Here is a 57671-nt window from a genome sequence, read left to right as displayed (position 1 = left end):
AGTCTCCCGATCAGCTCGGGATGGCCGAAGCCGAATCCGACGCGGATGCCAGCGGCGGAATAACTCTTGGAAAATGTGCGCAGGACCACAAGATTCGAATGTTGCTCAACGAGGCGTAGGCCGTGCTCAGGTGCGAAATCGACGTAAGCTTCGTCCAGTACGATCAATCGGTCAGATCGTGAAACGAGGCGTTCGATCTCAGCGAGCGGAACAAACGATCCGGTCGGATTGTTCGGATTGGCCAGCAGAATGAACTTGGCATGTTTAGCCGAACCGAAAAGCAGCTCGTCCATCGGCAAGCAGTCCGGTTCAGACCAGGGAATTTCAATGAAGCGGGCCCCTTGCAACATGGCAAGCTTGCGATTGAATGAAAAACCCGGCGACATCATCGCAACGTCGTCGCCCGGGGCAAGAAAGGCTCTGTAAATGAGGCTGAGCAGTTCAGACGATCCATTGCCAGCCATCACGCGATCAGTTGCAATGCCATAGGCGGCTGCGGCCGCTTGCCTCAAGCTGACATTGTCGTCTTCTGGATAGCGGTATTGCAGCTCGAGAGCTGCAATTGCGCTTCGCATCACGACGCCTGGCAACGGAAAGGGGTTCTCATTCGTGTTTAGTTTCACGCAATTGTTGTCGGTGGTGGGACGCCCCGACGGTAGAGCATCCAGTTCGCGAGCCACCGGCGAGAGCGAGGAAAGCATAGTCCGCAACTTTGCATCCAAAGTGGTGTTCTCCGTTTTTGTCGACGAGAGTAGTTGAGGGCGTTCGGCGAGCCTACGTGGGTGCGTGCGCTTTGTTCGGACCCAAGAAGGGCGAGGCCTGCATGAATGTGAGTGTTGGGAGGCAGACCTGGCTCTAAGGGCCGTAGCGGATCAGACTCCGTCTCAAGGCCCGATAGCGATCAGCACGGATCAGGCGTCGCACGGCGTTTTTCCGAACCAATACCTGTTTCCAGGAAAGAGATGGAAGGCCACGTCCCTCGACCGAACACCGCAGCTAACGATTGGCTCGAACCCGCGCAATCGGCAGACGGACTGCGCGTGACTGACATCGTTTCAAGACGTACGTTCGTTCTAAAGAGGGCCTGACAGCTCACTCCCGAGAGCGAGGCGCGCATCAATTTCAATAGCTGGAAGAAGACAAGGATATTCGTCGGCCTTCCGAATGTGGAAGTGATGCTCACTGCAGTGGCACCAGACGAATGGGAACGTACTCTTCGGGCAGCCCTGCGGGCGCGCACGATAGCTGTGATAGCATTGCTGCGAGGGTGAGAAATGCTGCGACTGCGGCGATTGCGAGGCACGTGAGCAGCGCGCAATCGATATATCGAGGATGGTTCATCATTCGAACGCTCCGTACAGTGTTGGCACGGGCGGTCAGTTCTGCTCGACCGCTTCGACGGTGTTGTCGCGCCAGCGGTAAACGATGAAGCCAGGAGCGGCATTGTCTCCCTTGGAGTCGAATCTAACAGTGCCAATAGCCGTGTCGATTGACTCGGAGCGGAGGGCCGCAGCGACCCGCATAGCATCGAAGGTGCCGGCCCGTTTGACGGAGTCGGCCCATGCTTGAACCGCGGCATAAGCGTAGAGCGTGTAACCTGCGGCGGCTAGGCTCGAACCCTTGAGCTTGGCGACAGCAGCTGCGCCTGCAGCATTCTTCGTCGGGTCCGGCATAAAGGTAAAGAGCGTGCCGTTCGCGGCCTCGCCGGCAATGGCCCAAAAGTCGGTTGTCATCAGCGGATCGTTGGCGATCACGGTCAGACGTGCGCCCGCCTCCGCGGCTTGACGCACGATCAGGCCGATCTCGTTGTAATAGCCGCCGATATAGACGAGCTGGATTTCCTCTCGCTTCAGTCGCGAAACGAGAGCGGTGTAATCCTTCTCGCCTGCAACATAGCTTTGTCGAACGGGATGCTCGCCGGCTGCACGAAGGCGCGATTCAACGATATCGGCGATACCCCTGCCTGCTGTGCTCTTGTCGTCGAGGACTGCGAGCTTTGCGCCTTGATGGTGCCGGACGATGTAATCGGCCGCAACCCTGCCTTGTTGGTCATCGCGGCCGCAAATCCGAAACAGGGTGGTTAGGCCACGCTCTGTCAGACGCGGATTCGTCGAGCCGGGTGAAATCTGGATTACCTCGGCTTCGGCGTATATGTCTGAAGCCGGAATCGACGAAGATGAACAGAAGTGACCAACGACGAGCTTGATCCCGTCACTTGTCAGGCGATTGGCAACAGCGACGGCCTGCTTGGGATCGCATGCATCGTCCGCGATCTTCAATATGAGCCTTGTGTCAGGCAGCAGACCCGAAGCATTTATCGAATCTACAGCTGCGGCCGCTCCATCGCGTATCTGCGCGCCGAGCGCCGCAGTGCTTCCCGTCATTGGACCGGCTATGGCAATGTAAACATCTTCTGCCTTGCCGCTCGAGCTCAGGGCTAAAGAAAGGAGCGCAGCAGCTGCAAGCCTGCGAACGCGAAGGACCGACATGTAGGGCTCCCGATGTCTCGCGCTACCACTTGGTCTGCTTCGCCATCCTGGTATGACGGCGACCAACAGTCCGGCGCAATGATGTTTGAGTCGAACTCAGGTTGGGTAGAATGGCTCAGGTTGTTGCCAGGTTGGGCATTAGCATCGGGCGGGCACGGACGAATGGAGTTCCGAAACTCGTCAGGAGAACCGGTCGTCTAGGGCTGACAGCATCAATATCGAACGTCCCGCCGATACCCGGTACTCGCGCCAATCTTTCCACGCTCGACAGACGTGTGCCGAGGAGGCGCTTGGACGGCGCGGACGATCATCGAGCGACGTGTTCTCGTGAAGAACTCTCACCGAGAACGTCCGAAACTAATGTCGGTCATTGGAGTCTCTCTTAATTTGGCCGAAGCTCTGTCGGTCGGCCCCGCTGCTGCGTCGATGCTTTCAGAAGGTACAACGTGACGCTACGTACGAATCAAGTACTTCGAAGCGTGCTCGTCGAAGTTGATTTGCCAAGATCCACAGAGCGAAACACCAAAGAGTGGGGACAACGCAGAGTTGGAGGCGAACTGCTAGGGACCAAACGATCCTGGCTCAGACACGGATCACCATGAGCTCATTGGGTTTGGCAACATTCCAGTGGGACGGCGTGGCAACGGGTGCGCTCAACTCTTTCCCAGCTGGTCCTCCAGCGCGGCGAGGGCGAGATCGAGGTATCGCATGAGGCTCGCGTCCCAGCCGGCGAGATTGTGTGGTTCGGTCAATCGCGTTAGCACCTTAAGTATCATCGAGACAGTCGAATCAACTCCTGCGATCTCAGTCAGCAGGGAACGGGCGTGACGCGCGATTGCATTTGCCCGCTCGCAACACGGAGGCTCACCCTGGTCCATGCAGCTTCGTAGCTCGTCCCGAATCGTTCGCCACCGATCTTCACGGCTAGCGTTAGAGGCGCACGTGCAGATGGCAGAGGGGGTACGCTCCTCAATCCGCGACATGGCATCTAGCGTGGCCGGCAGCCCGTCGACACTGACTTCCGTCTCACCTTGCGTCGTCATAGTGCGCAATCGATCCCGTAATAATGTCGCCCGCGCGACTTGAAGCTCAATCCGCTCCAGATGGTTTCGCAACAGGTCCGTGAGAGATGTCCGCCCCTCGATCGCCTTGCGGATCTCAGGAAGCGAGAAGCCGAGCTCACGTAGAGCGCGAATCTGGGAGACGCGTTGTAGGCTTTCCCGATCGTACATGCGGTGACCGCCACAGGTACGTTCCGACACCGTCAATAACCCGGTATGTTCGTAATGATGCAGAGTGCGTACGGTTACACCGGTCGCCTCTGCAAGTTCTCCAATGCGCCATCGGCGCCGTCGTGGTATCGCGTTTGTCATGATCCTCAATTTGCAAGCCTACAACCTGACGTCACGTGAGAATCAAGTTATTTCAATGATCTAGATGATGCGTCTCTTGCTGCGGGCCCCAGAAGGACCGAGCGCATGCCGTTGCTCAAGCGGCCGAGTCAAGTGCAAGCATCAAGTGCGCGAGCGATGCCAATTCATCCCTCGCTGCGCGTTGCATCACAAGTCTGGCGATCGCCACGCGATTCTCGCTGGTTCGCATGCATGCCGGCAAAGACGCGATTGCTTGATCGAAAAGCCTTCCCAAGCTCGCGAGATCATCCGGATCGTAGACTCCGCTCGGCTTATCCAACAGAAAGCTCCCTTGATGATTGCACTCGCGCCGCACGTGACGAAGCCGTTTGGCTGTGGTGGGGCAAAAAGGAGACGGAGCGGCGACGTGTGCGAAAGAATGTGACGGGTGCGTCCACGTGATGCCGTTGTGCAACATGGCGTTTGCTTCCTCCGCCCGACAGTGCGCTAACCCAAAGTGTGCAATGTCTCCTGATCCTGCAGCAGCGGTGGCTATTCTGCGGCCTGATCATCAGGAAAGCGAAAGCATATGCGTGACAGCCCGCTGAGACACGGTCTCCCGAAACGGCGAACCGAGACACAGCACTGATCTGACCAGATGGCTCTCTTTCAGTCGCAATCCTTGCTGTGACGTCTATTACCTAGGCGCGCGGTGCGGTTGATTGGGTTGATTATCGTAGATCAGTCGCGCGATCACGTGCGCGGCGCGGCGGCCGGCTCGGCGCCTAACAGCTTTTTCGACCGTCGGCTAGCCCTCTTGTGTTGGCAATGTGGGCTCGAAGGCGTCGCTCGCGCGATTGCTCGCAGGTTTTGAGTGCCGGAAGATAATGGCTGCTCTTCAACGACGCAGGTCCGCCGCCGTAAACGTCGGGAGAATGAGGGGAGGCGGAGCTCAAGACCAGTCCTGAAGACATCATCTCAACGCAGGCGCATCTGAAGCGCCTGGCAAAACGCTGCTCCCAATTTAAGGACCGGGTCTCGAACAATCGTGCCATATCCGTTGCATGTGGCGGCACTCAAAACGCGACTACGGCCGCCCCAGGTGCCGCGCGCTCACGCCCGGGGAAAGCCTTGGTATAACGAATACAGCAATAACTTGCGTGATTAGGCTTGCGCCGGCTCGGTGTCGCGGAGCGCAGTACATCGGACGGCCCTCGGCAGATGTAATCCACCCGAAGAAGGATCCCTAGCGACACTGCCTTTGCAGAATCACTTGGCAAGCCTTCGGTAGCCTCGCTATACGGGTCCGCAATAGCAAAGCAGAGATGCTGTAGCTTGGTGGAGGAGTTCAATGCGCGTCTTAAGATCGTGCTCAAGTCATAGCGACTCCCCAGATCGGGGGGGCAGTGTCTGGCGGATTCGCCGTAAGGATCCCATCGAACATAAGGCTCGACGGCTAGCTGTCGCGGTATTGCTTGCTCCTCCGGCCGCTCACTCACTCAATTCCAGCCTCTAACAGTATCGGTTTGGCAAGCGCGCTGGACATAGATGCTTCGGGTAAGATAGGCAAATCATCTTGCCGCAGCAAAGGAGCCCTTCGGGGTTAGCGGTGCGAGGCAGCAGCTCGAGATGGACGGCGGTTGGCGCGGTGTGAGTCACGCCGCGATCTTTCGAGAAACACGATTGTTGCGACATCGGAAAGAAGGACCCCGCGCCGATGATCCGATTTGGCTCGGGTGAACATGTCGGCCGAAATGATCGAAAGCTGGAGGAGGAGCAGGCTTGGCGAATGGGAGCGGCGAGCGCTTACGCGGGCGCACCTTGGCACAGTTGCGGTCCTCTCATCATGAACACTCGTCACCGCAACACGCGCGCAGCCGGAAAAGTGCCGCCAGCTGATGTCACTTGATCCGGGTTGATCCTGCGGTCTGCAAGCTTGTAGTTGCACTCGATCGCGCGGCATCGCGCGCATCGAGAGGAAGATAAGCGCCGTCGAGAGAGGAAGTGTTCCGAATTTCCATTGTGACATTGTGCAAAGACACGCAGTCTTCCCCGCCCATCCGGGTTTGCGCGAGCTGGCGGTTGGCTTTGGGGTGCGCGATCGTGGGCGGCGTTTGCGTTCAGCTTTCATGTTGATTCGACCCGAACGAGCAGGAAGCGCCTCTGCCGGTCATCAGCCATTTGCATCTAGTGGCGCGCTTCGGGACTAACTCCATCGCTGTTGAAGGCAATGAGATCCACCAGTTCAGGCAAACAGCGATGCGGGTTCGCTACCAGGTGAAGCCTGCAACTTCGATCGCAGGTGCTGGCCTTGAACCTGACGCGGCGTGCGGTTCAAGCGAGTTTGGTGCTGAGGCCGAACATTGTTCGCCGGACAGGCCATATAATTTTTGCGTACTCTGAAGCTGGCGCATGCACCTGTGATACGGTCCCGTCCGAATCAGCGGAAAGTCCTTGGCCGCCAAGCGAGCTGTGTGATGCGCAGGATCGTCACGGCACCGCGAGTCAATCGGCTGCGACCCGACCAAACTACGCTGAAGCGCGCTTTTTTTCACTGTGCCAAACGTCAATCAGAGGACCGGGGGCTTCGGGCCTGGCGTAAGTCCGGTTAGCGGGAGCAGGCCGCAACCGGCCCGAACAGTCCTAGGACGGGCCGTGACATTGGCTGATCTCGGACGGAGAGACCATCGTGGATGCCTGCTGCAAGAATATGTTGCGCAACCACATGCTTGCAGGATCAGTATTATGAATGGCGGGCCATTGGACGGCCTCTGTGAATGTGAGAAGTCGCAGGGGAGGTTCGACAACCCGCAGCGGCATCGTCTGTGCGAAATGGCTGACCAATCTTGAGGGCATGCTCGCTATACGGTTGGTGCCCAATAACATAGGCGGAATCATGCCGAAACCCTGCACCGCGACCTCGGTGCGGATCTTGAAACCATGCTCGAGCAAGAGCCATTCGTGGAAGGAGGGCCTCAGGGAGCGCCCGAACTGGGCTTCCACGTGCCCGATCGAGATGTATTTCTCGAACGTGAGACGCGAAGCGAGCTGCTTGTTCATGGGGCAGCCCACGCAGACGAAAGTGTCCTCGAACAGGGCCGCCTTCGGATGCGCGCTCGACATGAACATCTGCGGATACATGAGAAAATCGACTTCACCGCGCCGGAGAAGCTCATCAGGTTCCTCTGCGGGCGGCAGCAACTCGAAACTGATTGTTGGTGCTTCCCGCGCGACGCGGTCCACGACCCCTCGAAGAAACACGACAGTCATGAAGTCGGACAGGATGATCCTAAATCGCCGATTCGATTGAGACGGATCGAAGCCGTCTGGAGAAATAATGGAGTGCTGAATGTGAGCGAGAGCCTCGCGAATCGGGGCTGCGAGCGCTTCAGCCCGCGGCGTTGGGACAAGCTTCCGTCCTTTCATGGTGAATAGCTCATCGCGAAAGTAAGTGCGAAGCCGCGCGACGGCGGCACTCATGGCAGGTTGACTGAGGTTGATGCTTCTTGCCGCCGTAGTGAGATTGCCTTGCGTCACCAGGGCGTCGAACGCGACGAGGAGATTCAGATCAAGGCCCTTGAAACGCATAATCCGGAGCGATCCACGCTGTGAATGTGTTCTATCGATATAATCGATTTTACCATTTGTACCGAATGAGGATAGCAAACGATAGTTTAGCGAGATGTCAGATCCATCAGAATGGTTACAAACCGTTGCGCGCCTCAGCCCAGCGCTAGGTATCAATCAAGACGTCTCGATCGAGCGGTCGCAGTTTCGCGCGTGTTGCGCAAGCCATATCGCCGTGAGCTAGAACGATCGGAATCCGCAAAATTGCGTGGGCGTATACGACGAGCAAACCATCGTATGGCTTCGCCAACCCATTCTATATCCACCGTGTACCGCCGTAGAATTGAGCGAACCCTCAACCAGGCCGTAGATTGCCGTCCGGTCGCACCCCTCCGGTTGCGGGTGCCAAATGTGCCTTGGTCGCATCCGATTGGATTGCGTCCTTGCGACGGTGAAATCGTGCGGAACATGCAAGCGAAGGCGTCCTTGGCGAATCTGATGAAAGTTGCGCGCACGCGCGATGTTGTCGCGATTGTGAATGCAGATCAGTCAGTGCGTGAAGATCTCACGGATATGATGTTTTCCGCAGGTTACGTGCCTGAACGCTTCGAGAGCGCAGAGGGGTTCTCGAAATCAGACCGCCGTTCGATCACGTCGTGCTTAATCGCGGATATGCACTCGAGCGCGATGAGTGGCTTCGAGCTCTTCGAGCATCTGGTTGCATCCGGAGGCGCGATTCCCACCGTTCTGCTCACAGACCACTCCGAAGACGATGAGAGGCGAGGCCTGCAAGCTGGACTCCGGCTCCTGAGCAAGCCTTTCGAAGGTAGCGAACTGCTGGCCTGCGTCAGGAGCCAGATAACGAACAGGAATGTCGCCCTATGAACATGATCGCGCCCGAATCCACACGAGGTGCTTCGGCGCGCCCTCCAGTACGTTGGAGGTTGTGCTGGGAGAATGACCTTCAACTTGCTGACCATATTGAATTATCCGACTTCTTCCGGAAGACCTATGGTCCGACCGGGGAATTCAATGCAAAGCCGTTTGAAGGTCATCGAAGCTGGGCCGGTGCAAGGCCGGAGATTCGGGCAATCGGCTACGATGATCGTGGTATTGCGATTCACATCGCCGCACTGCGCCGCTTCATAAAAGTTGGCGAGACCGATCTGCTCGTGGCTGAACTCGGATTGTACGGGGTGCGCCCGGATCTGGAGGGGCTCGGAATCACCCACTCCATCCGTGTGATGTATCCTGTATTGCGAGATCTTGGCGTGCCGTTCGGCTTTGGCACGGTCCGAGCTGCCCTGCAGAAACATATTACCAGGCTGCTCGGGCGACAGGGATTGGCGACTATTCTGCCAGGGCTCCGCGTCCGGTCCGCTCGTCCGGACATCTACCTCACTGTGCCTCCGACGCGCGTAGAGGACGTGGTCGGCCTCGTTCTGCCGATTGCGAGACCTATGAGCGAATGGCCGGCCGGTGAGATGATCGAACGGAACGGGCCAGAACTGTGAGGTCCACAAACGACTTCACTGAAGCGCGGAGCGACTACGCCGAGGCCGGCGGAGAGCCCTGCGTCTATCTGAGCTTTGATGATGGTCCCAACCCGCTTTGCACGCCGGCTATCCTGGATGTGCTGACGCAGCATCGGACGCCCGCGACCTTCTGCGTGATCGGTGCATACGCGGCGGGCCAGCCGCAGCTGATCCAGCGCATGATCGCAGAAGGGCACGAGGTCGCAAACCACACAATGACGCACCCGGAATTGGCCAAATGCATGCGGGATGAGGTGGAATACGAGATCCTCACGACGAATAAGGTCATCGGAATGGCCTGCCCCGGAGCCTCTGTGCGGCACATACGTGCGCCGTACGGGATCTGGAGCAAGGAGGTCTTCGCCGCGTCGGCGAAGGCCGAGCTGGCAGCCCTGCACTGGTCAGTCGATCCGCAAGATTGGGCTCGTCCGGGCGTCGAGGCGATTGTTGCCGCAGTGTTGGCCTCGGTCAGGCCAGGCGCAATCGTGCTCCTGCACGACGGCTGCCCTCCCGACGAGTTGGGACGCTGCCCTCATTCTGGTCAGCGCGACCAGACCGTGACGGCGCTCGCCCAACTCATTCCAGCACTGCATGACCGTGGATTTGCAATCCGGTCGCTTCCTCAACCTCACTGAATAGATCGATTCCCATGAGCCTGCTTGCCACCATCAGCACCGCTGCTGTTGCCTCCTACGCGTTGCTCTCCAGCGTCCACAAGAGCGCGCAGGCGCTTTATGCGCTGCAAAGCGACGCTCCACTGCCGCCGTACGACCCGGTCGACGCCGATGCTCTGCACAGCGTCGATGTCATCGTGCCCTGCTTCAACGAGGACCCGCGCACGCTGGCGGCCTGCCTGAAGTCTATCGCAAGTCAGGATTACCCAGGGCGATTGCAGGTCTACGTGGTCGACGACGGCTCTGCAAATGTCGGCGCAGTGGCCGCGGTCCACGCGAGCTACGCGTATGACCCGAGATTCACCTTCATTCTGCTGCCAAGCAATGTTGGAAAACGCAAGGCGCAGATCGCAGCGATTCGCCGCTCATTCGGCGATCTCGTGCTCAACGTCGACTCCGACACGGAAATCGACAGCGACGTGGTCAGCAAGCTCGTGCGCAAGATGCAGGATCCAGCCGTCGGCGCGGCCATGGGCCAATTGAAGGCCAGCAACCGAAACGACAGCTGGCTGACCCGATTGATCGACATGGAGTACTGGTTGGCTTGCAACGAGGAGCGCGCGGCGCAGACGCGGTTTGGTGCCGTCATGTGCTGCTGTGGGCCGTGCGCCATGTACCGGCGATCCGCACTGCTGTTGCTGCTCGAGCAATACGAGACGCAGTTCTTCCGGGGAAAACCCAGCGACTTCGGTGAGGACCGTCATCTGACCATCCTCATGCTCAAGGCAGGGTTCCGAACGGAGTACGTTCCGGACGCCATCGCCGCCACGGTGGTCCCGGACACGCTCTTGCCGTATCTGCGCCAACAGCTCCGCTGGGCGCGCAGCACCTACCGCGACACCCTGCTCGGTTTGCACCTGCTGCCCGGCCTCGACCGGTACCTCACGCTGGACGTGGCTGGACAGAACCTCGGCCCGCTGCTGCTCGCCATCTCATCGATTGCCGCGCTCGCTCAGCTCGCGCTTACGGGCACCGTGCCCTGGTGGACCGGTCTGACCATCGTCGCGATGACCATGATTCGATGCAGCGTGGCAGCCCTGCGCGCCGGCGAGCTTCGATTTCTCGGCTTCTCGCTGCACACCCCGATCAACATCTTCCTCCTGCTCCCGATGAAAGCCTATGCGCTCTGCACCTTGAGCAACAGCGATTGGCTCTCGCGCAAAATAGCGAAATCACCAGACGTTGATGAATCGAAGGCCTCGACCGAAGACGCGACAACTGGACCAAGCCTTAACCCCGGATTGGAAATGCCTGGCGCAATTCGCAGGGCGGGTCTTTCGCGCGCTCCATCGCAGCTGATCGCGCCGGATGGCATTGCGGCCGAGACTGAGTGAGCAGCTTGTAGGAGATTAGGTCGTGAACGTGCATCAGACATATCAATCGTTGGAACGGGAGCTGTCTAATGAGGATCCGTGGCGGCTCGACGATAATCCGTTCGAACGTGAGCGTCACACCCAATTGCTGCGGCTGTCGCTGTCGAACAGCGCCGTCTCAAATGGCCTCGAAATCGGGTGCGCGGCCGGTGCGTTTACAGAGAAGCTTGCTCCTCACTGCAAACGGCTCACGGTCATCGATGTTATGCCGCGAGCGATCGGTCGAGCGGTCCAGCGGACCAAGAGGTGGTCGCATATCAGCTGGGCGGCGACTGACATTCTGCAGTTCTCGGCCGCAGAGCGGTTCGATCTGATCGTGGTCGCCGAAGTTCTCTATTATCTCGAAGACATGACACAAATGCGTACTGCAGTCGACAACATGGTCAAGATGCTTGCTCCGGGTGGGCATCTAGTCTTCGGATCTGCACGTGATGCGACCTGCAAGCGGTGGGGGCATGTCGCTGGCGCCGAGACGGTCATCACGATTTTGACTGAAGCGCTCATTGAGGACGAACGCGTGCAGTGCCAGGGGCAGTCGGCTGACGAAGACTGCCTTTTGGTCCGCTTTCGGAATCCGGAGCCATCTTCGATCCCACCCAACGGCCGAGGCTGAGAGGAGCCACTATGCGTATCTGCGGTATCAAGTTGACGCATGACGGGGCCGTCGCTCTGATTGAGGACGGGCGAGTGGTGTTCTGCGTCGAGCAGGAGAAGCTGAACAATAATCCTCGTTATCAAACCATCGACAACCTGGATTCCGTTGTTAGCGCCCTGGCGGAGCACGGGCTTGATCCGAGCGATGTCGATCAGTTCGTCATTGATGGCTGGGATGGAGAGTTCGAATCCCAGTTTGAAGTCCTTAGTGGGACGACGACCGTCAAGCTCAAGGGCGCACCGTATATCGAACGCCAAGGCGATAGCCCCCTCGCGTCCCGCGATCGCATCGGCCTTATGCTTGATGGGAAACTATATCCCTATCAAAGTTATCCGCATGTCACCGGGCACGTAGCATCCGCATACTGCACCAGCTCGTTTGCCAAATCCGCACAATCTGCTTTCTGCTTGGTGTGGGACGGCTGCATGTTTCCGCGCCTCTACTATGTCGAGCCGCACGGGATTCGGTTCATCGAGTGCCTGTTTCCGATGATAGGCCACGCCTATGCGACGGCAGGACATCACTTTGGACCTTACAGGCGGGCAGACCGGACCAGCTGGGATCTCGGCATAGCCGGCAAGCTGATGGCCTATATCGCTCTCGGAGCTCCCGACGAGGAGATTATTAAGGCGTTTCAGGAGCTTTATCAGGCGCACTTTGCCACGGATGCTGAGGGAGCTTGTCATAAGCTTGCACAGATCAACAGCTCACTATCACCACTTGAAGCCCTGCACGGCTTCTTCGATGCGTGCGCACTGCGATTGAAGGCCACGCAAGCCGAAGACATCCTTGCGTCATTTCACGTCTTTCTAGAGCGCCTGCTGGTTCGCACAATTGCTGATGTTGTGCAGCGACATTCGGATCTTGCGGGGGTGCGTAACCTCTGCATAGCCGGCGGCTGTGGCCTGAATATCAAGTGGAATAGTGCATTTCGTGCGACCGGCCTGTTCGACGACGTGTGGGTGCCGCCCTTTCCGAACGACAGCGGCTCAGCGATCGGTGCTGCTTGCTGTGCACTGGCGGCACAGCAAGGCTTTAGAGCTCTGGAATGGACGGTCTACAGTGGACCGGCCGTTCGTCCCAGCGAAGTCCCGCCCGGATGGGACGGCGCGCCCTGCACTATGGACGAACTTGCAGGAATCCTCGCGAGTGACAAGCCCGTGATCTTCCTTGCCGGGCGTGCGGAGCTCGGACCACGTGCGTTGGGTGGCAGAAGCATTCTCGCGGCTGCGAGCTGGGAGGGAATGAAAGACCATCTCAACGACGTCAAGCTTCGTGAGCATTTCAGGCCGGTAGCGCCGATATGCCTGGAGGATCGTGCGGCGGAGATTTTTAGCCCCGGAATAGCCGATCCGTACATGCTGTTCGATCACCAGACGCGACCGGAATGGCGGGACAAAATTCCCGCCGTCGTGCATCTCGATGGATCTGCTCGGCTACAGACGGTTTCCAGAACATCTCAGCATAAAGTGGTCGAGCTTCTCATCGCGTACGAGAAGCTCACAGCCATTCCGCTGCTTTGCAACACCAGCGCCAATCTGCATGGACGCGGCTTTTTCCCGGATGCTGCCGCCGCGTGCCAGTGGGGACGCGTCGATCACGTGTGGTGTGACGGCCTGCTTTGGACGAAAAAGCCCGCGACCAAGGACGCGGTGCGAACAACGTCCGTTGCGATCGCGTAAGCAAATGTCAAGCCCGGCAATCGACCTTTTCGAGGTGAGTAAGTCCTACAAGGACCGGACGGTCGTGGACGCTCTTTCGTTTACGGTCTCGCCAGGAGAGTGCTTCGGTCTGCTGGGACCAAACGGCGCGGGTAAAAGCACGCTTGCGCGTTTGATCCTCGGTGTTGCATCGCCCGACGCAGGTAAGATCTACGTGCTTGGCGAGCCGGTGCCGGCACGTGCGCCGTTGGCGCGTCGGGGCATCGGGGTTGTCCCACAGTTCGATAACCTCGATCTTCAGCTCACCGTGCGCGAAAACTTGCTCGTATTCGGTCGCTACTTCGGCATGAGCGCGACCGAGGTCAAAGCGGTGACGCCGTCACTGCTCGAATTCGCTCGCTTGGAGAACAAGGCGGACGCGCGCGTCGCCGAACTGTCCGGCGGCATGAAGCGGCGACTGACGCTGGCACGCGCCCTCATTAACGACCCGCAGGTATTGGTACTTGACGAGCCGACGACTGGCCTCGATCCGCACGGCCGTCATCTCATCTGGGAACGCTTGCGCTGGCTATTAGCGCGCGGCAAAACGATTCTTCTCACCACCCATTTCATGGAAGAGGCGGAGCGATTGTGCGACCGCCTGTGCGTGCTTGAGCACGGCCGCAAGATCGCCGAAGGGCAGCCTCATGCTCTGATCGAGCAACAGATCGGGTGTCAGGTGATCGAGATTTACGGTGGTGACCCGCATGAGTTGCTGCCGCTGGTCAGAACCCAAGTGCAGCACGCTGAGGTGAGCGGGGAGACGCTGTTTTGCTATGTCAAGGATCCCGAGCAGGTGCGTCGCCGACTTGGCAACCGTCCGGATCTCCGCCTTCTGCAGCGTCCTCCAAATCTGGAGGATGTCTTCTTACGGCTAACCGGGCGAGAGATGAAGGACTGAACGATGTGGCAACGTTTTGCGTCCGCGCTGCCTGCCAATCCATGGAATTGGATCGCGGTATGGCGCCGCAACTTTCTGGTCTGGCGGAAAGTCGCTCTGGCGTCGATTCTTGGGAATCTGGCCGAGCCGATGAGCTCTCTGTTCGGTCTTGGTTTTGGCCTCGGAATGATCGTAGGTGGCGTTGAGGGGACTTCATACATTGCGTTTCTGGCGGCTGGTATGGTCGCCACAAGCGCAATGGTCTCCTCAACCTTTGAAACCATCTATGGGGCTTACGCTCGCATGCAGACAGGTTGCACGTGGGAGGCGGTGCTCTGTACGCCTCTTACGCTCGGCGACATTGTTCTAGGTGAAGTGGCATGGGCAGCGAGCAAGGCCTTGCTCGCCGGGACGGCGATCACGATTGTTGCCGTCGCGCTGGGGTATGCAGAGTGGTCGTCCATTCCCTATGCGTTACCAGCCATCGCCCTCACTGGCGTTGCTTTCGCGAGCCTCGCAATGGTCGTTTCAGCTCTTGCACCGAGCCACGACTATTTCATCTTCTACCAATCACTTATCCTCACGCCCATGATGTATTTGAGCGGGGCGATCTTCCCAATCAGCCAGCTGCCTGGTTCATTTCAACGCATCGCGGCCTTGTTGCCCCTGACACATTCGGTCGATCTCATTCGTCCAGCAATGCTCGGTCGGCCGGTCGACAGCGTCGGTTTGCATGTGGGCGCACTTTGCATCTACGCAGCCATTCCCTTCATCGTCTCAGCTGCGCTGCTTCGGCAACGCCTGATGCGGTGAGAGGAACAAGACCTAAAGCGAAGCGTCGCGCGTGCGAGATCAGACACGGGACGTAACGAACTTTCGGTTCGCGGCCGACGCTTATACGAGCCTCGTTTCGTTGGCGATGCCTGCGGCCCCGCGGCGACGTGCAGCCTACTCGCCAAGCACGCGATATGAAATAGGCCAACAGGCCTCTCAAAATGAACGGAGAACAAGATGCTGTGTCTAGGATTGAGTGGCGGGCTTGACAGGGTCTATGAAAACCCGCTGCAACTACCGAACACGTTTCTGCACGACGGCGCCGCGGTGCTCGTCAAGGACGGTCGCGTGATCGCCGCCGTTGAAGAGGAGCGCCTCAACCGCATCAAACATTCGAACAAGCTCCCGAGCAGTGCGATTGAATACTGTCTAGCAGCCGCGGGTGTGGAGCTTCGCGACGTCGATCGGATTGCGTTCTACGCGACTGAAGCCTACTGCAATTCGATGCTCGAACGGTTGTTCATCTCACAACCTGAGATCTCAATTCCGCTGGATGCGAATCTCCTGTTGCGGCACCTTCTCGCGGCAGAGTTCGGTACCCAAGTTGACCCTTCGCGGGTGTCATTCGTAGGCCATCATCAGGCCCATGCCGTAAGCGCTTTGGCAATGTCCGGTTTTGAAGAAAGCCTGGTTCTCGCGATCGACGGCTGTGGCGACTTCCTCTCGGGTCTGTTGGCGGTGGGGTCGGGCACCGAAATGACCGAGCTCATGACGTTTCCAGAGACCAACTCTCTCGGACTGTTCTATCTGGAAACGATCCGATACCTCGGCTACGGCCTGTTCGACGAATATAAGGTCATGGGATTGGCTCCTTATGGAGATCCCGCTCGCTATCGCGAGCTTTTCTCCCGATTTTATGAGCTCTCCCCCAACGGTGCCTACCGCGTTCACCTCGACCGTATCGGCCCGGCATTGCTGCGCAATATCGAGGTCCGGCGAAAGGGAATGCCGTTCACGCAACAACACCGAGATGTGAGCGCTTCATTGCAGGAGACGCTGGAGCGGATCGTCTTTCACATTCTTCGGCATTATCGTGAGCAGACCGGAATGAAACGGTTGTGCCTGGCTGGCGGGGTGGCCCACAACTGCACGCTAAACGGAAAACTGCTGTACTCAGGCCTGTTCGAAGAGATTTTTGTGCAGCCGGCCTCGCATGATGCCGGATGCGCATTGGGTGCGGCGCTGATGGTGTCGAACGAGGCCGGGCAGGCTCCGCCCCGCGAACGACTACAGGCGGTTTATTGGGGGCCCGATGTCGGCAGCGACGACAGCATTGAACAGGAACTGAAGGGATGGGCCGGACACCTCGAGATTGAACGGACCGCTGACGTCGCAGCCAGAGCAGCCGAGTGGATCGCTGATGGCGCTGTGATCGGGTGGGTACAGGGCCGGTCCGAGTTCGGCCCTCGTGCGCTCGGCAACCGCAGCATTCTTGCGGACCCGAGGCCCGCGGCAAACAAGGACCGGATCAATGCGATGGTCAAGAAGCGCGAGAGTTATCGACCGTTTGCGCCATCGGTTCTCGAGGAGGATGCGGGCGCGTTCTTTGAGTTGCCGGATGGTCGCGCAGAATATCCCTTCATGAATTTCGTCGTTCGCGTGCGCGAATCCATGCGTGCGTTGCTGGGCGCGATCACGCATATCGATGGTACGGCTCGGCTGCAAACGGTGTCCCGCACGAGCAATGCCGCCTATTGGGAACTTATCAATGCGTTCAAAGCTCGAACGGGCGTACCGATTCTGCTTAATACGTCGTTCAACAACAATGCCGAACCGATCGTAGATTCCGTTGCCGATGCGATTACGGCGTTTTTGTCGACCGAGCTGGATGGCCTTGTGGTCGGGTCATTCCTCATCAAAAAGCGGGCAACAACGTTCGAAAATTGGACCGCACTCGCTGTATCACTGCCGCCCCATGTATCTCTTTACCGGGTTCGCGCTCATGCGGGCCGAGACCGCCAGGAGACAATCTGCGAGATCCGCATGGGTCACTCCAGCCATGACAGCGTACGCGTCTCGCATGACCTGTTCGACATGCTGATGCAAATCGAGAAGGAAGCTGTTCTGGCCGATCTTCTCGCCAGGGTCACCTCTGACAGGACCAGGCGCGAAGCTCTCCTGAACGAACTGCGCGGGCTGTGGGATCAGCGTCGTATTCGGCTGCATCCGTCACAGACTGGGCCGTCGTAAAAGGTGCGTAATGTGACACCTCTAGCATGACCTGCCAATCGCAGTGCCGTGCAGGATGAGTTTGCGGGTTGGGTGACTTGCGTCCAGGTGACCAGCGCCCGGCGTAGATCGGCATCGCGGATGAGTTGGTGCGCCACACTCGCGCAACGAAAAGGGTTTGATAACGTGACGAAGGAACGCTTTGTTGTTTCTCGGAGGCGCACCGGCTTTGGTGATTGCCTCTGGTCGTTGGCATCAGCCTGGTCGTACGCGCAGCGGACCGGGCGAACGCTCGTTATTGACTGGCGCGGTTCCTGTTATGTCGACCAACCGTTCAGCAATGCCTTTCCGGTGTTCTTCGAGCCGGTTGAGGAGATCGCTGGCGTGCCGGTGATTTGCGATGACAGGCTCAACCAGCTCTCGTTTCCCGGCCCGTTCTTCCCGCCGTGGTGGAATAGGCCATCGATCGACTGTATCAATCGTCCGGACGAGCAGATCTTCCGAGAACGTGACGAACTGACTGAGCTGTTCCAAGCAGGAGACGATAACGAGGCCAACACCATTGTCTGTGACGCTTGCCTGATGTGGCGTTGTGGTGAGGAAGCCGAACGACTGATCTTCCGAAACATCAAACTCAGGTCTGAGATTCGAGCGCGGATCGAGGACTTGTATGAGCAACACTTTAGCGGCCATAGTATCATCGGCGTTCATGTTCGGCACGGCAATGGCGAAGATATCATGGGGCATGCTCCGTACTGGGCCGATTCGGAGCTCGCTCTTCGTCAGGTCTGCATGGCAATCCGTAAAGCCATGGCTTTGCCATATCCAAAGCCTGTTAAGATCTTCCTGTGCACGGATAGCGCACAGGTGCTCGATCACATATCGGGTCTGTTTCCCGATATCTTCGCCGTACCAAAACGGTTCCAGGCCGATCTGGCAGGGCCGTTGCATAGTGCGGAAATGGGAATTGAAGGTGGAGCTTCCGCGCTCATCGACATGTATCTTCTTGCGCGATGCGCCACCGTGATCCGCTTTCCCCCCACCAGCGCCTTTACGCGCTATGCCCGTCTGCTCGTGCCACGCATTATTGAATTCGATCTGAGCAATCCCGAGCAGTTGACCCTGGTCGATAATCCATACGAGCATTTCGCGGCTTCATGAGGTGCCGCGAATCTGAACCTGAGCAATCGTCGCCTAGATCGTCGGCCTGATACTGCTGGCTTCCACAGCATCGGGTTTCGCAACGTCCGCAGCTGAGGGCTGACCGACGCACTGCCGGGATGCAGTGGTACAGCGAATGCCCGGCGAAGCGTAGGCCAATGCCGGCGAGCTCGGCGGCCTTGTCCCGGGATACGTCGGACCGCGACGTGTAAGTCGACTGGCCGGAGAAAAGGTTAGGGTCCCGGCATCGCCGGGCCGAAACCGCCATCGGTGGCCACGCGGTGAAGAGCACGGTAATGGTGGCCCGGGCAGCCGAGGAATCTGACGTAGCAGACGGTCACGTCAGAATGTCCCAGCAGCAAGGACGCGCGTCAGGTAGACGTATCGCCGTTTCTGCGTTAATCCCTTCGCGGTCAGCTCGTCTTCTGGACGACGGCCTTGTTCATGCGCTGGTTGCGAAATACTTTCGACCGCAGCTGATCAACGGCACGAGCCCCAGCCCATCGATGTCGAACCAGAGCCGCATCTGCGGCGGCGCGTCCAACCGAGGAAATTGAACGAACTGGCCATCGATCCTGATCTCCGCACAAGGCAGCTAAACTATCTCCGCCAATTCGAATGAGCCACAGACCACCCCTGGAGTGCGACCCAGTCAACGCGCCCGGGGGCTTGACGCGGCGTTGCTGTTGTCGAAAAGCAAACAGGCCAGATGTTCAGAACCTGCCATTTGTCGCAAAAGTGCGCCCCTTATGCCCTGCGTCGCTTTGGCCCGGATCCTGCACCAGGTGCACAGCCGATGGGAGCGGAAGGGAGCCGCGTGTGAATCTAGATCTACCAGATGACAAAGCGGTCGTACCTCAATCGTCGGAAACGGACCCTAGCGGTCCAATTCACGCCGATCGAGCGGGCCGTCCGCTGCGTGAGCGAAAGACGCTGGTATTGACCGGGGCATCGCGCGGTATCGGTCGCGCCACCGGAAAATTGTTTTCGAAAGCCGGTTGGCGCATCATTTCTTGCGCGCGCCAACCATTGGACGCGGCGCGTCGCCCATCAGGCTCAGAGGGCGACAGCTATATCGAAGTCGACCTGGGCGATCATCGGATGCTGCCGCGCGTGATTGCCGAGATCAAGGAGCGCCTTGCTGGCGCACCGTTGCACGGACTGGTAAACAATGCCGGCAACTCACCAAAAGCGGCAAACGGTACCAGGCTGACATCGCTGGCGACCTCAGTCGACACCTGGATGAGCGTGTTCCACCTCAATCTGGTGGCACCGATCCTACTCGCTCAAGGCCTGTTCGACGAATTGAAAAGGGCGTCAGGCTCGATCGTCAACGTGACGTCGATCGCCGGCTCGCGGGTGCATCCATTTGCTGGCTCGGCATATGCGACTTCGAAAGCTGCGCTCGCTTGTCTCACGCGCGAAATGGCCCACGATTACGCCGCGCATGGCATTCGCGTCAATGCGATCGCGCCCGGCGAAATCAAGACGGACATTTTGTCGCCTGACACGGAAGCGCATCTTGTGCCAAAGATCCCACTCCGCCGAGTGGGTACACCCGAAGAGGTAGCCAAGGTCATTTTCTTCCTATGTTCAGATGCGGCAAGTTATGTCACCGGCGCCGAAGTGCCGATCAATGGCGGGCAACACTTATAATTCAATCAGCCCCTAAAGAGCCCCGGCTGTTCTGAGCGTCATCGATGGAAGTCATGTTGGCCGGGGTGAATCCGCGCAGCGAGTTGGAAAACAAAGCGGCAAAGCGAGTTACTCTAAGTGCTGCCGACGTGCCATGAAGAGGGGTAATCTCTCGTCCCGCCCTGAGAACTGGATGTCAGATCGGGCATGCAACACGAATCCAACGAGTCCGATGGGGAGGATCGAGAAAGGAACGGAGAAGTCGTCATGCTAGACAGCATTTCCCTGCGCGAAAACCCAAACTCAACCTCCGACGCGGACGCTTCCGCTTGTATTGTGCGGTCCCAAGAGAAATCGCTAAGCACGATTTTTCAAATAGCGCACACGCTCACTGGCCTATGTCGGCTCGAGGCTAAGCTGACGAGCGTCATCGAGCGCCTGGGATCGCTCGTGCAGATGCGGCGCGGCATCGTATGTCTGTTCGAGCATGACGGCGGGCCGGAGATCATCGTAGAGGACGGCAGGAGCGAAGACCGCGACGCGCGCTGCCGGGTGCGCTTGCCGCAAGGAGCAATCGATCAAATCGTCGCGTCGGGGCAGCCGCTCATCGTGGAGAATCTAGCGCTGCATTCGGCCTTCAGTTCTTCGGAGGTCGATATGCTAAATGCCGGCGGTCATACGCGTGTTGCGTTCATCGGCGTTCCCATAGACGTTGACGGCAAAGTTGTGGGTACGCTGAGCATTGACCGCATCGCGGACAATGGGACGCGTGCGCAGCTCGAGGACGACCTCCGCCTTCTGACGATGGTCGCCAGCCTGCTAGGCCAGACGACGAAACTGCATTGCTCGTTTGTGCGCGATCGCGGGCGCCTTATGGACGAGGAGTTCCGGCTGCAGAAGCAACTCTCCGAGCTCAAGCCTCATGGGCGGGACCGTAAGAAGGTCCAAGTCGAGGGAATGATCGGCGACAGCCCGGCGCTGCGCGCGCTACTTGACAAGATCGAGGTGATCTCAAAATCAAATAGCACGGTTTTGTTGCGTGGCGAATCGGGTACCGGCAAAGAGTTGGTCGCGAAGGCTATTCACGAGCGTTCAGCGCGCGCCAAACGCCCCTTTATCAAGCTGAATTGCGCAGCCCTCACCGAGACCGTGCTGGAATCCGAATTGTTCGGACACGAGAAGGGGGCGTTTACGGGCGCATTCAACGCGCGCAAGGGGCGCTTCGAGGTCGCCGACAAGGGAACACTGTTTCTGGATGAGATTGGAGAGATCTCGGGCTCGTTCCAGGCGAAGCTTCTGCGCGTGCTTCAGGAGCAGGAATTCGAGCGGGTGGGCGGCAATCAGACGATCAAAGTCGACGTCCGCGTGATTGCGGCCACGAACAAAAATCTTGAAGAGGCGGTGGCAAGGAAGGAGTTCCGTGCCGATCTCTATTACCGCATCAGCGTTGTTCCTCTGCTATTGCCGCCGCTGCGGGAAAGACGCACTGATATTCCGCTTCTCGCCGCTCGTTTTTTGAAGAACTTTAACAATGAGAACGGCCGCACTCTGGTATTCGATTCAAGTGCGATTGAGGTCCTCATGAATTGCGGATTTCCCGGCAATGTCCGTGAGCTCGAAAACTGCGTGCAGCGGACCGCGACGCTAGCGCGAGGATCGTCGATCGTAAGAGATGACTTTGCGTGCTGCCACGGGCAATGCCTGTCGGCTTTGCTATGGAAGTGTGGACCGGCGGAAATGGCCCGACAGCCGAGCCCGACAATCTCACTGCCCGCGAGGCTGAGCACGCCGCCAACACAAGCCGTCACACCCGTTCAGCCGGTGAGCAGCGAGCTGACACCGCTGGGGCCACCCGGGCGCCCCGTGGTGGGTGCCGCGAAAGTCACCGATCGCGAGCGCGTCATCGCAGCCATGGAAAGATCCGGGTGGGTACAGGCGAAGGCGGCGCGCCTGCTGGGACTGACCCCGCGCCAGATTGGCTACGCCTTGCGAAGACACGGCATCGAGATCAAACGCTTCTGAGCCAAGCGTCGAGCTCGCTCCTCTCTCTCTCTCGCGCTCGGCCGACTGGCATAGGAGAGCGTGGAAAAGAGGCGCTCGCCAGCTCGGATGCATGACGGGGATGCTAGCGTTGTGCCTTGGGTTGGGATTTACTCGCCGGCGACGCGTAGGGCGTCTCCGCTTCGGCCAGTCTTGTCATCGTCTGTTTGCAACGTACGCGACCTGAAAATGGCTTTGGCGTCGAAGCGGCGCGTGATCGCTGCGGCTCCGTTGCCGCCCCTGACTCCGATCAGCTTGAGATCACGCCGGTGCGTAAACCATCGCAGTTGCGACAACCGGCTCGTCGTCAGCCTGCATTCATTCCTCGTTGGCGAAATGCCTTGGATGGTATGACATTTGCTGCGTCGGGAGTCGGCTCGGCATCTTAGGAGAAGTACATGCACAGCATCGTCTGCATCAAACAAGTCCCCGACTCCGCGCAAATCCGCGTGCACCCTGTTACGAACACGATCATGCGCCAGGGCGTGCCGACAATCATCAACCCCTATGATCTCTTCGCATTGGAAGCTGCGCTCGAGCTAAGAGATCAATTCGGCGGCGAAGTCACCGTCCTGACAATGGGACCGCCGTCGGCCGAAGAATCTCTCCGAAAGGCACTGACATTTGGTGCCGATCGCGCTGTCCTGCTCACCGACCGTAGCTTCGCGGGCTCGGATACGCTGGCGACGAGTTACGCGTTGGCGAGCGCGATTCGCAACATCGGCAAGGAATATGGCCCACCGGACGTCATATTCACCGGCAAGCAGACGATCGACGGCGATACGGCGCAGGTGGGACCTGGCATTGCAAGGCGGCTCGGGGTCCAGCAGCTCACTTATGTTTCCACGATCAAAGCGTTGGACCTCAAGCTACGGACCATCGAGGCCGAACGGCGCTGCGAAGGGGGCGTCCAGGTGTTGGGTTCCAAGCTGCCGTGTCTCGTCAGCATGTTAGAGGCAACAAATCAAATTCGCCGCGGCGCAATGATAGATGCGTTGCGTGCCGCCCGCACCACAATCGTAAAATGGAGCGCCCAAAGTGCTGGCGTGGATGACATGGCCAATTGCGGTCTGAGGGGATCGCCGACCGTGGTCAAGCGTGTGTTCGCGCCCTCCGCGCGAGCGGAGAAGGCGACGTGGGTGGAGGCGGCCGAGCAGCCGGCCCAAGCATTGATCGACGCTATGTTCAAGCGCAACCCTATGCTCGAAACGGAGCTCGCACAGCTCGCCTCATCTGCGCAAGCTCGCGGTGCGTGAAGTCACGGCTGATCGAGCGCAGCGAGCAACAGCCTGGGTCTGGTTACGCATTGGCCCATCGCTCGTTGTACAGGCACGACCAAACTTCTCGACCACTCCCCGCCAGATGCGACAAGAAGGTGAGCCTTCAACCTGCGTACCCGAGCGCCGAGAGGTCGGTATCGGACCAGGATACAAGACGGCCCGCTACGGTAACGTTTGTCGCTACCTGCGAGACGACCAGTCCGCTGGGGAATTCACGCAGCCCGAGGATGTGCGCCTTCGAGTTTTGTGGCGGCCGCACAGAATATCAGAGCGTGGAGCTCGCGCGAGGGATCCCAGTCCTCGCGCGAAATCCGCCGTGTTTCACGCAACTGCAAGTGCGGGCAGCGCACCGTCCGACCACCGGACGGAATCGAGGTTGGCTGATAAGCTAAGCCTTTCCCGGTCAACATCACCGCCAGCTCGTCCCTATACTGCCCCAGATCACATAGGAAGAACCGTGATCGGCAGAACGGCCGCGCAGCATCGTGAAAATCACCGCAGGGATAGTCGCGCACCAACTTCAGTTCAGCCTTCGGCCCCCAACGTCCCGCGGGCGCGCGTGCTAACGCGTGGTAAATTGCGCGCTTACCGCCAAGTTAGGCCGCTCGGGTCGCAACGGCTTTCGCAACTCTCTTGGTGTTTCCTGGATAAATCGTGAGCGCGGCGATAATGCCGAGCAAAGCCGCAAACATCAACCAGAAACCGGGCGACGCCTTGTCATCTGTCCGGTCGATCAGCCAAGTCGATGCAAGCGGCGTAAAGGTGCCAAACAGAGCCGCGGCGAGTGCGAACGCCAAAGAAAAGCAAGTTGTGCGAATGTGCTTCGGCACGATTTCGACCAGAGCGCCCAACATGGCGCCGCTATAGGTGCCAAAGTAAAACGAGAACATCATCTCCACGATCAGCATCTTGCCAAAGCTTGGGTCCGTTACAAGCCAAGACAACGCTGGATATGCAGTCACCAAGGCTAGGCCGGCAATGGTCAGCAGGACCGGTTTCCGGCCGATTCTGTCGGAAATCGCGCCGCCAATTGGGTTCCACATGAAGTTCGTCACCGCGACCAAAAGCGTCACCAAGAGCGTGTTCTGCGTGGACAACTGCAATACGTGCCTGCCGAACGTAGGCGTGTACACCGTCACGAAATAGAATGTCGTGGTCGTCAGCATCGCGATCATCATGCCGAGAATGACGATGCGCCAGTTCGCAAGTGTGGAGGCAAAGACCTCGCGGGCCGTTGGGTGGTTCTTCATGACCAGAAACTCCGGAGTTTCCTCCAGCGTCCGGCGCAGGAAGAAGATAAGCGGTACGATCAAGCAGCCAAGGAAGAACGGGATCCGCCAGCCCCAAGCGGCAACCATTTCGGCCGGAAGTGCTTCGCTCAAAAAATATCCTATAAGAGCCGCGACAAAGATCGCAACCTGCTGGCTCGAGGACTGGAAAGATGTGTAAAAGCCGCGGTTGCCCGGAGTGGCAATCTCGGAGAGGTAAACGGAAACACCACCAACCTCAACGCCGGCAGAAAAGCCCTGCAACAACCGTCCGAACAGCACGATCGCAGGTGCGGCAATGCCGATCGTCGCGTAGCCCGGACAAAAGGCGATGATGATGGTGCCAATGGCCATGATCGAAAGCGTGATGATCAGGCCTTGCCGACGGCCAATCTGGTCAATATAGGCTCCAAGCACGATCGCACCAACAGGTCGCATCAAGGCACCCAGCCAGAACACACCGAAGGTGTTAAGCAGTGAAGCGGTTTCGCTTCCTGATGGAAAGAACGCGTTTCCGATCGCACTGGCGTAGAACCCGAACAAGAAGAAATCGAACTGCTCGAGGAAGTTGCCGCTCGTGGCACGTAAGATGGCGCCAATGCGCGATTTGGCATTTGAGGCGTGCGCAATGGGCGCTGGTGACATGGCGAGTTTCCTCTCGATTTTGAAATGGCCGCTTCCGGAGAAAATCTCACCGCAGCCGCGTGCAGTTTCATGGCCGCGAATCGGCCATCAGGGCACTATCGACCAAGCCGTAAGCGCCTGACGTTTCCGGCATATTTTCGGCAATTGCCGCAACCCTCACAATTTTCGCTCGTCATTCCGCTCGTGCAGCAGGAGTGGCTCTCAAGCTACTGAACCCTGGGGCAATTCTCGGCGCCAAGGTTGGCGACAAGGCTGTTGTCTGTGGGGTGGCCGAAGTTCTCATCAAGCGTACCGATATGCAGTGAAAGGGGAAGGACGAGATCGGTGGCATACGAGCCGCAGCGAGGAGCTCCGTGAGATGTCGTGCTAGAACAGCTCGCGAGCCTGCGATTGGGGCCGAACCGCGCTATTATCTGACCCGATCTCCAGCGATGTCGATATGCTCAAAGTTAACCGGTGGTTCGCCGGAAAGGATTTTGTGAGCGCGCTGGCGATCAAGCGCGGCGCCGACGGCCATGCTTGGAAACAGCCACGTTGTCCTTCGAGCGAGGCGCGCCTCGTACTTCGAGGGGCGCTCCGGTTCGTATGTGGTCCAAACCCGGCGTCTCCGTAAACAGGGCCAAGAACAGGCACAAGCCTCGCGGTGGCATCGGGGCCAGGAGCTGGGCGGCACATCGTGATACGATCTGACCGCGGCTCGCGCATTCGGAATCTGACCACGACAACTGAGGTCGCATCACTTTGCCTTATTCGACGGTTACCGATTTCGCGAGATTTCGGGGTTGGTCGACGTCCGTGCCTATGAGGAGGGCCGTGTGGTAGGCCAGGAGCTGCACCGGAATCGCATAGACAATCGAGGTGAATGTCGCACCCATCTCCGGCAGCACAATGGTCGCGAGTGAATCCATGGACACGTCTGCGGCTCCCCTAGCGTCGGTTATCAAGATAATCTTGCCACCGCGTGCAGCGACCTCCTGCATGTTCGAGATGGTCTTTTCGAACGCCCGGTCGGAAGGAGCGATGACGATTACGGGAACACTCTCGTCGACCAAGGCGATCGGGCCGTGCTTGAGCTCCCCGGCCGCATAGCCCTCGGCGTGAATATAGGATATCTCCTTCAGCTTCAGTGCCCCTTCCATGGCCAGTGGAAACGAGGTGCCGCGACCAAGATATAGCACGTCACGCGATTTGGTGATGTCGCGTGCGAGCTTCTCGATCTGCGGCTCGTTGGCCAGCGCCGCTGAAACGAGCCGAGGAATTTCGATCAGCTCGCGTACCAGATCGATGCTGTCGCCCTCCGACAATTCACCGCGCGCATTGCCCGCGGCGACCGCAAGCGCCGCCAGGACGACGAGCTGGCATGTGAACGCCTTGGTCGAGGCAACGCCGATTTCGGGCCCCGCGAATGTCGGCAACACTGTCCCGCTTTCGCGCGCAATGGTCGAACTCAGTACGTTCACGATCGAGAGGGTATGCAGACCTTGCGATTTGGCGTAGCGGAGCGCGGCCAGGGTATCGGCGGTCTCGCCGGACTGCGAGATGAAGATCGCAAGATCTCCTTGGCGCATCGGTGCCTCACGATACCGAAATTCGGAGGCGACATCGAGCTCGACCGGAATACGAGCCAGCCGCTCGAACCAGTATTTGGCGATGTGGCCGGCGTAGCCGGCCGTACCGCAAGCCGTGACCGAGATATGTCCGATCTCATTGAAGTCGAACGGAAGCTCCTGCGGCAGTGCCACGCTCTCGCTGGCAATATCGACGTAATGCGCAAGCGTATTCCCGATCACCTCCGGCTGTTCGTGGATTTCCTTCGCCATGAAGTGGCGGTAGTTCGCTTTCTCGACGAGAGCCGACGACGCGCCAGAGTTCACCAGATCCCGGCGGACGACTGTGCCTTGTGCGTCGTAGACCACGCTGAAGTTGCGGTTGAGCACAGCCCAATCGCCATCCTCAAGGTAGGTGATCAAGTCGGTAAGGGGCGCGAGCGCGATAGCATCCGATCCGAGATACATTTCGCCTTCGCCATGCCCGATCGCCAGTGGTGAGCCCTTGCGCGCACCGATCATGAGGTCGTGTTGGCCCTTGAACAGGATTGCAAGCGCAAACGCGCCCACTAGCCGCGGCAGCGACGCTTTTACTGCCTCCTGCGGCGAGCAGCCATTCTTCAGATAAGAGTCGATGAGATGTGCCACCACCTCCGTGTCTGTTTCAGAGGCGAAACAGGCGCCATGCTGTTTCAGCTCCGCGCGCAGCTCCCGGAAATTCTCGATTATGCCGTTATGGACGACTGCAACATTGTCCGTTGCATGCGGATGAGCGTTGTGTTCGGTTGGCTTGCCATGAGTAGCCCAGCGCGTGTGCCCAATCCCGACATGGCCTGAAAGCGGATGGCAGCGAACACGTGTCTCAAGGTTTTTCAGCTTTCCCTCGGCGCGTCGAAGCTCGATGTGATTTCCTTTGAGCGTTCCGATGCCAGCTGAGTCGTAGCCGCGATATTCCAGTCGTTTAAGTGAATCGATGAGGCGATCCGCGACCGGACCGCGCCCCAAGATGCCTACAATTCCGCACATGGTAACCAGTTTACCTCAACTTCAAAACAGAGCGTCTCGCAAGACGCGCCTGACCAATTCGCTCGCTATTTATCGACCGGTGTAGTCGTGCCGGCCTTCCATCGCGCACGCGTCACTCGGCGTGCGCGAGCTCAAAGCAACACCGGAAACCCAATCGAAGTCGCCAGACGATCCGAAGCAACTTTCTGGGAATCGGACAATGAGCGCCGTCAGCAATTAACAGCTGCATGATTCTCTCCTTTGTCCGATTTGGCCGATACCGCTAAGAAGTCCTGATAGGTCTGCCGCATTCCATCTGTAAGCCATGTCCTCGCGCGCCAGCCGAGCTTTGCGAGGCGGCTGACGTCGAGCAGCTTGCGCGGCGTGCCGTCGGGGCGCGAGGTGTCGAAGGCGATCTCGCCGCTGTAGCCGACGATCTCTGCGACGACGCGCGCGAACTCGGCGATGGTGACGTCCTCGCCGGTGCCGATGTTGATCAGCTCTGCTCCCGAATAGGTCTTCATCAGGTACACGCAGGCGTCTGCCATGTCGTCGACATAGAGGAATTCGCGCCGTGGCGTGCCGGTGCCCCACACGGCAACGCTCTTGGCACCCGCGACCTTCGCCTCGTGGAAGCGCCGGATCAGCGCCGCGACGACATGGCTCAGTTCGGGATGATAATTGTCGCCGGGGCCGTAGAGATTGGTCGGCATTACGCTGATGAAGTCGCTGCCATACTGGCTGCGATAGGCCTCCACCATCTTGATCCCGGCGATTTTTGCAATTGCATAGGGCTCGTTGGTCAGTTCCAGCGGGCCCGTCAGGACCGCATCTTCTCGCAACGGCTGCGGCGCCAGTTTCGGATAGATGCAGGACGAGCCCAGAAACATTAGCTTCTCGGCGCCGTTCTGGTGCGCGGCCTGGATCACGTTAGCCGCGATCGCAATGTTCTCGTAGATGAATTCTGCACGCAGTGTGTTGTTGGCGGCGATGCCGCCGACCTTTGCCGCGGCGAGGAAGATCACCTGCGGCCGCGTTCTTGCGAACCAGTCGAACACCGCCGCCTGGTTGCACAGATCAACCTCGCGCCGGTCCACGGTGACGAGCTTGACGTCCTCCCGCGCCAGCCGGCGCGCAAGCGCGCTGCCGACCATGCCGCGATGGCCGGCTACGTAGACACTCTTGCCTGTCAGCTCAAACGGAGCGTTTGCCACTCGTCGCGTCCCGCTTTGCTACCGCCAGATCGCTCGCCATCATCTCCGCGACGAGCTCTGCAAAGCTCCGCTTCGGCCTCCAGCCGAGCACCTCGCGCGCCTTGCTGGCGTCGCCGACGAGGAGATCGACCTCGCTGGGCCGGAAATAGGTCGGATCGATCTTCACCACCGTCTTGCCGGTCTTGGTGTCGACCCCGGTCTCGTCAACGCCTTCCCCGCGCCACTCGATACGGCGGCCAACCTGCGCGAACGAGAGTTCGACCATCTCTCGCACCGAGTGCATCTCGCCGGTGGCGAGCACGAAATCGTCCGGCTTGTCGGCCTGCAGGATCTTGTGCATGCCCTCGACATAGTCGCGCGCGTGTCCCCAGTCGCGCTTGGCCGAGAGATTGCCGAGATAGAGCGTCTCTTCAAGCCCCACCTCGATGCGGGCGACAGCGCGCGTGATCTTGCGGGTCACAAACGTCTCGCCGCGGATCGGGCTCTCGTGATTGAACAGGATACCGTTGCTCGCGAACATGCCATAGGCTTCGCGGTAATTCACCGTGATCCAGTAGCCGTAGAGCTTTGCGACGCCGTAAGGCGAGCGCGGATAGAACGCCGTGGTCTCCTTCTGCGGGATCTCCTGGACGAGACCGTAGAGCTCCGAGGTCGAGGCCTGGTAGAACCGCGTCTCCTTCTCCATGCGGAGTATGCGGATCGCTTCCAGCAGGCGCAGGACGCCGATGCCGTCGGCATTGGCGGTGTATTCCGGGCTCTCGAAGCTGACGGCGACGTGGCTCTGGGCGGCGAGATTGTAGATCTCGGTCGGCCGGATCTGCTGCACCAGGCGGATCAGATTGCTCGAATCCGTCATATCGCCGTAGTGCATCAGGAACGGCACGTCGCCGACATGCGGATCCTGGTAGAGATGATCCACCCGCGCGGTGTTGAACGAGGACGAGCGCCGCTTGATGCCGTGCACGACATAGCCGAGCGACAGCAGATGTTCGGAAAGATAGGCGCCGTCCTGGCCGGTCACGCCGGTGATTAGAGCGACCCGCCGTTTGCTCTCTTGGCTTAACAAATGATTCCTCTGCGCAGGCTAATGTCGTCCCCGATCGACGACGTCAATCGCGGCTGGCTCTTCGAAATGCGGAAGCGTCACGCTCTCGAACTGCCGAAGTGTGGACCTCTACAGGTATTGCGTCGATTGCTCAACTGTACGGAGGTAAACCTCCCACCTCGAAAGAGTTTTGAAGGACTATACGAAAGTTTGTAGTCCGGCAGATTTCGTTCGGCCTTCGTCAGGCGCTTCTCTATTGCTTGAGTGCGCTCAATGAATTGCGGCGCAGTCAAAAGGTAAGCAGGCCGTTCGGCCGAGAAGCGTTCTGCAGTCTCTCCATGCTCAGCTCGCGCGTCGAGCCAAGAAGTGTCCCTCATTTCTTGTCCTTGCCTAGAAATTTCGAGTCTTGCTGTTCATCCAGTGCAACTGCGAGCAAGCCCGGCAAACAAAGCCTTGAAAGTTGTTCTCTGTCGCGCAGTCCGTATCATCGATCAATCTCGGGACGATCGTGTTGGTGGTCGGATAAGCATAGGTGAAGGCGCGCATATTGCAGTCCCACGGCAGAAACACGCGGGATGAGCTGATCGTGGAGGGAGCCGACTCGGGCTGTTTAAGCACGCGCCGCCTGCTCGAATGCGCCAAAAGGGGCGTGAGCTTAGAGGCGCGCCATCGAAATGGATCGCTGCCTTATCGGGTTTGAACGCCGCCGAGATCAATCTTCGATCGCTCGCGTGTCTAAACTTCCACATCATTTCCGTTCCGAGGCGATCACATGAGGTTTCCAATGCTCGTTCGTCGGGTGTTGAGGGGCTCGTTGCCTGCATCGGCGTTCGGCCCTGGGGCAATCGTCAGGCCTGCATCTCGAGCAGGCCCAGCTCGCGGAGCTAGCGGCAGCTCCCTTGCTGCCGCAATCCGCCGCTACCCATGCCGCGCGCTCGTCCCGGACTATTTATTGCCATTTAATCTGCTTTCATTCAAGGACGGGCGCGTCCGTCCGACCATGGCAAGACGTGCATTAGGACGTGGTGATAAGCGCACCATGATGACGGCTTTTGACGGAGTCCCGTCACAATCGGTTCCCCGCACATATACGCTCTTCCAGGATCGCCATTCTTGAAGCCAAGAATTGCCCGACATTGGCCCTCACAATGGTCGATGAGCAACACCGCGTTGGATCCATCGGGTCTTCTCACATCACCGCTCCGGGATAGCGCATCAATCTCGCGGTGGCTCGTTGGGCACTTGGCGCTCGCAACCGTATTTCGAAGCCTCCAATGCTGGATTCGTCCTTCTTACATCTGGGGAATCATGACTTCATGCGGGTTGGCGATTTGCGTCGACAGAACAGAAACAGCGTCCTTCGCACTCAGCGCGATTCCTCAGCCGCTTTGGCAGAACACCTCTCATGACACGCGATCGGCTTGCTCCGCTTTTGTCCACAGGAAGTCTAGGGCGACTGAAGATTGGTGCGACCTAGCAGGGGCACTCTACAACCTGACGCTACGTACGATTCAATCCCCTGCGGGGGTTATCGCGTGAATATCTCACGCCAGGAGCCAGCCGCGACAGGAGGAGGGCGGGAGGCGCTGCGCCAAAGCGGCTGGCTTTCGCTATTCGTCCTCCGCAATTGCGCAGCCAGGGTCTGCTCAAGTGTGCCGGCATAGCCACGCCGCGGCGGTGAGGCTGCTGGTCCTGGCAATGAGCGATCACGCGCGTCAATGAAGTTCTTGTAAGGTCCATGGAATAGGAGCGCGCTCGCCGGCCGAATCAAGCGTCCATGGCGAGGATGGTCTGTGGCATCTGTGCGAATTGGGGCCTCGTCTATCCGGCCGAGCTCTCCCGCTACGCTGTCTGGATGGGGCTGCTTCCCGGGAGTTATAGAGGCTGGCGTCGCTAGGCAGAATGGGAAACGAGGTCCATCGGCAGCGGTTATTCCGGTCAATGAGTGCAATTCCCGTCAAGGCACTGAGCAGTGACTTTGCCGTTCCAGACAAACTTTGGACGATGGACCTCGAAGGGCGCCGTCAGGTGCCGGCCGCGTCAGGTCAACGATCATTGCGGGTTCGATACATGTGGGGGGCCGTCATGCGTTGGAAGACGGCGCCCAAGCGGTGCTCAGCCCTGGTCCCGTTCAGAGCATCGCGGTTTAGGTCCGGATTGGTGCGTTTGCTACAATCGTCGCTGGTCTCCAACAACTCGCTATGGGCGCGTGCAACCCCAGAGCGGCCAGGGAAAAGGCGGAAAGTCTGCCGGCAATCAAACGGCTGTTGGAACGAGCGGCGCAGTGCCCATGCTCTCTGATCGCCGGGCAGGGCCTCGAAGGCGGCGCCGATCGGCGCTCCTCCCCATTCATCTTGAGGCGCGAGCGACTGTTAGGCCGGCATTCTCCAGTGCATCCAAGATCCTATCAGCAACCACCCGGGGATCGCGCTGGTCCTCTATGCTCACGCTACAGGCCAAGGTAGCTGCCATGATCGCGTGAGCCGTTTTGCGCTGGAGGCTGTCGTACTCGGCATACTCGCCGCAAGTATTGCAGGTGATCACTGGTCGGCCGGTCCAGGGATCGTGCATTGCGATCTCGCCCCAGTTATCTCTGTGACATTTCTGGCAGAGCATAATTAGAGAATTCCCTATGGTCTGAGCTCGCGCTACATGGTCGACAGTTGAACGACTGCTTGGCATCCAAAGCTGCAGAAGCCACTGCACTCTGGAGGCGCTGTTCCGTCCCGAAAGACACGACGGAGGACGGCTCGGAAACAATCCGCCCGAAAGGGCTGCGGCGTGAGCGAACACTTGATGCATCTCTGCCGAGAGCGGTGGCGATCACGCCGCCTCCGTGCTCTTCTGGAAACGCCGTTGAACGCAGAGCCCGAGCATCTGCAGAGATCTGCGGCGGCCGTTCAATGTACCGTTCGACATAGTGCCGCCCGTCAAAACCTCGCTACTCACTACGCGTGGATCATTGCCTTTGATGGCTGAAAGTACGACCAGAAATCCGCTCCGCTGAACGAGCTTGCGAGCCCATCTCGTCGCCTATCTCGATCACCTCGCGCCTAAAGTGTGGTGCCGTTGGTCGCGGCGCTTGCTCGCGTGATTCTGCATTGAGTTATCATCCTTTGGAGCAGCGCAGCCCTTCATGCCTTACGAGCGGTGTGCAGCCGTGTTCCGTTTGCTTCAAAACGCCGCATGACATGGTGTTCGTCGTCGGTCACCTAGCGCTGTCCATTTGCCGATAGCCGCAGCGGCTCGATGACAGATGGCCACTTCGGGCCACTTGGCTAACCCATTCGCCAGGTATGCGAGCTCTTGCTCGGTGAAACGCGCACTCCCGGTGAGGCGGCGCAGGACCTCCTGGGAGATCACGACTGCGACTTCGCGAGAGATGACCTCTTTCGGCCAGTGACTGAACGCACGCATGAGCTGAGCAAGCTCCTGCTCGCTAAAGTCACAAACCTGGTAAGTGCGGCGAAGAATCTCCTGCGCGATGGCTACCGTCGCATGGCGAGAGATCTCCTCTTGCCGCCATTTGCTGAAGCCGTTGGCGAGGATCGCCAGTCCTCGAAGCGTAAAATGAGAAAGCCGGTCGGTACGGCAGGCCCGAGAAAGGACCTCGTGCGCGATTGCAGTCTTAGCTTCGCGCAGCGGAACTTCCGTTGGCCATTTGCTGAAGCCGTTCAACAGAATAGCCAGTCCTTGCTGCGTAAAACCACCGAGCTGACCGGCCCGTCGGGCACGGTAAACGACCTCCCGGGCGAGCGCAGCCGTCGCGTCGCGAAGAGACAGCTGTTGTGGCCACTTGCTGAACCCATTGACGAGGTTCGCCAGTGCCTGTTCAGTAATGCAGGAGACGCCGTCGGCGCGGTCACAGCGGGCGAGCACTTCACCGGCAATTTCAATTGTGGCTTGGCGGCAGCTCGGCTCCTGCCGCCATTTGCTGAAACCGTTTACCAGCACCCCGAGTTCCTGGTAACGAAAATAAGAGAGGCGCTCGGCACCGCGAGCGTGACGGATGACTTGATCCGCGATCGCGACGCTCGCCGCGAGACAGGCAACCTCCGCCGTCCATTTGCTGAAGCCGTTTACCAGACTCGCCAACTCATGGTGATCGACGGAAAGCCCGCGACGAACGAGTTCTCCTGCAATCTTGGCCGTGGCTTGCCGAGGCGCGAGCTCGCCCGGCCACCTGCTGAATCCGTTTACGAGCTTAGCCAGACGCTGCTGACTGAAATCGGAGAGCTGATCGGAGCGGCGGAGAAGTTCGTTGCTGATTGCGATCGCTGCCTTGCGACAACTGGAATCTTCCGGCCGCTTGCTAAAGACGCTGATTAGATTCGCCAGCTGTTCCTGGGTAAAATCGGAGAGTCGATCGCTTCGGCGCACAAGCTCATCTGCGATGATCACAACTGCCGTGTGAAAGCGTTCCTCTGCTAGCCATTTTCCGACGCCGTTCACGAGCATTGATAGATGCCGCGGGGTGAGCGCAGAGAGGCGATCATCCGAACGCGTATGGCAAGAAATCTCAGTCGCGATCCTGAGAGCGGCTTCACGAACCGCCGGTTGATCCGGCCACTTGCTAAGGCCGCTTATCAGCAATGATAGGTGCTGGCCGGTTAGGTCCTGGAGCGGCTCGCTCTTGTCGCGGCAAACTTCAGCAATTCTGATCATGCCATCGCGGCAGTCGGAAGACGCAGGATGGCGGCCAAATGAACACGCAAAGAGCGAAAGTGATGTGAAGTCGACTTGTTCCATCAGTGCGTCATTAAGGCGGGAGAGCTGAGCCGCTAGAGCTTTGGAAAGATCGGTACCTGCCTGACCGCCAGACTGCCGGCTGAGCGCATCACATATTGTGGCGTATTTCGATGCTAGCTTGAGGCGGATGTCTTCCTCAAGTCGTGGAACAAATGCGATCTTGAACGCAGTCGCGGCCTTTCGCAGGAAGCGTGCGCGATTTGATCTCGTGAGTTGCTTGGAATCGTCGAATAGTGAAACTGAGAATGCGCGCACGTCCTGACAACGGCAAGCGTGGCTGATCGTTGCGAGAAGCTCATCGAGTGTGGCCATCGTTCGATTTGGTGGCTCTGAGTGCTCCGCGCGAACGTGCTGCTCGAAGCGGTGCCGGTCGAGTGAGACTGCTTGTCCAGGGCGCGTCATCTGTCGACCCTTCCCTGGCCAGGGTCTCGAACTGCAATCGGATCGCGACATTGCTTACGCAAGCTGACTCGAGTTCGGACAGGTAGCGCTGGCGCCCTCACCCCGTAATGTCTGCTGCACAGGCCAAGTGCGTTCCGTCTGCAAGCCGTCGCTCCCAAGCCATCGGCAGGCGATCGTGGACGCTCGCCCGCAAGAAGACCCTACAATCTGACGCTGCGTCCGATTCAAGCCATTTATGTCGAGAGCCGCGCATTTCGCGCAGAATTCTGCGTGAACGGCCGGTGAAGCCAGATCTCGTCCATCTTGCTCCGTTCGCGTGGCCTTTCCAATCGGCCTCCTCAACCGAGGGATTGCAGTGAAGCTTACTCGCCGCGCTTACGTTTCGCCCAGCGGCTTGTCGCATGTCGGACATTAACAAAGCGAGTGACAGCGCTAACGGCAAATGAGGTGCTTTTGTGAAAGCCAGCCTACGGGATCTTACGTAGGGCCCGTGTCGCATTTTCTTGATCTAAACATTGCATCCTCTTTTGCATGAAGCAGAAAAATCTATTCTCAGACGCCAAACATTGGCGAGGCCGTGCGGAAGCGACCCGACTAAAAGCGGAGTCGATCGAGGACGACACATCTAGATGCAGGCTCCTCAAGGTCGCTGAGGAATATGACAAGCTGGCTCGCCTCGCGGAGGGGCGGCAAAGAAGCGAGCTTGACGGGCAGTTCTGATCGCTACCGGAGCGAACTGTGACTGCGGCCACCGAAGTCTCGCCGTGTTGGAGCTCGAGGCCCTCTAGGGCTGAACTGCGAAACTTCGTCACGCGTTCCCTGGCCGTGGATCCATTGTGACCGGCCACATAGATGACGCATTGACGGTGTCTCAGGCGGTAAGCCGGCTAACCGCTCGACATGAAAAGGACTGAGATGAAAGCCCACCGTCAGATCGTCGCAAGAGCAAAGCCTCTCGTTGACGAGCTGGCGATACATTGGCGTCGCGTTGCATCATGTGCTGAAGCCGATGACGTTTGTTTGGTGCCAAACTAGCCGGTTCGCCGGATCATGCCGCGCCAAATGGCCTCCGCCGCCATTGTTGATCTAAGGCATTTCAGTCGGTTCTGGCATCAAGCACGGTTAGCCCAACGCCATACCTTGCGGACTTGTTTAGGCGAAGGGGCGGCAGCAGCTCCTGCAGGCCCGGCTTGCCGCGACAACCATCGTAGATGTCTGTGCCGATTGTCTGCATGAGGCAAGTTCGCAACGAAGGCACGAATGACGAGAAAATCCAAGGAAAGATTCAGATGTCGAAAGATAAACTGCAGGAGAAACTCTCCGCTGGACGATCCGGACAAAGCCGATGTTCGTCTTCCAACTAAGTTTGGTGCAGATGGTCCGCAGTAGTTGGGATTGCCCATGCCGGCGCGGCGGCCGGTCAATGTATGAGTCGGACAACACGAGTGGTGCCGGATTCGACCCTATCGGTCAAAAGAGGGAGGAGGTGTGAGGAAGCAAATTGTAGAAAGGCTCGAAGCGGGACGCGTGCGCGATGGCCGGTTCGCCACCGCACCCGGATCTGGTCCTTCCGGTCTCTTCTTCGTGCAGGGGCCTTGTGGCTGCCAGCTCAAGATCATCGGCTTCGTTCATCCGGGATGGGAGCATGTCTCTGTGTCGACGCCTCGGCGATCTCCAAATTGGGAGGAGATGTGTCTCGCCAAAGATCTGTTTTGGCATCAGGAGGAATGCGTGATGCAGCTGCATCCTCCTCAGTCACAGTATGTGAACAACAGTCGCTATTGCCTGCATCTCTGGAGGCCGACCCGTCAGGTCATTCCGATGCCTCCGTCAGCCTTCGTGGGCATCGTCGGGCTGGGGCCGTCTGAAGCGGCAATTCTGTTTGCGCAGATGAGTGCCATGTCTTAACGGACCCGGCCGCATCGATGCCAAGTCGAGCGGCGGCACGTAATCGAGAGCGCAGTGGCGCTGGAGCCTAGGCGGCCACAGGCCCGCCAAGGGCCCGCGGGCACCACTCTGCGCACCAAAGGCCGCTGCGCTTCTCAAAGCGGCAAGGCACGCCGCAGAATCGGCTCGTCTATTGTGCGCAATATGACGCGCATAACAACGCCAGCGAGGAATCGGCCAGGTGACGAATTAGAGCGGATCGGTCGATCCGGTACACATTGCGGGCGGCCAAATCCTCGCATCAGTAAAGGACATACGGGGCGCAACTACGTACGCATCGGCTAGTGACCTGGGTGAGACGCGTCGGGCAGCGTTGTTGCGCGTGCCTCGATGCTGCGATCAAATCCTGGAAGGCGGGCCGGCTATTAGCCTGATATGCGCGCGATGGCCCGCGTAACTCGGCGATATTTCTCCTTCAATACCGGGCAAGAGTGCGTTTCCGGAGCTGCGCATGTGGGTGTTGCTTGTATCCAGTGGACTGAAGGCGGCTCGCTTGATGGATCGGTCTGACGTGGTCTCCGCCGCGCAACGGGCCAAGGCCGCAGGGGCGACCCGCTTCTGCGTGGCCGCGGCCTGGCGCAATCAAGGACCGCGACCTCGATCAGGTCTGCGATATGATTGCCGCCGTTAAAGATTGTGGCATGGAGACGTGCGTAATGCTCGGCATGCTCACGCCAAAGCACGCCGCACGGCTCGCCGACGCCGGCCTCGATTTCTACAATCACAACGTGGACACCTCGCCTGAGTTCTACCGCAGCATCAACACGACCCGGACCTTGCAAGAGCCAATCGACACTCTTACGCCCGTGCGCCAGGCGGGCATCAAAATCTGCTGCGGCGGAATTATTGGCATCGGTGACGACGCCGAGGACCGTCTCAGCATGCTGCTACTGCTCGCCAATCTTCCGAACCATCCGGAAAGCATCCGGATCAAGCTCTGGAACGAGGTGAATGGCGTGCCGGTGAGGTTCACGGCGGAGCGTCCCGATCCGATTGCACTGGTGCGCCTGGTGGCGACCGCGCGGATCATGATACCCAACAGCGTCATACGGTTGGCCGCCGGGCGTGAGTACATGACTGATGAACTCCAGGCCCTATGCTTCTTGGCTGGTGCGAATTCCATCTTTGTCGGCGATGTGTTGCTGACGACCAAAAATCCGCAAGTTGACCGGGATGCAAGTGTGCTAGCCCGGCTCGGTATTATGTCTGACCCGCTTAAGTCATCCAGAACAATGGGCGTGGCGCGCGCAAGCCATCAGCGTAGGTAAAGAAATGCAGATTGTCCTGATTGAAGGGAACGATTCATTGCACCTCGTCACTGAATCCGACCTGCACTATGAAGGCTCGATCTCGATTGATCGCGCGCTGCTGGACGCGGCCGGTATCCGATTAACGTTCGCGTCGAACTGTACAACCTCGAGACGGGAACACTCTTTGCAACGTTTGTGACCGAAGCGCCACAAGGGTCCGGCACCGTAGACGTAAACGGTGCGGCGGCGCGACTGGCGATGCCCGCAGATAAGATAAGTATTGTTGCATACGCGTCACTTGACGAGGAGGATGCGAGCATCTTCAGGCCGCGCATTGTGCCGGCTGATCGAGAAGATCCCATCCTGCAAGTTTGAACCCACAAGCCAACGCGGGAAGACCCTGTCCGGCCAGTTGGGAGTTTTGCGGCGTCCATCGTTGCTCAGCGAGTGATGAATGAATTCCGTCATTGCGGGTATGTTGCTGTGCTGACAAGGCTGTCGCAACAAGACGACCTGCTCGTCCTTGATTCGCCGGTTCACGCCAGTATTCATGAAGGAGCGCGAACGGGCCGAGCAGCGTTTCGAATCAGTGCCCATAACAATCCGCAGGCTATCGAAAGCGGCAATTTGCGACTGGCGCCCGGCCGCAGGAGCCGGGCGGGTCTGGATCGTAGTCGAGAGCCTCTACAGCATGGATGGCGAAGTCGCACCGCTTGGAGACCTGCTCGGGATCGCGCACCTGCACGACGCGTTCATGTTTGTCGACGAAGCTCATGCAACGGGCGTTTACGGCGAGCAAGGACGAGGGCTCACGGCGGCCTATGAAGGACGCGAGAATCTCCTCGTTGTTCATACCTGCGGTAAGGCGTTGGGAACTTCCGGCGCGCTTGTCACCGCCACTGGCGTGCTGCGCACGATCAATCGCTGTCGCCCGTTCATCTTCGCGACCGCTCGGTCGCTGTTGATGGCGGTGGCCGTGCGGGAGTCTCTCTTGATCCTGCAGGAGGAGCCGGAGCGAAGAACGGTTGACGAAGCTGGTCGCGTTCTTGCATCGGGAGATGGCTGTGCGAGGCGAGAGAAGTCCTTCGAATTCGCAGATCCTGCCCTATATCGTTGGCGAGAATCGTTTTGAAGGGGAGGCCGATAGCCAGCTGGTTGCACGGCTGAGCGGTCTTCCGGCCGATCGGATCGTTCCGGAGCGTTACCGCCTTAAAATACCCGCTTCCCCGCATCATTCGGCCGAGATAGACGGAATTCGCATCGACCCCGGATTCGCTCATCGGGCCGCAGGCCGGGGAGCGACCGCTCGTCATCGAAGGCGCCGGCGGGCTGATGGTGCCGCTGAACCGTAGCCCACTCTACATCGACATCTTCGAGCGGTGGCGGCTTCCCGTCGTGCTCCGCGCCCGCACGCTACTCGGGACCATCAATCACTCCCTGCTGCCGATTGAGGCCTTGCGAAAGCGCCAGATCGACATTCTTGGGATCGCATTATCGGGGGAAAGAAATGCTGAAACTGAAAGCGCAATTTGTGACATCGCGCGGGTGCGTTGGTTAGGCCGGCTGCCCTGGATTTCTCCTCTGACGGCAGACAGCCTACGGGTCGTCTTCAAAGACTCGTTCATTTCCAGCGACTTCCAGCCATGAAGCCAAACAACAGGTGGCCAATCTGGCATCCATTCGAGCAGCATGCGCTTCACAAGAGATGACCAAGGTTGTGCGTAGCGACGGTGCTTATCTCCACACTGCGGATGATCATCGAATCATAGATGCAGTCGCATCCTGGTGGGGTGTCACTCACGGCCATTGCCATCCGCAGATCGTGAGCGCGATTCACAAATAGGCCGGCAATTGAAGCGAGTCATTTTCGCCGGCTACACGCATGATCCGGCCGAGGAGGTCGCTCGGCTCCTTTTGAAACTCATAACCCAAGGCTTGGACCATGTGTTCTACTCGGACAGTGGCTCAGCCGCTTGAAGTCGCCCTTGAACATGGCACTCGGCTATTGGCACAATAGAGGCAAACAGGGAACACGCATCGTTGTCAAGCACTCCTATCGCGGCGACACGTTCGGCGCGATGTCGATTGGTGCCCGCGGTGTCTTCAACGCGGCGTACGGACCGCTCCTGTTCGACCTGACCTCAATGCCATTCCCTGCGAGCGGTCGTGAGCAGGCAACGCTTGATGCGCTTGAATCAGCATGTCGGCACGAAAATCGCGCAGCCCTTATTGTCGAGCCTGGTGTTGAGGCAGGCGGAATGCTGAGGTACCCAACTTGGGTGCTAAGTGAGATGAAGCGGATCTGCGAGGCGTCGGACGTCCTGTTCATTGCCGATGAGGTCATGACGGGCTGGAGCCGCACCGGAACAATCTCGCCTGTGAGCAGGCCAATGTTGTGCCAGATCGAGCGTGCTATTCAAGGGCCTCACGGGAGGGGCGCTGCCGCTCGCTGTGACACTGTGCTGGCCAGGGATTTTCGATGCCCATTACTCGAAAGACCGTACGCACAATCCTTCACTCGAGTTCGTCCACGGCAAATCCGCTGGCCTGTGCCGCCGCCAAGGCTAACCTGGAACTGTGGAAAGACAGGTCAGACGCATTGCTGCGCTCGCAACCATGCAAGAGCAGGCAATTGAACCATTCCGCGGCGATCGGCGCTTTGCAAACGTTCGCCGTAGCGGCGCCGTCACAGTGCACTCGATCTGAAGACGAAGGATACCGGCCATTGGCAGGCGTCGGCCCGAAGCTTCACGCCTTCTTTAAAATGCGCAATCTCTTGCTGCAGTAATACGATCTATGTGATGCCGCCATATTGTGTAACACCAGGAGACCTGCACGAAATATATGCGGGCGTCTATGACGCTGCCGATGCGCTGGCCTGAAGACGCGCGCGGCTCCGCAAGACTAGGGAGTCTGAGTTGTCGTCGGCTTCCGGAACGAGTTGAGAGTGCCTTGCCATAAGGTGCCGAAATGGACGATGGTTACTCGCATGTTACGTTACTCTATGCCGACCGGCTCGGCCGGTGGACGCCGACGCCGCCCGATCGGGCTTCGAACGCTATTCCGGCGGCAGCATAAGGCGATGCCATCGCAACATCCTGCCGTACTCGGACGATCAAATGCATACAGCTAGTTCATTGCGGGTTTGGCTCGCGGGAGACCTGACCGCGGTGGCATTCCAAGGACGAGCTGAGACAGATATGGAACGCCGCGAACAGTCGAGCGGACCACTAGCGCGATCGCAACAATTGCCGCCCCGAGCAGACCCGCGATGATCAACTGGCTCGTGAGATCCCAAAGTTCTCCGAGCTGTATGAAATCCATTAGACGGAACACGGTACCCTGGACAAGGTAGAGCAGCAGCGTGGTCTGGCCCAACTCCATAGCTATAAAGCGGGCGATTCGGGTTGAGTGGCTAAAGCGCCAGCATTGCAGCAAGAGTCCGATGGCGATTGCTGAGGCAGCTGCAGCGCCAACAAACATCAGAAGCACGTCTTTGGCCGACCGAAAATCGTGAATTAGTCCAAGATTATTGTAGACATAAGTGTCCTTGCCCCAGGCTACAAAACATACGCAAGTCAAGACCGAGAGAAATAAAATCAAGAGCGGCTTGTGAGATCGCGATGTAGTCGTCCATCGTTCGCTCGATTGAGCAAACAAGAATCCCAAGCAGAAGAACGGGTAAGTGAACCTGATCAAGGGTGATATGGAGAACGTCAGAGGAACGAGTGCAATCAGTATCGCTGAGCCAGATATGACCAACGATCGGTGGCTCAGCCTGGTGAGTATCTTGATGAGAAGGTAAGAAACAAACGTGGCCCAGATGAACCAGTATGTGCCGGCAAGATCGTCTACAAATTCCAAAAGTCCGGTAGTTAGGCTGGTCGCGCGCCACAATGCCGCTGACTTAGCTGTCTCCATGAGCGCCCACCAAAACAGCATGGGCAGTAAGAGCTGCGTCGCACGGGCGATGGCGGCCTGAGTGAACGACTTCTGCAGCAACGATCGAGAAGAAAGATAGCCGCTTATCGCCATAAAGAGTGGCATGTGAAACATATAGATTGCTTTGTAGTACGGCGAATACCAAAAGCCGCCGTCTCGATAGATGACATACTGGATCAGGTGCCCAACGATTACCAAGACAATGAGCGCACCTTTCGCGAAATCTAAGCTCAGATCTCGATCGCTTGCCCCGGTCGTGCGCGAGCTCGGGGCCATTATTCCAGTCACGCGTTGCAATCTATCAAACATCTAGATATCTGTTGTTGATGAGCCGGCGGCCCGTTGTCCGCTTCTTCTGCCTCATTTTTGGTTGAGACGAAAGGTGATGGTGGGAGTTTTTGGAAGGGCAACAAGCTCAACTGGTTAGGCCTTGAGGAACTAGCCGTGGGCCGAGCATCTCTGTACGCCTCAGCAAACTGTGCGGGAGAGAGCCGATATTTGGTTTGAGACGCTGGGCTGGCAGTGCGGGCACGGCATGCTAGTTGCAGACGCGGCTCTGGGAGGAAGACTGTCGCACTCAGTCTCCCGCTCAGCCCGACGCATCTCGGACCCGGCAGATGCGTCGGGCTTCTTCGGTTCGCCCAGCATAGTCGACATTTGGTCCCGTCGACGCCGGGGTGATCAAGCTAACGGGGCGTCTGATAGCTGAACTCGATCACGCCAACTTGGGCTATGGCATCGGGCTGGGGGGCACACGGATATCGGTGCTCCGAGTTGTGGAGCAAAAGCCGAGGACCAACGCTTTTTGAATTGAGCTGCTCGTTCGGCTTCGTGCAACTCACGCCTGAACCGCGCTTGCCGTGACGACTTTTGTCGTAAAGCCGCCGCCGCAGTGATTGCTGCCGCACTTATGGTGTAAACGGCTCGGCTGGATCGCAGCTGCGGAATGTCTACGGTCCTGACAAAGTCCGCACCCGTGTGATGGACACGTGCTCATGAAGGCCAGGCGTGAAACGGGCTGCGCGTGTGGAGTACCATCTCTAGCTGAAGCTCGTCGCTTATGTGCATCCGGGGGAGGCCTGGTTGATCGTACTTGGGCGGATGACCAACTGCGTTCGAGCAACATGACCTAATGCTGCAAGGAGGCCAGATCTAACGCAGGAGTGCGTGAAAGAGCACGGTCAGATGCGCGTGCGCGACGTCGCCGAGGCAGGCTTCTCGATCAATATCAGCTGAGCTTGGCGTGGGGATGAGGCGGTAGATCGCAGCCTGGCGGACTCTCCTCACTTGTGGACTGGCGTAGATGCGATCGTCATTCAATAACTCGTCGCGCAGCACTTTGAAGGCCTACTACACCATTCGACTCCGCTCCGCCAACGAGGTCGCCTTCGGCGGACCTAGGGGGCTCCACACTCACGTGTTGCGGACCAAGCAGGGAGCAAGGCGTTCTTCGCGCACCAGCGACTCAGCGGATCACAAACAGCGCTGGCGTTCAGGCGTTAGCTCCACATTATTGCCTCACAACCCCTGACCGTTTCGGCGCGAAGCAAGGACCCACGCCAGTGTCGTTGGCGGCGATGCTGTCGCTAGGACCAGTGTCTCTCGTGTGCCGGCAAGTTAGCTTGGTCGGGCCAACTTCAAAGTTTCAGTCAATGATTCCTCGAATATATCGAGCCCTTGTCCCAACGTTTCTTCGGCGATCGTAAGTGCAGGCAGGAACTTGACAACCTGATCCGTCGGTCCGCATCGCTCGATAATCAATCCCTTCACAAATGCTCTCCGTGACGTCGCCTCTGCGATCTCGCTCGTTTTGCAATCGAAGCCGCATACCATGCCGCGTCCACGAACGGCAAACTCGTTTCCGTGCTGATGCGCGATAGCATCGAGTCGACGCCGCATAAATGCACCCAAGCGTTGGATCTGTTGCGAGAACGTCTGGTTGCGCCAATACAGATCCAATGCCGCCTTGCCAGAAACGAGTGCAAGGTTGTTTCCGCGAAATGTTCCCGTGTGCTCGCCTGGTTCCCATGCGTCGATCGCTTCCTTGATCAAGAGCATCGACAATGGCAAGCCGTAACCACTCAGCGATTTCGACATCACAACAATGTCTGGCGACAATGCAGCGAACTCGAAGCTGAAGAACTCACCTGTGCGACCACAGCCCATTTGGATATCGTCAACTATGAAAATAGCTCCGACCTCTTTTGCCAAAGCCTGCATCGACTGCAGCCATTCCTTGCCGGCGACGTTAATGCCTCCCTCTCCTTGCACGGTTTCGACGAGAATGGCGGCTGGAAGATCAGTACCACTGCTCTCGTCCATTAACACCTTTCGAACGTAATCCGCCGGACTGTACGAGGAGCCAAGATACCCATCATAGGGCATGAAAGTTGTGCCGGATAAGGGAATCCCGCTGGCTTTACGGTAAAAGCGGTTACCGCTCGCGGCTGTGGCTCCCAAGCTTTGGCCGTGATATCCGTTCGTGAAAGAAATGACGTTGTGACGCCCTGTGATTTTACGCGAGAGCTTTAGAGCTGCTTCAACGGCGTTAGCTCCTGTAGGCCCGGTGAATTGAAAGCGATAGGAAAGATTCCGTTCCCGAAGAATAACAGAGCTAAAGGTCTCCATGAATTCGACTTTTGCTGGAGTGGCCATGTCCAAGCCGTGGACGACCCCGTCCGACTCCAGATAGTCGCTGATTGCTGCTTTGATCTGCTGATTGTTGTGGCCATAGTTTAGCGTTCCAGCGCCAGACAGAAAGTCTATGACCTTTCGGCCGCCCTCTGTGAACATAATTGAACCGCGCGCCCCATTGAAGACAGCAGGAAAGGAACGTGAGTACGCACGCACATTGGACTCTAGCGTTTCAATTGTCTTCATTCGGCTCCCCTGTGTACTCCAACCATGCGGTCGTCGCGTCGACCAGACAATCTGCCCGATGAAACAACGCGGGCCAACATCGTGCAGGACTGGCAGGCCATGACCGCGGGTTCCTCGCCTCTCGGCATCGTTTGGGTTGCGCGTAGCGCATCTAAAAATCAGCTCCAACGGGTTACCTGAGAACCAGGCGGAACAAAGCTACCATCTCTAGTAGCTTCGTCCCCATCCAGCGACGGCCCCCGTGTTAAGTCATCTTTCGCGAACAGGTTTACCTAGCCGCGCGGGAAGACGTTGCGCATGCGTGCGGTACCTTGCGTCAGGATACCGCGAGCCGGAAGCGACATGCTCAGGCCACGGTCTCAGGGACTAGAAGGACACGCCCGCCGCCCGACCGGTTTTGGCCTTGCGCTTGGTCGACACAATCGCCGGGCAGTCGTCGGCGTGGATGCGTTCGGAAGCAAAGGCATGGCTTCAGATCGAATCTGCCAGCGGCACTTGTGTTGCCATTCCAACGGATGCGTAAGCTTCCGGTGCTTCAGTCCGAAGAGTTGCTGGGATCGAACCGAATTTAGCGGATCTGGCGGTGCAAACCGTTCGATCCGCCAACATTCGATCTGCCAACATACGTCTTTGCGGCTTCTCGGAATTCCGCAGCGAACGTCTTGACAAACTCCGTGATGTTGGCCGCGATCGCCGCCTCCTTTTCCCCCCAACTCGGCGGCCGGACCCGTGGCGCTTTCGCGCCGAACTCAGCAATGGTTGTCGCACTCAAGATCGCGCGCTCCTGGGTTAACGCGACGAGCGCTTCGGCCTCGTCGGATTACGCGATCATACGAGAGGCATGTTGTCAGGGGCCCGAACTAGCAAGTGCTTCAACCAGACGTCGAAAGTGCGACAACAGCGACAGGAGTACGGCTACATGGAAAGGTGATGGTCGCCACTGGCACGGGGTAAGCACGAGCAATCGCGCGTTGATCGACATCGTGAGCGCCGCGCGGGCGCGGCTTGGTCCAGATTGCTTGCCCCGCTTTCAGGCGTTTGTTCCGGGACGGTGCTCGCGGAGTACTTCATCGACGCAGGCCATCAACTCCAGAGCGGGAAACGGTTTAGCGAAAAAGCCGGTCACGCCGGCGCTCAAAGCGCGGGCTCGCGTGCGATCATCCGCGAAGGCAGTAATCAAAATGAATGGCGCAGCGTGGCCTTGGGCCCGCATCTGTTCTAAAAGTTCAAAGCCGCTCATCGTGGGCATCTGCACGTCTGCAATTACACAGGACGTGCCGTTCAATTGAGACGACTCAAGGAATTCCTCAGCCGAAGCAAACGTATGAACGATGTGGCCCTGTGATTTCAAGAGGTTGTTCAGCGCGAGACGAATTGAAGGATCATCGTCGACAACGGAAATAGTGTTAGACAAGACCACCCGTCCTGGTTGGGCGAAGGCACTGGCCGAAGCATGGCGGCCAGCTGAAGGGTGCGCGTGTACGAAGAAATTGTAAAATCATACTTAGGTTTGTACTCTGAAACGGTCGGTCCCAATTCCCAGCCTCTCCGCCATTCTAATCAAATCGGCTAGTGATCGAGCACCCATCTTCTTCATCACGTGCCCCCGGTAGATTTTGACTGTAATCTCGGCAAGCCCGAGTTCCGCGGCTACCTGTTTGTTCAAGAGGCCCGTAGCGACCAGTCTCAAGACATCCTGCTCTCGTGGACTTAGAGCCTCGAACAAGGACTGCAGCTTCGTGACAACCTTGTCTATAGCTCGTCTCTTGCGATCCTGTTCGATCGCTGCGACCACTCCATCGAGCAATTCCTGATCGCGAAACGGCTTGCCGAGAAAATCGATTGCTCCATTCTTCATCGCTTTGACGGTCATCGGAATATCGCCATGAGCGGTGATGAAAATAATGGGAATGTGAACCTTCAGTTTGGCTAATTCAATCTGGAGCTCCAGCCCGCTCAAGCCCGGCAGTCTGATATCAAGCACAAGGCAGCTGGGAACATCAGGAAGCTCGCTCTGGAGCAGTTCCTGGGCCGATCCGAAAGCGACAACGTCTAGACCGATCGAACGAAACAGGTTTACGAGCGATTCGCGCATTGAGAGGTCGTCGTCGACGACCAACACGCTCGGTCTCACCTCCGGCCCTTCGACAGTTGCGGCTTGCTTCCGCGGTTCAGAGCGCTTGGTCACGATAAAAGCCTCACTTTGCAATCGTGGTAGAAGTTCCGTGGAGCCACGACCAAAGGTTGCTCGTGGCGGCCTTCTCAGGAGCTTTCGCGCAGTGCAAATCTCTGAGATCTTCCAGGTATGCGAACGGCCAGCCGTTTGCGTGCGTAAGACATTATCACGAAAGTCTAGCAAAAAGGGCCCGAGTGGTCGAGAACTGGCTTCCGTCTGTCCGCCGTCCCGTCGGAACGGCCCGGCGGCATTGATCAAATCAATCAGCAGCCAAGTTGAGGCGCTCGCTCTAGCTGGCGGCGGATGCCGCTTGGCAGGGCGCATGAGGCGTCGGCGGACTCTCGTTAAGCGGCCGGATCAAAATGCCCGCCGCCTCGGTAGCTGCACGCGGGGGCGCGAGCTGAGCGAATTGGGGCCAATGTGCCTGTGCATGCGCCGATCCCGCCGGCGTTGTTGAGATCGGCATGAGGCGTAGACTATCGCACCCGCAGTAAAGAAAATGGACATCAGAACGAGTAGCAGCGGCATCAGCACATAAATTCTTTTTTGCGTCGTCAGAGCGCCTGTGAGTTGCGTCTTTAGCGAGCTTGGGAAAGCACCTTGCATCGGTTTCGTACAACCTGACGCATGGTGCGATTCAAGTCCTTTCGGTCGTGCTTTGTAGGAAATGTAATCATCCCGAGCTGCGGGGGCGCCCACGTTCGTGCGTCCTGCCGATTGCTTCGCTGCTCGTATCCGAAGATGATGTGTGTAATTCAAATGGAGAGGGCGCATTCGCGGGATTGGCGGGCACCATAGGTGCGTATCGAGCACGCTGATTCGAAGCTTAGCTCCTCAATGCCGCAGTATAGGGCTGAAACTGGCTCGATCGGTCCGCTTGGAGCAGCCGCCAACCGCCCACTAGCTCATCAATCTTCCGACGCAACTCATTAAGGCGGCCCGGCGCACTCCTTTGAGAAGAAGTGTGCCGGGTTCGCCCCACATCGCCAGTACATCCGTGGTGATGGTGTCCCAGATGATGTGACCCGCGTGGCAAAACTGAGACTCGTTTAGCAGCCAAAGTAGATGGTGACTCCCTGCTACTTCACACAGACGGGAAAGGCTTGAATCGTACGTAGGGTCACGTTGTACATGTCTTGTAGATTGATCGAGTTAGCATCTCTCGAGCCGACTAGGTGGAGTTCGTAGTTGGCAAGTTAGATCTGTCGCAGCGCGACTGGGACGAGAAGGCGTTCCGCTGTTCTCCAGTGGCTGGGATCTCCAGTCGGAGGGTTTCGGAAGCTTCATGCGGTGTTTGGAGTCGTCCGTTGGCCTGCGTCCTGGCCCCGGGTGGTCGAGCGTGAACGAGATCGTCTTAACGGCCCACTGTCATGCTGACATTGCGGGGTTGTTCGCCAATCCAAGGCTGGTGGCCGGCCTTGGTCAGGGCAAGGAACACGTCGTTCAGGATCGCAGCCGTCTCCGTTCGAAAGGGCTATCGAAGAAGGGCTCGCTGGAACCCAGCTTGTAAGGAGCGTCGCTGGGTTTTAGGCAGCGCACCCATCTTCGTCGAGGAGATGACGGATCAAAGTATGTGCCGATCCGAGATTGCCCACAAAGCGAACCTTGTGCTCTCCTCATCCGAAGCCGGTGAACGCGCATTGCAGAACACCATTCGTCGGCGCAATCGACTTTCAGTACGATCCGTCCTGGCTTGCCTGGGAGCATGCGCTGCCCGTGTCGCTATCTCTGCTCTGCGTGAGGGACCGCTATATCGGTGCCGCTGTCGTCGCCGTTTCCGACAATCTCCTGCCCGACAGCATGCCCATCCGCCATCGTATGGCGGAGCGAGTCCACGCTCAGGGCATCGACGCTTACGACCTACTCACTGGTGCGGACGGGACTGCGTCGGCCCATTGCAATTCCTGCCGGACGGCATCGAACCCGGGCGCTGCCGGGGCTGTTGACGGCAGACCCGTTGACGACGAGAATCGCCCGGCTTCTCGGCGACCTTTGCATCGGCTCTCCTTGAGCTTGGTGAGGACGAGGACTTTCGGATCTCGATCGCCGGCGCCCAGGAAAAGACCGCGCGCTTGTTCTGGAAAGGGCGTTGGTACAAGCCGCTGGCGACTACAGCCACGACGCACATTCTCAAACCGCGGATTGACCGACTACCGAACGGCCTCAATCTTTCCTACAGCGTCGAGAATGAGTTCTTCTGCCAGCTGACAGCAGCTCTCGGACTTCCGAGCGCCGCCATCGCGATCGAGGAGTTTGAAGGCAACCGTGTGCTCGTGGTTGAGAGGTTCGATCGCCGCTGGACCGGCGACAACCGTCCCCTACATTTGCCTCAAGAGGATTGCTGCCAGGCTTTGTCCGTGCCGCCGCCTTGAAATCCGAATCAGAGGGCGGCCCGGTATTCCAGCTATCTTTAACCTGCCAAAGGGAAGAGATGAAGCGGAAGCAGATCAAAGGACGTTTTCGTGGCAACCCAGCGGCACCACGCAGTTTCGGGCGCTCCAGCCGGGCGAGTTGTTCCTCTTCAAAGTAGACGTGCCAAACAACTTCATTGTTAGTGGCGGCATTTTCGGCCACACGTCAATCGAGCCGCTGTCCTTGGCGTGGGAAGCCTTCGGCTTGAGTCGCTCTATCGCGAAGGACTCCTTCCGCGCCGGCGCGCTGCGTAGTCCGGAGCCGCCGCCCGGGCTCGAGCTGCGCGCAGGGCTGCGCTCGATCGACACGATCGGGCTCTAACATACAGCGTGCGTCCGTTATATTGTGCTTGCTGCGGGCTCTCTTTGGCGGCCATGATCCGGACCCTGCAGCGAATTTTGTGAAGTTCCTTCACAATGGCGCCTCTTATGTGTCAGATTTGGCGCGCGTCTTCTTAGTCTGGTCAGGCAAATGCCGCGCGCCCCTCCCAGCCGAAATGTGTTCGGCTCAAATCTCGACAACGACATCCAGCCCCTGTGGAGGGACGGAGGTCGTGTGTTCTGCCGTGCGTGGCGGCAAATCAACGGCAGCAAGGCTGTCGTGCTTCTCGTGCGGCCCACCGGGGAACACCCCGCCACGATCGAGTGCCTCGCCCACGAGTATGAGCTGAGAGAGGAGCTAGATGAGGCATGGGCGGTGCGGCCTCTGGAACTCATCCGGGAAGCTGGTCGTACCATGCTGGTCCTGGAGGATCCATGCGGCGAGCCGCTGCTAAACTTAGTTGGAGTCGGCATGGAGCCTCAGCGCTTCCTGCGCCTTGCTATTGGTGTCACGAGGTCCGTGGGCAAGCTCCACCGCCGCGGCTTAATCCACAAGGACCTGAAACCCGGTCACATTCTGGTCAATTGTCCTGACGAACAAGTGCGACTCACCGGATTCGGGCTGGCGTCCCGGCTTTCCCGCGAGCGGGTGCCGCTTGAGCCTGCCGAGTTCATCGCCGGCTCGCTGCCCTACATGGCGCCCGAGCAGACCGGACGAATGAATCGCTCGGTCGACTCTCGCAGTGATCTCTATTCACTTGGGGTGATATTCTACCAGATGCTGACCGGCGCGCTGCCGTTCACGGGCTCAGACCCGTTGGAGTGGATTCATTGTCATATTGCAAGAAAAGCAACACCGCCCCTCGAGAAATCGCAAAATGTCCCGGAGCCAATCTCTCACATTGCGATGAAACTCCTCGCGAAAACCGCCGAGGAACGCTACCAGACTGCCGCTGGCCTTGAACACGATCTGCAACACTGTCTGGCAGCATGGGCCAACCATGGTCGCATCGAGCCTTTTGAACTTGGCGCAGACGACACACCTGATCGGTTGATCGTCCCCGAGAAGCTCTATGGGAGAGCCCGCGAGATCGAGACCTTGCTTGGCTCTTTCGATCGAGCGGTGAAGAGCGGCGCGCCGAGGTTGGTGCTGGTTGCCGGTTATTCCGGCATCGGTAAGTCTTCGCTCGTCCAGGAGCTACACAAAGTACTCGTGCCCTATCGCGGGCTCTTGGCATCAGGCAAATTCGACCAAGTGAAGCGCGATGTGCCATATGCGACACTAGTGCAGACCTTTCAGAGCCTTGTGCGTCCTCTTCTCAGCAAAAGTGAGGGCGAACTCGCGACTTGGCGGCAGGCGTTCCGGGAGGCGCTCGGTGGGAATGGACGGCTGATGGTCGAATTGATCCCCGATTTGAGCCTTGTTATCGGCGAGCAGCCCGCGGTTGCTGAGCTTCCAGCCCGCCAAGCGCAAATCCGTTTCCAGCTCGTGTTTCGTCGCTTTATTGGCGTGTTCGCCCGGCGAACCCATCCATTGGTGCTCTTCCTCGATGATTTGCAGTGGTATGACGCCGCAACACTCGACCTGATCGAGGATCTGCTGACCCAGCCGGATCTGCACCTGCTGCTTATTGGAGCTTACCGCAGCAACGAAGTTGATGCAGATCATCCGCTCAAACGCAAGCTCGAGTCCATCGGGAGAGCCGGCCTAAATCTACAGGAGATCACGCTATCGCCGCTCAGCGCAGACGACGTCGGGCAGTTGGTCGCGCATACCCTTCGCTGCGGACCAAAACGCGCTGCCCCGCTTGCGAAGTTGGTGCATCAGAAGACGATGGGCAATCCGTTCTTCGCCGTTCAATTCTTGTCTGAACTAGCCGGAGAGCAGCTGTTGACGTTCGATCACGTGTCGGCGCGCTGGCGTTGGGATCTGCAGCGAATTCACGCAAAAGCGTACACCGAGAACGTCGTCGATCTGATGCTCGGCAAGCTCATCCGGCTGCCCAAGGAAACGCAGGAAGCGCTGCAACAGCTGGCCTGTTTCGGCAACATCGCCGGGACGGCGGAGCTTGCGATTGTGCTCGAAATTCCACAGGAGCAAGTGCACGCGACCGTGTGGCCGGCAATCCGGCAGGAACTGATCGTGCGGCATGGGACAGCCTACCGCTTTGTCCACGATCGCGTTCAAGAGGCGGCCTACTTGCTGATGCCGGAATCCTCGCGCGCTCCTTCCCATCTGCGGATCGGTCGGATGCTCGCGGCACACATCCCTGCGCACAAACGCGAAGAGGCCATCTTCGACATTGTCAGTCAGCTCAATCGAGGCGTCGCGCTCATCGCTTCCGGTCAGGAGCGAGAGCAGCTCGCCGACTTGAACTTGATCGCAGGGCAGCGTGCCAAGGCCTCGGCGGCCTACGCCTCGGCGCTAACATATTTCACCGTCGGTGCTGCGCTGCTCGCGCCCAATTTTTGGCAAAGGCGCCGCGAGCTCGCGTTCGCACTCGAGACCAGCCGGGCCGAATGCGAATTCTTGGTAGGCCAGCTGGAGATTGCAGAGCGTCTCTTGTCCGCACTGTCGAAGCGAGCTTTGAACGGGCCACAACGAGCAACGGTCGCATGTTTGCGGGTCGATCTTTACTTGACGCTGGGTCAGCACGGCCGGGCAGTGCTCATAGGTCTCGAATATCTTCGCGACGTCGGGATCGAGTGGTCGCAGCGTCCGACGGACCATGAAATGCTGGCCGAATATCAGCGGATGTGGTCACAGCTGCCCGACGCAATCGAGGATGTTGCTGGTTTGCCTCGAATGACAGACCAGGCCAAGCTTGCCACGCTCGCCGTGTTGACGCGGATTCTTCCGGCTGCAGGTTTCACAGACGCCAATTTATCCGCTTTAGTGATCTGCCGAGCCGTCAGCATCAGCCTCGAACACGGCAACACTGATGCTTCCTGCGCCCATTACGCATGGTTAGGCCGAATCTCGGCCGGACGCTTCGGTGACTACCAAGCGGCCGATAAATTTGGTCGTCTTGCTTGCGATCTGGCTGATCGCGGCGAGTTCTCTCGTTTTCGGGCTCACGTCTATTTGGCCGTCGGAGCCACCGTGATCCCGTGGACGAAGCCGCTTAGAGACGGCCGAGTTTTGATCCGGCGAGCCCTCGAAGCCGCGGTCAGTAGCGGTGATGTCATCTATGAGGCGTACAGTTCGGTCCATCTAACCGGAAGTATGATGATGGCCGGAGATCACCTGAAAGAGGTACAGAACGAGTTAGAGAAAAGCGCTGCTACGATCCGGAACAGAAAGGTACAATTTGCTGCTGAGGCGGTAGCCGCTCAGCTCGCAATCGTCAGAACCATGCGCGGCCTCACGCGCTCGCTCGGTTGCTTCGACGACCAACAATTTGACGAGCTAGACGTTGAACGATCGTTGGCAGGAAGTCCGGAGTCACCTAGCGAAACCGTTTACTGGATCCGCAAACTTCAGGCGCGCTTCCTATCCGGCGATTATGCTGCGGCTGTTGAGGCTCGCTCGAAGGCCGAGCCCAAACTATGGACCATACCAACAGAGCCCTTGACCGCGGAGTTTCACTTTTATGGTGCGCTGTCTCACTCGTGTTATTGCGACAGGCTGGGCGAAGGCGAACAACAGCCACACCGAGATGTCATTGATGCTCATTACAGGCAACTGCAGACATGGGCGACGAATTGCCCCGACAACTTCGAGAATCGGGCTGCCTTGGTCGGCGCTGAAATTGCGAGGTTAGAATGCCGGGATGCAGACGCAATGCGACTGTACGAACACTCAATCCAAACCGCAGGACGTAACGGTTTCCCCCACCACGAGGGGATCGCTTGTGAACTTGCAGCGCGCTTTTATGCTGCACGCGGTTTTGCCAGGATCTCCCGGGTTTACCTGCAGGACGCGCGGCGCGGCTACCTTCGTTGGGGAGCGGATGGTAAGGTGCGTCAACTCGAGGAGCTGCATCCGCATCTCATGCATCAGGAGCCCCCGCTTGCCGTGAATGGCATGACGATCGGAGCTCCGGTTGAGCAACTTGATCTGGCGACGGTGATCAAAGTGTCGCAGGCGATTTCCGGCGAGATTGTGCTTCAGAAGCTAATTGACAAGCTTATGCGGACTACCATTGAGCAGGCCGGCGCCGAAAGAGGTGTGTTGATTCTGCTGCATGGCGACGAGCCACGGATCGAAGCGGAAGGCAAAACGGTAGCAGATGCGCTCGTTATAAAGGTGGATGAACAGCCCGTAACTCCGATGGCTCTTCCCGAATCCGTGCTGCATTTCGTGCTACGTGTCCGCGAAAACGTGGTTCTCGAAGACGCTGTCGTCCAGCCTTCATTTGCCGAAGATCCTTATATCCGCGAGCGCAAAGCGCGTTCTATTCTTTGCCTGCCACTCATCACGCAGGGCAAGCTGATCGGCGTACTTTATCTGGAGAATAATCTCGCCCCGCGCATATTCTCGGCTGCCCGAACATCAATGCAGAAAATGCTTGCCTCTCAAGCTGCAACAGCGCTCGAAAACAGCCGGTTGTACAGCGAAGTTCAGCAACGGGAGGCGAAAATCCGGCGCTTGCTCGACGCTAACATCATCGGAATCTTTATCATTCACGAAGGGGGCGAGATCATCGAAGCAAATCAAGCCTTCCTCACGATGGTTGGATACGAGCAAGAAGATCTCCTCGCAGGCCGAGTGAACGGTCTCGATCTAACGCCTCCAGAATGGCACGAGCGCACAATGGATGCTCACACAGAAGCAAAAAGGACCGGAGCTGTTCAGCAGTTCGAGAAAGAGTATGTTCGGAAGGATGGCAGTCGCGTGCCAGTGCTCATTGGCCTCGCCGTGTTCGATGCGCGAGAGGACCAAGGTGTTGGCTTCGTCCTGGACCTGACAGAACGAAAGAGAGCGGAAGCGGAGGCCCGCGAAAGCGAACGGCGCTATCGCGAGACTCTGATGGGCCTTGCACATGCCAATCGGATCACGACAATGGGACATCTGGCCGCCTCGATCGCGCATGAGGTGAACCAGCCGATTGCCGCGATCAGCAGTAATGCGGGGGCGGGGCTAAATTGGCTCGGTGCTCAACCGCCAAATCTGGAAGAGGTTCGGCAGACCTTCGGTTTGATTGTTCGTGACAGTATGCGCGCAGGAAACGTGATCCGTCGGATCCGCGCTCTTATGAACAAAGCGCCCATGCAAACCGAGCTTCTTGCAATTGACGAATTGATCTTAGAGGTGTTGGCCCTAGTCCGCGCGGAACTTGCACAAAATGACGTGTGGGTGCAAACCCGACGGCCTGAGGCTTTGCCGCTCGTTAGGGCGGATCGCGTTCAGGTACGGCAGGTGATTCTCAATCTGATCACGAATGCCATCGAGGCTATGAGCGAGATCAACGAAGGCGAACGCGAATTACTGATCACGACGCGCACAGATGGCTCGAATAATGTATTGGTCAGCTTTCGGGATACAGGTCCAGGACTCGATCCAAACAGCGCAGACCGAATGTTCGAGGCGTTCTACACCACCAAGTCAGAAGGCATGGGCATGGGGCTGGCCATTTGCCATTCCATTATTGAGGCGCATGGGGGCCGGATGTGGGCGGGCGCCAATGATCCTCACGGGGCCGTCTTTCGGTTCAGTATTCCCGTTGCGCCGGAGGGCGTCGATCAGGCGAAACAGGTCTCTTGAACGTCTTAGGCCGAATTCGAGGTCGAGCAGGGTGGTCCGGGAGCCCCTATCATTGTGACAGAAGTGAGCTGCGCGACCTTGCAAATGTGAGACATTCGCGTTTCTTGCTGCCCATCGGGAGTGTGCGCGACCGCAGATTGTCGTGAACTGTCAGAGAATCTGCAATCTGACCGCAATGTCAGATTCCAGACGCCTGGAGGGCTCTTTGTAAATCTCTCGAGACTTGCACGCCATAAAAGCTGGAGTTGGCCTAGCGGCTTGGGCGTCCGCGGTTGCCGCTCGCGGACGCGGCGCGTTCTTGTGCTGTGTAAAGCACCTGCCGGGAGCAGAAGCCCGCCGCCCGCGCGTGGTTGTGCAGAAGGAGAGCAGCCGAGGAAGTGGAGGAAATCCACGTGACACCGGGTCGTTTACAATACGTCGATCGGGTTCGTCATCCTTTCGGAATGAGGTGAGCTGCACGACGGTCTTCCTCACGGTCGCTCTTGGATAAGCCCTCGATGACGCCGGCGCGATCCGCGGCATTGCGGTTCTGGCTCATCTTCCGTGTGCCATCTAGCCGTGTAATTTGCAATCGCAGGCCGATAATCCGATAATCCCCTCGAGCTCCGCTTTGATGAAATCGGCAGGTGCGTCCGAGACCGCCCAGCGGTCTTTGCTTGAGCGCTCATGTACATCAGTCAGCCGCGTGACTACCTCGTCGTCCGTTAAGAAGCCGAATTGAGCGGGAGCGGACAGGCAAGCGTATGCGATAGCTGGATCAGGAAGAGGCACAAGAGTTCTCTGAGCCAGGCGAGGATACGGCGTAAGTTGTGGCCTACTGCTGAGAGCACGACGTTGGCGGCGTCGCCGGCGCGGCCTTTGAGATAGCAGCGGCCAAGGTGACCTTCGGCCTTCAGATGTCCGATGATGGGCTCGATGGCGGAGCGGCGCCGGAGCTCGCGCTTGATGGTGCCGAACACGCCGCGCTTCTGGCCCGAAATGAAGACGCGACGGGGATTTTGCGTGTCGTGGCCGCGATATCCCTTGTCGACATAGGCCCGCTCGATCGGACAGCCGGTGAGCGCCTCGGTGCGGCCGATGACGTCCCGCAGGGTATGACCGTCGTAGGGATTATCGGGCAGCGACCTGGCGTGCAGTACGAACAGGCCACCGGGCGCCCGGCGGTTGTTGGTGACGATGGAGGCCTTCACGCCGAACTCGTAAGGGGCTGCGGCCTTGCCTTTGCCGATGCATTCCACCTCCGGGGCATGGAAGGAATAAAGCTTCCAGCCGCGCTGGCGCTGCTGCTGCGAGCGGATTTGCACGGCCCGGCCAAGCGGGAGGGCGAATGCCTCCTCCAGTGCCGGCTGGCCCTCGATCTTGCGGCGGATGTCGCGGATGATGCGGCCGAGCCGGCTGCGCAGAATGCGCAACTGCCGCTGATGCCGGCTGAACTGTTTGGCATGGGCGTAGCGGCCCGCCATCATCGCGGCGGCCTTGGCCACACGAGAATAGGATTGCCGCAGCCTGACGGCGTGCCTTCTCGCCAGGCGGTTGAGCCCCTTGATAGCCGCATGGAGCAGCTTGGCATCGGTCGGAAAGGTGATGGCCTTCGGCTGCACCGTGGTGTCGACGGTGACGCGCTTGAGGTCCTGGCCGCGTAACGCGCCGGCCTCGTGCGCCACCCGCAGGCTCTCCGCCAGCAGCAGCTCCAACTTGTCGCCGAGCCGCTTGCGCCAATGGCTCAGGTCCGAGCGCTCGTGCGGGAAGGCATGCTGAAAGAACTCTTGCCCGGTGAAGAACTGGAAATACGGGTCGTGAACCCAGCGCTCGCAAACG

34 protein-coding genes and 6 pseudogenes (1 of these 40 running past the window's edge) are annotated in these 57671 nt (G+C 58.5%); 23 read left to right on the top strand and 17 right to left on the bottom strand.

Features of this window, described 5'->3' with window-relative positions; genetic code table 11:
• The 4 genes from hisC to FXB41_RS17720 form a co-directional block, all read right to left on the bottom strand.
• On the bottom strand, nt 1-701 hold the 5' portion of the coding sequence (hisC, locus tag FXB41_RS17735; protein ID WP_219682652.1) for a histidinol-phosphate transaminase. Its footprint begins 376 nt before the window's first position; 701 of the gene's 1077 nt are visible here — the first part of the coding sequence; its start codon is at nt 699-701; its stop codon lies beyond the left edge, outside the window.
• 675 nt (nt 702-1376) lie between these two features.
• The gene (locus FXB41_RS17730; protein ID WP_219682646.1) at nt 1377-2489 is read right to left on the bottom strand and encodes a branched-chain amino acid ABC transporter substrate-binding protein; all 1113 of its coding nucleotides are present in this window, start codon (nt 2487-2489) and stop codon (nt 1377-1379) included.
• A gap of 653 nt (nt 2490-3142) precedes the next feature.
• Entirely contained in the window at nt 3143-3862 is a 720-nt protein-coding gene (locus tag FXB41_RS17725) for a MerR family transcriptional regulator (protein ID WP_219682645.1), read from the bottom strand.
• Nucleotides 3863-6484: 2622 nt separating this feature from the next.
• Nucleotides 6485-7429, bottom strand: a complete 945-nt coding sequence (locus FXB41_RS17720; RefSeq protein WP_007605762.1) for a LysR family transcriptional regulator — start codon at nt 7427-7429, stop codon at nt 6485-6487.
• 465 nt (nt 7430-7894) lie between these two features.
• Between FXB41_RS17720 and FXB41_RS17715 the strand changes: the two genes are divergently transcribed.
• The 13 genes from FXB41_RS17715 (at nt 7895) to FXB41_RS17655 (ending at nt 23320) form a co-directional block, all read left to right on the top strand.
• Complete coding sequence (locus FXB41_RS17715; RefSeq protein WP_246648957.1) at nt 7895-8293, top strand: response regulator; 399 nt, start codon at nt 7895-7897, stop codon at nt 8291-8293.
• A complete protein-coding gene (locus FXB41_RS17710; RefSeq protein ID WP_219682643.1) occupies nt 8290-8922 on the top strand; it encodes a NodA family N-acyltransferase in 633 nt (210 codons plus the stop codon). The genes FXB41_RS17715 and FXB41_RS17710 overlap by 4 nt, the downstream gene beginning before the upstream one ends.
• Nucleotides 8919-9578 carry a chitooligosaccharide deacetylase NodB gene (gene nodB / locus FXB41_RS17705; protein WP_219682642.1) on the top strand — a complete coding sequence of 220 codons (660 nt, stop codon included), beginning with the start codon at nt 8919-8921 and terminating at the stop codon, nt 9576-9578. The genes FXB41_RS17710 and nodB overlap by 4 nt, the downstream gene beginning before the upstream one ends.
• 14 nt (nt 9579-9592) lie before the next feature.
• Nucleotides 9593-10951, top strand: a complete 1359-nt coding sequence (nodC, locus tag FXB41_RS17700; protein ID WP_219682641.1) for a chitooligosaccharide synthase NodC — start codon at nt 9593-9595, stop codon at nt 10949-10951.
• 22 nt (nt 10952-10973) lie between these two features.
• On the top strand, nt 10974-11603 hold the full coding sequence (gene nodS, locus FXB41_RS17695; protein ID WP_219682640.1) for a nodulation methyltransferase NodS: 630 nt from the start codon (nt 10974-10976) through the stop codon (nt 11601-11603).
• An 11-nt stretch (nt 11604-11614) separates the two neighbouring features.
• Complete coding sequence (nodU, locus tag FXB41_RS17690; protein WP_219682639.1) at nt 11615-13327, top strand: nodulation protein NodU; 1713 nt, start codon at nt 11615-11617, stop codon at nt 13325-13327.
• Nucleotides 13328-13331: 4 nt separating this feature from the next.
• Entirely contained in the window at nt 13332-14246 is a 915-nt protein-coding gene (gene nodI, locus FXB41_RS17685) for a nodulation factor ABC transporter ATP-binding protein NodI (RefSeq protein WP_219682638.1), read from the top strand.
• 3 nt (nt 14247-14249) lie between these two features.
• Nucleotides 14250-15038 (top strand): nodulation factor ABC transporter permease subunit NodJ, encoded by a 789-nt coding sequence (locus FXB41_RS17680; RefSeq protein ID WP_085359115.1) that lies wholly within the window; start codon nt 14250-14252, stop codon nt 15036-15038.
• A 198-nt stretch (nt 15039-15236) separates the two neighbouring features.
• A complete protein-coding gene (locus FXB41_RS17675) occupies nt 15237-17249 on the top strand; it encodes a carbamoyltransferase family protein (protein ID WP_219682637.1) in 2013 nt (670 codons plus the stop codon).
• 120 nt (nt 17250-17369) lie between these two features.
• Entirely contained in the window at nt 17370-18389 is a 1020-nt protein-coding gene (locus tag FXB41_RS17670; RefSeq protein WP_219682636.1) for a nodulation protein NodZ, read from the top strand.
• 819 nt (nt 18390-19208) lie between these two features.
• On the top strand, nt 19209-20045 hold the full coding sequence (locus tag FXB41_RS17665; protein WP_219682635.1) for an SDR family NAD(P)-dependent oxidoreductase: 837 nt from the start codon (nt 19209-19211) through the stop codon (nt 20043-20045).
• A gap of 246 nt (nt 20046-20291) precedes the next feature.
• On the top strand, nt 20292-22046 hold the full coding sequence (gene nifA / locus FXB41_RS17660) for a nif-specific transcriptional activator NifA (protein ID WP_219682634.1): 1755 nt from the start codon (nt 20292-20294) through the stop codon (nt 22044-22046).
• 416 nt (nt 22047-22462) lie between these two features.
• Complete coding sequence (locus FXB41_RS17655) at nt 22463-23320, top strand: electron transfer flavoprotein subunit beta/FixA family protein (RefSeq protein WP_007605808.1); 858 nt, start codon at nt 22463-22465, stop codon at nt 23318-23320.
• 620 nt (nt 23321-23940) lie between these two features.
• Here FXB41_RS17655 and FXB41_RS17650 read toward each other — a convergent pair.
• The 5 genes from FXB41_RS17650 to FXB41_RS17630 all read right to left on the bottom strand — a co-directional run bounded on the left by FXB41_RS17650 (nt 23941) and on the right by FXB41_RS17630 (nt 35129).
• Nucleotides 23941-25257, bottom strand: a complete 1317-nt coding sequence (locus FXB41_RS17650) for an MFS transporter (RefSeq protein WP_085348758.1) — start codon at nt 25255-25257, stop codon at nt 23941-23943.
• A gap of 746 nt (nt 25258-26003) precedes the next feature.
• Nucleotides 26004-27830: a glutamine--fructose-6-phosphate transaminase (isomerizing) gene (gene glmS / locus FXB41_RS17645; RefSeq protein ID WP_219682633.1), complete on the bottom strand. Its 1827-nt coding sequence runs from the start codon at nt 27828-27830 to the stop codon at nt 26004-26006.
• Between the two features lie 209 nt (nt 27831-28039).
• On the bottom strand, nt 28040-29023 hold the full coding sequence (gene fcl, locus FXB41_RS17640) for a GDP-L-fucose synthase (protein WP_219682632.1): 984 nt from the start codon (nt 29021-29023) through the stop codon (nt 28040-28042).
• The gene (gene gmd, locus FXB41_RS17635) at nt 29004-30089 is read right to left on the bottom strand and encodes a GDP-mannose 4,6-dehydratase (RefSeq protein WP_219682631.1); all 1086 of its coding nucleotides are present in this window, start codon (nt 30087-30089) and stop codon (nt 29004-29006) included. The genes fcl and gmd overlap by 20 nt, the downstream gene beginning before the upstream one ends.
• 3153 nt (nt 30090-33242) lie before the next feature.
• The gene (locus FXB41_RS17630) at nt 33243-35129 is read right to left on the bottom strand and encodes a hypothetical protein (RefSeq protein WP_246648956.1); all 1887 of its coding nucleotides are present in this window, start codon (nt 35127-35129) and stop codon (nt 33243-33245) included.
• A 1578-nt stretch (nt 35130-36707) separates the two neighbouring features.
• On the opposite strand from FXB41_RS17630, the gene FXB41_RS17625 reads away from it, so the two are divergent.
• The 6 genes and pseudogenes from FXB41_RS17625 to FXB41_RS17600 all read left to right on the top strand — a co-directional run bounded on the left by FXB41_RS17625 (nt 36708) and on the right by FXB41_RS17600 (nt 41298).
• On the top strand, nt 36708-37127 hold the full coding sequence (locus tag FXB41_RS17625; protein WP_219682653.1) for a DUF7694 domain-containing protein: 420 nt from the start codon (nt 36708-36710) through the stop codon (nt 37125-37127).
• 511 nt (nt 37128-37638) lie between these two features.
• Nucleotides 37639-38434: pseudogene (gene bioB / locus FXB41_RS17620) on the top strand (biotin synthase BioB); the annotation flags it as partial.
• 4 nt (nt 38435-38438) lie between these two features.
• Nucleotides 38439-38791 (top strand): annotated as a pseudogene (locus FXB41_RS17615) (aspartate 1-decarboxylase).
• A gap of 175 nt (nt 38792-38966) precedes the next feature.
• Nucleotides 38967-39548, top strand: coding sequence for an aminotransferase class I/II-fold pyridoxal phosphate-dependent enzyme (locus FXB41_RS17610; RefSeq protein ID WP_376707504.1), 582 nt, complete (start codon nt 38967-38969; stop codon nt 39546-39548).
• A pseudogene (gene bioD / locus FXB41_RS17605) lies at nt 39547-40063 on the top strand (ATP-dependent dethiobiotin synthetase BioD); the annotation flags it as partial. The gene FXB41_RS17610 and the pseudogene bioD, both read left to right, overlap by 2 nt.
• A pseudogene (locus FXB41_RS17600) lies at nt 40060-41298 on the top strand (aminotransferase class III-fold pyridoxal phosphate-dependent enzyme). The pseudogenes bioD and FXB41_RS17600, both read left to right, overlap by 4 nt.
• A gap of 247 nt (nt 41299-41545) precedes the next feature.
• Here the strand turns inward: FXB41_RS17600 and nolL are convergent.
• The 6 genes from nolL to FXB41_RS17570 all read right to left on the bottom strand — a co-directional run bounded on the left by nolL (nt 41546) and on the right by FXB41_RS17570 (nt 47372).
• Nucleotides 41546-42667, bottom strand: coding sequence for a nodulation factor fucose acetyltransferase NolL (nolL, locus tag FXB41_RS17595; protein ID WP_311985857.1), 1122 nt, complete (start codon nt 42665-42667; stop codon nt 41546-41548).
• Nucleotides 42668-43510: 843 nt separating this feature from the next.
• Nucleotides 43511-43696, bottom strand: coding sequence for a hypothetical protein (locus tag FXB41_RS17590; protein ID WP_219682628.1), 186 nt, complete (start codon nt 43694-43696; stop codon nt 43511-43513).
• Nucleotides 43697-43975: 279 nt separating this feature from the next.
• On the bottom strand, nt 43976-45238 hold the full coding sequence (ectB, locus tag FXB41_RS17585; protein ID WP_219682627.1) for a diaminobutyrate--2-oxoglutarate transaminase: 1263 nt from the start codon (nt 45236-45238) through the stop codon (nt 43976-43978).
• 568 nt (nt 45239-45806) lie between these two features.
• Entirely contained in the window at nt 45807-46010 is a 204-nt protein-coding gene (locus FXB41_RS17580; RefSeq protein ID WP_219682626.1) for a hypothetical protein, read from the bottom strand.
• A gap of 258 nt (nt 46011-46268) precedes the next feature.
• Nucleotides 46269-46658 carry a response regulator transcription factor gene (locus FXB41_RS17575; protein ID WP_219682625.1) on the bottom strand — a complete coding sequence of 130 codons (390 nt, stop codon included), beginning with the start codon at nt 46656-46658 and terminating at the stop codon, nt 46269-46271.
• Between the two features lie 84 nt (nt 46659-46742).
• Complete coding sequence (locus FXB41_RS17570; protein WP_088941395.1) at nt 46743-47372, bottom strand: response regulator transcription factor; 630 nt, start codon at nt 47370-47372, stop codon at nt 46743-46745.
• 1381 nt (nt 47373-48753) lie between these two features.
• Here FXB41_RS17570 and FXB41_RS17565 point away from each other — a divergent pair.
• The 4 genes and pseudogenes from FXB41_RS17565 (at nt 48754) to FXB41_RS17555 (ending at nt 55853) form a co-directional block, all read left to right on the top strand.
• Complete coding sequence (locus FXB41_RS17565) at nt 48754-48924, top strand: hypothetical protein (RefSeq protein ID WP_219682624.1); 171 nt, start codon at nt 48754-48756, stop codon at nt 48922-48924.
• A 119-nt stretch (nt 48925-49043) separates the two neighbouring features.
• Nucleotides 49044-49271 (top strand): annotated as a pseudogene (locus FXB41_RS40855) (HipA N-terminal domain-containing protein); the annotation flags it as partial.
• Between the two features lie 215 nt (nt 49272-49486).
• On the top strand, nt 49487-49786 hold the full coding sequence (locus FXB41_RS40850; protein ID WP_246648954.1) for a HipA domain-containing protein: 300 nt from the start codon (nt 49487-49489) through the stop codon (nt 49784-49786).
• Between the two features lie 511 nt (nt 49787-50297).
• Nucleotides 50298-55853: a trifunctional serine/threonine-protein kinase/ATP-binding protein/sensor histidine kinase gene (locus tag FXB41_RS17555; RefSeq protein WP_219682623.1), complete on the top strand. Its 5556-nt coding sequence runs from the start codon at nt 50298-50300 to the stop codon at nt 55851-55853.
• Nucleotides 55854-56283: 430 nt separating this feature from the next.
• Here the strand turns inward: FXB41_RS17555 and FXB41_RS17550 are convergent.
• Nucleotides 56284-56549: pseudogene (locus tag FXB41_RS17550) on the bottom strand (FMN-binding negative transcriptional regulator); the annotation flags it as partial.
• Between the two features lie 8 nt (nt 56550-56557).
• On the bottom strand, nt 56558-57671 hold a 1114-nt coding region (locus tag FXB41_RS17545), incomplete at its 5' end, for an IS5 family transposase (RefSeq protein WP_219682622.1).

The sequence above is a fragment of the Bradyrhizobium canariense genome (genome assembly GCF_019402665.1).
GTDB lineage: Bacteria > Pseudomonadota > Alphaproteobacteria > Rhizobiales > Xanthobacteraceae > Bradyrhizobium > Bradyrhizobium canariense.
This window is presented reverse-complemented; position numbering and strand designations above follow the sequence as displayed.

What these genes read in the sequence shown, in the direction of transcription:
- FXB41_RS17655 (WP_007605808.1), top strand. Translation starts at nt 22,463, where the DNA reads ATGCACAGCATCGTCTGCATCAAACAAGTCCCCGACTCCGCGCAAATC.
- nifA (WP_219682634.1), top strand. Translation starts at nt 20,292, where the DNA reads ATGCTAGACAGCATTTCCCTGCGCGAAAACCCAAACTCAACCTCCGAC.
- FXB41_RS17710 (WP_219682643.1), top strand. Translation starts at nt 8,290, where the DNA reads ATGAACATGATCGCGCCCGAATCCACACGAGGTGCTTCGGCGCGCCCT.
- FXB41_RS17650 (WP_085348758.1), bottom strand. Translation starts at nt 25,257, where the DNA reads ATGTCACCAGCGCCCATTGCGCACGCCTCAAATGCCAAATCGCGCATT.
- nodI (WP_219682638.1), top strand. Translation starts at nt 13,332, where the DNA reads ATGTCAAGCCCGGCAATCGACCTTTTCGAGGTGAGTAAGTCCTACAAG.
- nodC (WP_219682641.1), top strand. Translation starts at nt 9,593, where the DNA reads ATGAGCCTGCTTGCCACCATCAGCACCGCTGCTGTTGCCTCCTACGCG.
- nolL (WP_311985857.1), bottom strand. Translation starts at nt 42,667, where the DNA reads ATGTTTGATAGATTGCAACGCGTGACTGGAATAATGGCCCCGAGCTCG.
- FXB41_RS17610 (WP_376707504.1), top strand. Translation starts at nt 38,967, where the DNA reads ATGAAGGAGCGCGAACGGGCCGAGCAGCGTTTCGAATCAGTGCCCATA.
- FXB41_RS17720 (WP_007605762.1), bottom strand. Translation starts at nt 7,429, where the DNA reads ATGCGTTTCAAGGGCCTTGATCTGAATCTCCTCGTCGCGTTCGACGCC.
- ectB (WP_219682627.1), bottom strand. Translation starts at nt 45,238, where the DNA reads ATGAAGACAATTGAAACGCTAGAGTCCAATGTGCGTGCGTACTCACGT.
- FXB41_RS17675 (WP_219682637.1), top strand. Translation starts at nt 15,237, where the DNA reads ATGCTGTGTCTAGGATTGAGTGGCGGGCTTGACAGGGTCTATGAAAAC.
- FXB41_RS17670 (WP_219682636.1), top strand. Translation starts at nt 17,370, where the DNA reads ATGAGTTGGTGCGCCACACTCGCGCAACGAAAAGGGTTTGATAACGTG.
- FXB41_RS17630 (WP_246648956.1), bottom strand. Translation starts at nt 35,129, where the DNA reads ATGGCCACACTCGATGAGCTTCTCGCAACGATCAGCCACGCTTGCCGT.
- FXB41_RS17725 (WP_219682645.1), bottom strand. Translation starts at nt 3,862, where the DNA reads ATGACAAACGCGATACCACGACGGCGCCGATGGCGCATTGGAGAACTT.
- FXB41_RS17555 (WP_219682623.1), top strand. Translation starts at nt 50,298, where the DNA reads ATGCCGCGCGCCCCTCCCAGCCGAAATGTGTTCGGCTCAAATCTCGAC.
- FXB41_RS17680 (WP_085359115.1), top strand. Translation starts at nt 14,250, where the DNA reads ATGTGGCAACGTTTTGCGTCCGCGCTGCCTGCCAATCCATGGAATTGG.
- FXB41_RS17730 (WP_219682646.1), bottom strand. Translation starts at nt 2,489, where the DNA reads ATGTCGGTCCTTCGCGTTCGCAGGCTTGCAGCTGCTGCGCTCCTTTCT.
- glmS (WP_219682633.1), bottom strand. Translation starts at nt 27,830, where the DNA reads ATGTGCGGAATTGTAGGCATCTTGGGGCGCGGTCCGGTCGCGGATCGC.
- nodU (WP_219682639.1), top strand. Translation starts at nt 11,615, where the DNA reads ATGCGTATCTGCGGTATCAAGTTGACGCATGACGGGGCCGTCGCTCTG.